The organism is Niallia sp. Man26, assembly GCF_022049065.2.
GTDB lineage: Bacteria > Bacillota > Bacilli > Bacillales > Cytobacillaceae > Niallia.
Genome location: NZ_CP095745.1, coordinates 115,343 through 173,013 on the forward strand (window position 1 = coordinate 115,343; position 57,671 = coordinate 173,013).

Consider the following 57,671-nt stretch of genomic DNA (forward strand, 5'->3'; position numbering starts at 1 on the left):
AAATTTCCCAGCTTCCACTAGCATGGTAGCTATGTCCTCTGGATTATCTCCTTTCTTCTCCATCAATGCTTTTGCCTTTTTTGTATCTCCACTAGAAACCGCAAAGGTTAGTTCATTTTCTATTTTCATGTCAGCTATGTCAGCTTTATAATCAGCTGCCACGTTTTTTTCCACCTGTTTCACAGCTCCAGCAAATAACAAGCCAACTACCAACATACCTAAACCCCATAGGTATACCTTCCGTTTCTTTCCTTTTTTCTTGCTTATCGCTTGGAATTGAACCTTTTCATAAAACTTGGATTGCTCTTTCTCTAATTCATTATCCACTAAGGTTTTAAGATCCACATAAGATGTCATGGCATTGACCGAGAACATAAATTCATTGTTTTCTTTTCTTAACAGGTTATCTTTATTTACGACAAACCTTTTGTAAGAGAATTTACCACTGAAAAAGCCCAACACAAACAACTTATACTGTTCCAAAGTACTTAAATCTTTGTGGTAAGGAAGATTCCCATTGGAACGATAAAGTACCTTGATTTCCTTAAAACTTTTAAAAAATACATTGGTTAAATCTAAATACGTCATGCCATCTGCTTCTAGTAAGGGATCTGTATCTAACAGATTCTTTATTAATTGTAATTTAATGACGGGAACATAATTTTTCGCATTTTCTAAGGATTGATAGCCTTCTGGAAGGTCATAAACTAGATAAATTTTATTGTTTTGCCGACTAATGCTCTCTACATCAAAAAAACCTGGCAGCGATTGCTCCAAGTCTTCCAATTCATCTAGACTGCTAACCTTCGTGAACTTTTCGTCAATCTCAATCTTATATTCACTCTTATTGACGTAAAGAGTTAGGTTGTCCATCATTGTTATTTTTTTCATTTAATATCCCTCAACTCGATTCAACTCATTTGTTAATTGACTAATTTCATTTGGAGAAAGGAGCACTTTATCCGACCAGTCTGGTATCTCTTTTGCACTTCTTCCTGTTTTTTCTTCGTACTTAGCTGGATTTAGAAGCCTTAATTCTTCTTCCGTTAACACGACCTTTAACAGGGCACGTTGAGAACCATAAATGATTAAGGCTTCCCCTTGTTTTTTTGCTTGAAGGAAGTGAATTTCTTTATCTGACAAAGGTATTTTTAATCGATTAATAATTTGTTGAACTTCTCTAGGTTCAAATCCAAACATGACTTTGGTGTAACTATTCCCTACAATAGCTTCGCCAATGCCTCCAGAGGCATCTAGTAAATCTTGAATTTGCTGTGTCGTTACGGTCGCTCCAGCATTATACTTACGAAAACGTTTATACGCTTGGAAAAAAAAATCGGCACTTTCTGGATTCTTCAAAAGGAAATGAAACTCATCGCAATATAGTTCATCCGATTGCTTAACATCACTTGTGAATAGCTCCCACAGATAACTAAATGTATTTAGATACGCTGCTGCTTGTATTTCCTTCTCTGTTTGTAAAGGCTTTAAATTAAAGGAAATAATTTTGGCACTTAAATCTACATTCGTATAGCCATTAAACAGGGTACTTGAGCCATAAACCATATCTTCTAAGATAAAACAGTATCGTTCAATCAGTTCATATTTCTTTGTATCTGTATTTTTCAATGTTTTTAATGACTGTAATAGGTCTTCTAAAATCGGCCAATCTGCATGGCCCATTGAATCCAAGTCTTTTTTCTCTCGGAAAGTTTTATACAGTTCCATCGAAACATTCGAAATGATAGACAATTGTACTTGGTCCATATCCGCCATATTCACTTTATGGAAGCCTTTTAACCGGTTGACTTTCTGCCTGATTAAATTATCTACTTCTTTATCCGTTAATTGACGTTCTCTCATGACATAATCATCATCAGAATCTAAAGCTTGGGATAGGATTTCAAAAGGATTCATTCGGGTAGGACTAGCACTGGATAAATCAATAACTGTACCCCCAAAGGAAAGAACATCTTTGGAATACTCATCCTCCGGATCGATAATATAAATATTATCTTCACCTTCCGCCACTTTTCTAAAAACGTTACTTTTTTGATAGGTGGATTTCCCTCCTCCCGAAGTTCCTAAAACTATTTTGTTTCGATTAAGTGTCCTGCCTCGATCTTTATAATCAATGGCAATCCATGAGTTTGTTTCCTTGTTAATTCCTTCAATGGTTGCCCTTGGCGTTAAATCACAAATCTCATTATCATCGAAGGGAAAAAAAGAGCTAGCACTAACGGTATTCGTCATGGCGTATGTGTACTCTTTCAAACTGTTTATCCCTAATGGAAAAGAAGAAAAATAGGCATCATCGATTCTTCTATAAGGAGTTATTGCTTTTAAATTGATTTTGATTAATACTCGATTTAAACTCTCTTCGAGAGAACGTAATTCTGACTCTGACTGCGCCTGTAGTAAGATATAGGTGTAAAGATAGATAAAAGTACTCTTTTCATCTAAAGACTGTTCCAGCTGCTTCTTAGCCGTATTTAATTCTCGTTTAATTTGTTCTCTTCTTTGATAATCTAATGTTTTTAAAAGCTCTGCTTCCTTGTTTTTGATGGTTTCATTATAGTGTCTATTCAAGACCTCACCATTGGCTGGCTCTAAATGCTGAGAAATCGTAATATTTCCTTTCAATCTCTTTAAAGGAGACAACCAGTTACCTGTTGGCTCAGAAGGATAACTAAGGATTACATATGGCTTTATATAGTTCCCACTAGCCGCAATGTATTCTCGATTTAACTCAAATACAAAAGGATATCTACTTTCAATGACATCCTTATCGATTAAGCCGATAATCTGATTTTCTTCTTTTACTTTTGGTTCATTTTTCTGTTTTGTTCCAAATAACGCTGATAATAAACTCACTATCTGCACCTTCTTTTAATGTTGGTTGTAAATAGATGTTTTGTAATCTAGGAATTGATGTAGGACTGATAAGGCTTCCTTAGCACTTAAAACTTCCTGTTGGCTATCATAAGCATTTAAAACCTGATGAATCGCTCTCATTATATCTTCTCTTTTCTCCGTTAACTTTCTTTCGGCATCTTGTAAATATTCCAGTGTTGGCTTCTTTAACTTCTCTTTGAGTACAATAAAATGGGCTTTAACTGCCATACTCAAATCTGTTTCTTTCTGTTGGTACTCATATAGGTAACTTGCTCTTAGTTGCTTTAGATTTTCATTAACATCTGAATCCTGTGAAGATTTAATATGTTGAAGCTTCCATTTATGTAGGTAGGACCCCATTTTAATGGGAACCGTCATAGACACCGTTTGCGGACGATAATGAATATTTTGAGCCAAAAATGCTCCATATTCATCGAAGATGGAATTCTGTTCGTACAGAGACAACAAATCAAAATTCACACCTTTTACCTTTATAATGGTGATTAGAGCATGTTCCTTTAAATAAATAAAATCGGAATATACCCCCTCAATTGGACTAATATCATTGAAGGAAATTTCTTTCTCGCTCAAACTATTCACTCCTATTTCTCTTTTCATTTAAAAAGAAGACTAATTTAAATACTTATCTTTCGGTTTCACAAAGTATATTTTCTTTTTCTTTTGATAGTCAAAAAACTCTTTCACGAAGTCTTTTGCTCGAATGTTATCCCTGAACTTCACTGGTCGATAGTTCACATAAACTACTGGTATGACAATGATTGATACAATAAAGACTGCCTTTATCAGCCAAAATACAATGGAACTATATGGTGGAATGGCACCTATTCCTACCGAAATTAATAAGGCTGGAAGGATATAAACGAGTAATTCCTTTAATGTCATGTTGGCTAAAATTTTATATTGATTGTCTACGTTCTTCGGGAAAAACCACTTACGTCCTCTTTTTTCATTGCCATCTAACATTTCTAACAATGCTTGTTTGACTTGATCTTGATCCATACTTACAACTCCTTAAAAAATAAGAGAAAGCCCTTAAGCTTTCTCTTTGGTTTTTATTATTGGAATAAAGAATAAACCCAAGGTGCAATCCAGATAATCGCCGCAGATGCCGCCACAGCTGCCAGTACTCCACCAAGTGCTTTCCACATTTCATTTTTCACATGAGGATCATCAATGCTTGGCAAGTGTTTAACGATGATTTTCAATGCAGCTGCGATACCAACGATAACAACAATAGCTGTTAGAACGGTTTGAACGGCAGTGGCTGCGCTTTTCAATTTACTTTGAACACCACTTGTAGATTGTGCTGCAAAACTTGCATCAGGTAGTAGCATAAACAACAAGCACGCAAAAGCTACTAGAAAAATAGGTTTCCAATTGATATTCTCAAACTTTTTAATAGATAACATTATAAATAACTCCTTCTTAAAGCAAACACAGGCCTGCTTGTTTCCATTTTTATTTTTGTATTTTATATTTTTATAGTTGTAACTGTAATTCTTTTTTTTGTTTCCCTTCGACTTTGGGAGCATCTGTTTTCCCTTGTTGAAGACTGTTTTTCAGCTCATTATAGATAGATTGATAGACTTCAGGATGTTTGTTTTTTACAATATTCACAAACGTCTTTAATCCATCATTTTGTTTTTTTAGCTGTTTCATCAAAGCATCAGTTGGAACTTCATTTCCTCTCTTAAGAGAATCAGGTACAACTTCAGGAGCCTTTTTAAGGGCTGGGGAATCCTGTGTCTTGATGTATGTTTCAAACCTTTCTTTTGTCTTTATAGGTGTTGTCGTTTGTTCCATTTCACGGATGATTAAATCCTCCATATGAAAGCGATCTACTACTTTACTATTTCCAAACCAATTTTCGTTTCTAGAATCAAGGAAGTGATATTCTAAGACCCCATCACCAGTATGTAAATCTACTGTTAACGCATGATGGTTGTCTGAATGTTGGTGTTCTTTCAACTCTAAAATTAAATTGCCACCCTTTTCATATTCCTCCACTACTGTCGAAGGAATATAATCACGCTTTCCGTTCAATTCTTCTATATAGGGAAAAAGAACTTGTTTTACAGACTCCTTAGAATATCTATAATCAGGTTCTTTTTTTGACACTTCGTTTGAATCCTTCTCCATACTGCCTGTTTTTTCAATAATAGAATATTTCCTATCTAACGTATCAGTAAAGCCTTTAATTTTGTCATTGATTCTTTGTACTTTTGAAGCAACTGTATTATGAATATCCAACTTGATATCATGGACTTTATTCTCAATGCCTGAACGCACTTGCTCTTTTGTATCCAACATTATTTGCTTTAAACCATCTGTTAAATTCGTGAAGACTTTTTTCAATCTTCCAACCAGGTTCATCTCTAGCGTAGGAATATCATTCAAGGATGCTTTTTCCAGCTTCTCCGTGAATTCTGTCAAAAGCTTTTCCATTCTTAAAAACTGTTAATCTAATAAAGCCGCTATCGCAGGTTCCTTTTCGGATGAATACCTTTGCTTCTCCAAAACATCCTTTATTTCCTGGACACCCTGATGTACCGTATCTACAACAGGATGAGTTATTTTCTTTTCCATCTTCCTATATCCCCCTCCTATCAGTTTGAGAAGCATGTTAAATTCTTTTCTATCACCACCTTTAAAGGAATAGGTGTTATCCCTTATAATTTTTCATTATTTTTCTTTGTCGCCATATAATGAAGACAAGTACAAGAAGTACGGTAAAAGCTCCTATCAATGTACCTACAAGCAACCCGTTAGAATTGCTTTCCACCACCATTTTTTCATCCTCGAATGTTTGTTTTTTTACCTGGTCTACTTCTTTATTCGCAATAGAAAAATCAAAAGATTTTTTGCTACTGTTGTCTTCAAAAGTAGTTTCTACAGATGCTTTGTAATCCCCACTGGATAAATCTCCATTCCAAGGGATTTCTAAAGTTGTCTTTGATTTTGGAGCTAACTGCAAGTTTGTTTCAAAATCAAAGACCTTTGAAGCATCTTTTAAAACAGTAATATTGATTTTTCCTCCATCTACTAAAGCAGCAATATCATTTTCCACATCAATTTTTAAATTACCGTCTTCTTGTCGCACAGCTTTAACAAAATTCTTAGCTAATGATTTGTTATCAATCGCAGCTGGCTTTCCTATCGTAAATTCAATAGGTAGTATTTTCTCAATTTCATAATTGGTTTCAATTGTCCCTGTCTGTTTATCCTCCTTTCTAATACTCGTAGATTCTCCAGATTGTTTTTCTTTAAAAGAAATAGCACCTAAATAGGTGCCATCTTTTAAATCATTCGTGTCTAAACGAAAGGGAATAACCTTCTCTTCGTTAGCATTAAGTTCTACCGTTTCATCAATACTCAAATGGGAGACCACATCATAACCAACCTCAGTATATTGTCCACTGTTCAATTCTTTAACAAACCCAATAGAACCGCCACTTTCTGTATTGGCATTTAAAGGTAGTGCACTTAGTGTAATAGCTTTATTGGAATCATTGCGAATACGAAAAGAGAAAGAATAATTGCTGTCTTCTTTTAGTGATAATTGAAATCGGCCTGTTTGATTTGGATTTTGATTATCGTCGTAGATAGGAGTTATGATGTAATTACTTCCTATTGTTTGATCGTTGTCTTTGGCAAAAGAAATGGAAGGAATACAGAGAAGTAAAATGGCTATTATTAACGTTATTTTTTTCATATCTATTGTCACCCTTTCTTTAAGCCAGAAGTATCGCTCCTGGCTTTCTATTATGTATTACAGCCCTTGAACCACACTAAATGTAATTGTCGTTTCATAAGGTGTCGGAGTTGTTGGATAGTTGATTAAATCGACCATGTTTTTGTTTGGTGTTATCGTTGTCGTTATTTCGTTTTCTGCATTTATAGTGGTTATTCCTGATTGTGTTCCACTGTATAGCGTGGCAGTCATCCTATCTATTACTGCACCTGCTACCGTTCTTGTTATATTACTATTGGAGATTGTTTCAGAAGTCACACGATACTGAATGGTATTTCCAACGATTGCTGAAGTTCCTGATTTAAACCCTCCAGCTGGTGCCTTCTCTGTTAAAGGAGTGGCAGATAACTTCAATGACCAGGAACTATTAGTCCCTGTAAGATTTTCTACTTTAATTTCGGGAAACTTTGCTAACACTATTTTTTGTGTTTCTGCACTTACAGTTGCTAACGGATTTAATATTTGTGGATTACTAATGGTTAAATAGATTCCTTGGCTTTGCACACCAGCTGTCGCAGTAGTTACATATTGCTCGGCAGCATCCACTTTGGAATGAAAAAAGAAGAAACATAGAATAAAAGAAGACAAAAGAGAAATGACGCTCTTTTGTCTCATACTAGCCTTACGCATTACAGACCCTGCACTACGCTTAGTTTAACTGTTGTTTCATAAGGAGTTGGACCACCTGGATAGTTAACCGGATCAACTGTTACCTTATTTGGCGCAACCGTAACAGAGATTTCATTGTCTGCAGTTATGCTTGTAGAGCCACCCGCATTGCTTCCGTAATATAAAGTAGTGGATGTATCTCCCGCAAGGTTAATAGCCGTGAATCCACCAAATTGTACGTTTGGATTTGAAATAGTAGACGAGTTTGTTTTCAATACCATGGAATTAAAAGGCTTTAATGCTGTTGTTCCCGATTTGAAACCGCCAGATGGTGTTTTCTCCGTTAATTCCGTCGCACTCACTTTCAAAGAAAAATTGGAACCCGTACCCGATAAATCTTCCAAATTAATAGTAGGAATTTTTCCAATGATTACTTTTTGAGTAGCCGTACCCACTGTAACTGTTGGGTTTAGGTCTTGAGGACTTGTTAAGGAAACATTATATCCCCCACTTTGAATACCAGTAGAAGCCTTTGTTGTTGCTTGTTCTGCCGCAAATGTGGCATTTCCTCCACCAAATAGTAACCCTAATGACATAATTCCTGTTAATGCTAAAGCGCCAATCTTCTTATTCTTTTTCATTTTTTTGTTCCCCTCGTAAGTTAGTTTTGTTTTATCCAATTGTGTTAATTTTGTCATTCATGACGCCGACTAAAGACTGGAATACTTCGGGTAGTGCCACTACTAAAATACTTCCGATTGCTACCCCGATAATTAGTGAATAAATACCATTGATACTACGATCTGCATTCGCTTCAAAACTCATTAAAAAAAACATCCTTTCATTTTTAGAATTAATTATCCGATTGTGTTAATTTTTTCGTTCATAACATCCACTAGAGATTGGAATACTTCGGGTAATGCAACCATAAGAATACTTCCGATTGCTACCCCAATGATTAAAGAGTAAATACCATTGATACTACGGTCAGAATTCGCTTCAAAACTCATAACTATCACCTCCTTAAAAGACAAAAAACACTATCATAGTTAGTGTTTTCAATAAGATTTATTTAAATAAAATGGCCTTATAGTCAAGCTTTGCGAACTCTTTGAAAACCTCCATATAATGAAAGGAAAATTCCAAGAATACCGCTAAGACTGCAACTCCAGCTATCATTAACATATTTCTAACACCGTTTTGCAACGGAGCCACCTCACTTAACCATACTTATTGCACTTCCCCTAGATGTGACCAATTGATCTGGCAAGTCGAAGAAAAACACTTCAACGTTTCCTGTAACGATATACTCTACTTCTAATCCATATGCTTGCTTCTCAGAACCAGATAAACTCGTCACTTCGAATTTGCCATCATAGAACTTATTGGAATACTCCTGAATGTTTTGAACCGATGTTGCCGTTAATCCACCATTTCGCTCAATCTGTCCATCTATATAGGTTTTAAAGTCAGATGATTGAATATAACTCACAAAAAATATGGTTATCGCCATTAGAAACATCACAAAGGCCATTAACATAATCTGTAGTGAAAACTCGCCAGCTGCATCTTCAGCATACATGTACTATAATCCCCCCCTTCTCTTAAAGGTTGTTCATATTTCGACTAAAGATATCAAAGGCAGCACCAGCCATATAACCAACCATTGGAATGAAGTTCACCATGGTAATTTTGGTTGGGTACATATAAAAGGTTCTTTCTTTGTGTTTTCGAATATCTTCGATACCCCTCATCATTGCTTTTCTTGCGATATCGCTCAACTCATCAATGATACTGCTGTCACTTGTATGGTTCGTGTAGTTATAAAGTGATGTCATAAACGTTCGAGCCTCATCCGTTCCACCAGCAGCTACTTCCGCAAAATGCATATACGGTTGAACACTTTGAGGGTTTTCGGTGATATCAATTATTAAACGATAGAGATTATTTTTGAACTCTCCCTCCTCTAAGCGATTTAACAGCTTACGAAACGTTTTAATAACGGAATCATTGGAATCCTGTAAATAGGTAACGATTAAACGCTGGAAAACATACCAGGATATTTGCTTCTCATACACGAGACCGTTATATTCGTGTTTTTCCTTGGTATACGCATTTCTCCATGAATAAACGAAAAATATGACTCCCAACAAGGATAACCAAGGGCTAATAAGTAAGGCTGGAATAGCAGCTGCCAAAGTAGATATCAGCGCATTTCTCATCCTTCGCTTTTGGAAGAGATAAAACTCATATTCTCCAAACCCTGACTTTTCCACCATCTCATATAAATCTTGTTCCGCAACCAGATGCCAAAACCGTTGCATCCTGGTTCTTTCAATCTGTATCTCTACTACTTCCTCCACATTTTCACCTCCATCACTTCATCATCGGCCAAATTCATTTGAAGAGAATGAAAATAGAAACATAAAGCACCGATAAGAATAGCACTACAACCCCACCCAATGACGTTATGCGCATAATAAAGTAAATAAAAATCAAAACCTCGGGCGAAAGTCAAAATCCCCACTACGATTAAAGGATAAATGGTAGTAGCTTTAAATTGTCTTTTATACAAAACCTTATTGTTTATAAACATGTTTCGTTGTTCTAACACATCATTGTGCCAAGTCTTTAATTCTTTAATCTTCTTAATATCTGTTCTTCCTTCTAAGGAAGCAGTCACCAGGTTGTCCATAAAAAGACCAAAAACGAAGTCACTCTTGTATTTATCCTTTAATAAATTAAAGGCTGTTTGCACTTGTTTGGGAGTAGCATCCATTAAATCAATGATAAGCTGATCTAATTCTTTTTTTAGTTCACCTTTTGTAATTTCTTTAGCACACCATCTTAACGTCGTTACCACCGTTTCGTCTGGATTCGCTAATAAGCCAGTCATGGTGTTGATAAACCTATTTCTCTGAATCATGGATTCCTGTTGATAGATACGCTCCACACTAATTTTCATTAGTATAATGAATCCATAAGATACCCCCACAATTCCAGCAATTATGGACAGCCACCAATAATAGGTAAGAACATAAATACTGAAGAAACTGACCATAAAAGGAACCACTAACGCCGTAAAGATTTCCTTTTTCATTAAGGGATTTCCATAGGCCGTACGATAAGCATTTAGCTCATCGATACTCATTACTTTGCTTTCACCGAATAACTTCATGCTTCCTCATCCCTTTTAAAGCCTTCAAAGTCAGAACCTAATTCATGTATGCGTTCAAAGAAGTCTTTACTTAGTTCTCCATACGTAACTTCTAATGTTCCATCTTTCTTCATTCTTTGCTTAAAGACTGTTGTGGCCGTGTGATCCCCATGAAACTCTACAATCTCGCCTAGGAAACGTCTGCCATTAATCTTTTTCAAATGAATACCAAAGTGTACATAGCTATAGATATCATCCAAGAACATCTTATCGTCTACTTCATATCCCGATTTGGCCATACCAAGTAATCGTTTTGGAATAGCTCTGGCATCATAAGCATGAGCAGTCGTCATAAAACGGTGTCCTGTCAAAATACCCTGTAACATCTGGTATACTTCTTTCCCAAGAATCTCCCCTACGATAATCCAAACAGGATGACTTCTCAGTCCAGCATACGCAATCAGCTCTTCGATGCTTACGCCCTCTGTGGCCAACCAGCTAAAGATATCTTTGTCAGGCCATAGTTCTTTGGCATAAATATCAATGGTGGATTCAATCACTGCCATCCTTTCTTTAAAAGGAACATAACTCATTAATAGCTTTTGAAATTCCGTTTTTCCTGCCCCTGTCTCTCCTGCAATAACCATATTGGATCTCCCTTTTACGGCAGCCTTTAAGAAATCTAGCACTTCTAACGGAGCAAAGTTTTCAAAGTTCTCTTCATTCAATGCCATGTATGGGCGAGAAACACGAATTGCCATTGTCGTTCCACTTGGAGCATTTTGCTTGTGAACCGCATTTAAGCGCATGAAATTTCTACTGGTATTTAGAATAGGATTTTTGCTAGATATTTCTTTTCCCGTTGAATTAGAGAATTTCGCAATTAACTTGAGTACAACGTCTTCACTTATAGAATCATCCAGGTACTTTTCTATTCCATTTCCTTCTACTATTAATTTCGTTCCATCGAATCCAATATCGGTTACTCGCTTATCGTCAATTAATTCTTCAACGAACCCTAAGCCTACTAGTTCCCGAACGACCGATTCCAGTTTTCCTTCATCATCTAAGATGGAGCCATGCTTGGCAGCAATAATCTTCTTTAAGACTTCTCTGGTTTCCAAATTAGCAAATGCTTCTTGAAACTCTTCTGCATGGTGTTCTCTAAGTTCCTGTTTAATCTCTAATAAGAGATCTTCTGAAATTATCATCCTAAGTCCCCTTTCCATTTATATAATGGTTAACTTTCTGTAGTATTCGTTGTGTTAGTAACGTAAGTAGTCTGATAGGTTGCATCTTCCTCATCTGTGACTTTTATTTTTACTGCCTTTAGGTAACCCGTATCTGTTTTTAAATAAGCAAAGTCATAATCTTGCACATCCACTTTTACATTGGACTTCTGAAATTGTTCCTTGAATTTTTGTTCAAAGACTGTTTCATCAATCTTTATTCTTTCCTCATCTACTCTGGAGCTAAAATCCATACTTTTATTAAGCGCCAGCGTCGTTGCTTCGTTTAAAATATCGTTTAAGTCGTTATATCGATAACTCTGCATGGAATAAACACTTACCGTTGTAATAGCGATGATTCCGAAAAGAAAGAGAATCATCCATTTTGGAGCATGTCTCATTTGAAGAAGTCCAATTTATAACCGAGTAATAACAGCGTTGTAATAAGCAAAATAATACTATACGTAGTAAAAAGCACCTTATCTTTCTTCACCTTGGCGAATTTAAACCTTGTGACAATAGAAATCACCATTAGAATTCCACTAGCAGCAAGCACAAACCAAAAGTAATCATTTAAAATATTTAACACGTTTTTTCCTCCTAATAAAAAAGAAGCCTTCTTAAAAAGGCTTCTTTTCTTTTAATTATTTGTTATCCAATCCACATCTGATTGTATCCATCCATACGGTAAACCTTCAGGAAAAGGATTATCTCCATTCACTGGCATTAGCAGAATGGCATCTTGTTCAATTGTTTCAGAATCCATATGAACCAACATATGAGCAAACACTTCAATCTTATCTTCTACCTGAAGTTTCACCTTGTTTGCCCCAACCTCTGTAGATTGATAAGAAACGTCAAATGTACCTAAGTCATTCCAAATTGGCAGGTAGAACTTATTCCCGCCGTCTCGAAGTTCTCTGGTAATATTACTGTCTTTATTGGCTACTTGTTCATCTGTAAAGAGATTACCTGTCAGTTGTTCCACATTCATGTGTGGAAAGATAAACTCATTCGTTCGAATAAAATCACCATTAACTTGTTTTGACGTTTCCTTATTAAGTAAATCTATTATCATATTTGAACCTTCCGTCGGATAATCGAGATAGGAATCTCTTAAACTATCTGGAGCATAGAAGGAAAGATTATTTTCAGCAACCTTTGTCGCAAACTGATAATCGGTTCCAAGTTCATTATGATAATCGAACGTCACCTTGGTTTCGATCCCATAACCGGTTCGAATCTTCTTTAAAGGTGTAACCTTATAGTTAATGGTTTCATAATAGGACTTCATATTTGTTTCTGGCGTCTTTTCTGTCATCACCACATAGGATTTACTATTTTCAGGTGTAGTCTCTCTTTTTACATCGAAGGTAACTGTCCCCTCAAATGCTGTATATCCTTTGGTTGCAAGGCTATCTTTTCCTTTTATTACATCAAAATCGTTTTTATTAAATCCCTCCAGTTTCACTGTATATGTCTTGTTTGCATTTACCGTTAACTTGTCTTTAGGAATTTCAAATTCTAAGTAATTAGGAAGTTTGGAAGCTGTATATTTCTTTTCTGATATCTTCGTAGATCCTTGATACAAAGAAACGTTTATTGTTTTATTCGTATCTTCGTAATCTTTTATTTTCGTAATATCCCCTTTGTAATTGCTTACTTTTGAAAGATAGACACGAACTGGTAATCCTTCCTCTGCTTTAGCCGTATATATTTGAACCTTTTCTAAGCCCGTTTTAATTAAAGGCTTATCGTAGTAGTAATTAATTACAAGGTTGTTTGTTCCCATTACTCCACTTTCGGAATCCCCGTCTGTCTTTACGTATCGAAGGGTATATTCCCCATCTTTAATCGTGATTGGACTCTCGGAGTATTGATCCTTTTCATGTATATAGTAGGTTTTTGTTTTTGCCACTTTTTCGCCAGTTCTTTCATCCAAGTAATTAACGGTCACACTTCTTCGAAGCTTATAGTCGAATGTGTGCGAAGCATCGTTATTATGTGGTGTTAAGATGGAGATCGTATTGTTGCCAAACAAATCGTAAATTCTATTACCGCTGAGCTCATGCGTTTCTGGTGCAGTAAAATTATTGGTTGTCCCTACTTTATATCGTTCCTTGATATGATTGAACACATCATTTTGTGGATACATGTTTTTTTCCCACACATTTACCCATACATAAGGATCATAATAAAGCGTTATTGTTACATCTTTCCTTGGCATGGTTCCTGACTTCGCCGCAGAACCTCTTAACTTATAGGCAATATCGTTATAAGTAATATCTGTTCTGGCATTAAAACTGTACTTCTTGCCTACTTTGTACGTTCCAATTGTATCTGTTTTTTTAATGGTTTCACCTGTTTGAAAGTCTTTGTATTCTGCTCTAACATCCCATGCCGTTGTGTAATAGAACGTTACAGTGAAGTTCTTATCTGGAACAGTCCCCTTCTTAGACTGATCATCATCTAAAATTGCTTCCTTCCCATCAGATTTAAGACCAGTTTTAGAAGATACTGTATAACTATCTCCGATGGTGACTGTTTTCTTCTCCCCTAATATCTTTTCTCCAGTTTGTCTATCCTTGTGGTCAATCCACATGGTTACTTCCTGCTTTTCAAACTGCGCTTGAATACGTACAGTATTATTAGGATCAGTAAACCACTCACCATAACCTAACGTCTGATAACCTGTCGACTTAGGTTTAGATACTATTGGTCTATAACCTTTTAGGCTACCAGCTTTTTCTCCTGTATCTATCTTACCTGCGTAATCAGATGGTGCCTCAAAGTGGAACCAGTCTCCGCCTGCTACTGTTACAGAACCACCACGTTTTGTTTTCCCTGTTGTTTCATTTACAAGTTTAACTTCATCTGGAATACTGAATGTTAAAGTATTGTTCTTATCTGCTTGGTACTTAGTTGCTTGTGTTTTTTGTACACCATCTTCAAAATTTATAATACTGAACCGGATGTCTGAAAGTGAACTAGAACTTGCTTTTAATTTTGTTCTAACTTTTCTTAAATTAGATATAAATTCAACACTAAAAGGTATAAATTCCCTTGTTAAAAGCTACGAATCTTTAAGTGAGAAAGACCGTGAGTATTTAATCACAACCTTTAATTCTATTACGAATAAATGATTATAGATGAATGGTACTACTTTTTATTCATTTTGGGGAGGAGTAAAATATTACTCCCCCCCTTATTTTTATAAGACAGATTCATTAAGTTTTTTTCTTATAATTTGTAATTGCTTCTTAATAGTTGTTACCGATTTAACTAATTTATCTGCCATTTGATTGTTTGTTAACCCTTGTTTTTTCAGCCTATACACTTCATTTTCTATTGGTGTTAGTACTCTTGTTTTTCGTTCTAATTTCAACTCTTTCATAACAACATTGAAAATATCTGAACGTATATTAACTTTATTTTCATTGGCTTCTCTTATAACATTAGGTATTTCTTCATAAGAACTTTTACTTATAAAATTCATAGCTCCATTATCAAATGCCTCTAGAATAATGGCTGGATCTTCCCATGAAGTTAACATGATTATTTTATCTATACCTGACTCTTTCAGATGTTTGGCTACCTCAAGTCCGCTTAAGTCTCCACCTTTAGTTAAATTAACATCTAAAAGAGCCACATCTACATTCGAATAATCGCACTTCAATGCTTCTTCTTTCGTAAAAGCTTTTTGTTGAACTGTTAAATCTTCTTCTTCTTCAATAAAATCTACAATCCCATTCATCCAAACAGGATCATCTTCTACTAGTAACAACTGAATTTTATCCATAGGTCATTTCCTCTGCCAATTTTTTTATTTTTTTCTTTTTATGCTGCACTGAGACAATCCGTTTTTTAGGCAAGAATAATCTAATGCTTGTTCCTAAGTTTAATTGACTATCTACCACTATATCTCCACCATGTTTAGCCATGACATTAAAACAATAGGTTAAACCTAACCCAAAGTTCTCCCCTTCTTTTTTTGTGCTGTAGAAAGGTTCTACTATTTTTGAAACATTTTCTTTTTTTATTCCTTTTCCATCATCTGCAAATTCAATATTTATCCCTTTCTTTGTTTGATTCACATTGATAATTAATGTCCCTTTGTAATTCATGGCTTCTAGAGCATTTTTAACAATATTTATGCATGTCTCCTCCAGATGAATAAAATCCCCATAAAGTTGGACATCCACATCCAATCTTTTTATCACCGTAACGCTAAATAAGTGAGGTTTCATTAAATCAAGAGATGACTGAATTAAATCACTCAATAAGAACTTTGTTTCTTTTAGTTCCATGATGCCCAATTTCCCTTGTATTCGACTAGACAGTTCCAACAAATGCTGGGTGGAATTTAAAATTAAGTCGAGACTTTCTATTGCATTATTGGAGACATTTTTTTTCAATTGTTTGGTTACTAAATCAATCTTACTCATCTCATTTTTTATCGTATGATTCAATAAGGTAGTTCCTGAAGTCACAGCTTGCATAGTAGAGCTAAGCCTTTGCTTTTCAAATTTAATTTTCACTCCTAAAAAACCATATCGGGTGCTAAAATATATAAAGAATAAGAACTCCGTAATCATAATTAAAGGATTTAGCTGCCATCCTCCCCTAATCCCAAATACCGGTAAAATAACATTTGTTAATAAAACAAAAAGGAATAAAGGAACAACAATGATACAAGTAATCATCTTATGATTTTTAACCGTTGTTCTTTTTTCTCGAAAAACAGAGAGAATCAATAACAGGCATGTAATTAAGATATAAGGGATAATCCAGAGAGCAATGATGGAAAAGTTCGTGTTAAATTCAGGATAGATAGAAAATGAGAATATTGGCGTGTATGCAAGGATAGTAGGTATGACTAAAAGAATCTTTCCCATCCTTTTCATTCTTTTGGTTTTAATCATATCTGTATATAATAAGCCGAATATTAGAATGACATAAGGTGTCCAGTAATGCCCGATGGATGTAGAAATCCCATCCAACATAATAATCCAATCCGGACGGTCAGCACTTTTTCCTAAAACAATTCCTAATCCTCCAAAACCTTCACAAAAACCCATATAGCTTCCCCAACGTGTTTTTTCTTGCTTTATATTAACTAGTAATAAGATGACTGCCATCAGCCAAGATAATAAAACAAAAGATATCATGTCCGGACTCCTATTGAGTTATCTTGAATAAAAGATAATTTATCTAGGAAACTATATTTTTGGAATATATTCCACCTTGACTTAAGTTTATGTTGAGCTCTAGATGTAGTGTTATGCAAATAGTGGAGATCAGCAGGAGTATTTACACTGCGATTATAGAGTGGGTAATAGTTCACAATGAATTCTAGCCATCTTATTTGATTAGGATAGATTCTATCTAACTTATTCGAAGAATGATTACTACATCCGATACAAAAATTAGGATGTGTTTTTATATTTTTATTTTTTTTATTTGTTATATCAGATTTATCAACTGAAAAAAACATATTTGTAGCCTCCCTTTATAGATTATTTCTATAAAACTTTCCTATTTAGGAATATTTACCCGTGTATATTATACCATTTAACTAAAGACTATCTATTCCTAATCAGATGAATTATGGGCATTTTTACCACATTTAAACCTAATCAATGCGTATAATATGCACATTATAGAAAATTCTCTATATAAATTATATAATTAATACATGAATACAATAGGTGATCGTTTAAAAGTATTAAGAAAAGAAAGACATTTAACACAAGCCGAATTAGCTGAAGAGCTTCACTTAACTAGGTATCAGATCAGTAATTATGAAACTAATCAAGTGGTCCCAGCTTTAGATGCCATTATAAATTATTGTAAGTTCTTTAATGCTAGAGCCGATTTCTTATTAGGCTTAGATGAGCACTACGACAATGCTAATTTAGAACAACATACGCTACAGCAGATAGTACGTTCAGCAAATAGATTATCATCGGAAAAAAGAAACAGATATTTGAACCAGGTTAGGTTGTACGCTATTTTTTTAGAGAGACATAAAGAAACGTTATAACTGCTTTATATATTAGTCTGGATATTGAATAGCACAGCATGTAAAGAAACAATAATTTATAAAAATCAATATAATAAGAAATACAAGTAATAATAAAGAATACAAATAAATATAAGGAAAAATCACAAAAAGGCTGGAACTCATATATACCATGGGTTTCAGCCTTTTTACTTGATGATTAAAATACTATATTCACAGTTTGCACATACGTTCAAATACTATATTCATATTTCACATATTTTGAAATACAGCCTTTCTTAAACTAGATAACTGGAAATACAGTTAGTATATTTAACATAGCTTGAAATACATTAAAATTTAGCAACACTTAGTCTCCAATTTATATTTTTTACATAAAATCAGTAGTTGAAACATACGGTTATATGAATTATTAAAGGGAATATGTAAGAATACTATTCTAAGGGCATGACAAAAAGCCCTTTCTCCTTAAAAAACTTTGAAAAGGCTTAAAAGATTATTAGATTTTTTAAATTTTTAGTTTCTACTCTTTTCTTCTAGAAAGTAAGGATAATAACCATATAGCTTATGGTAAGTGTGACTAATCTCAATTACATCGCCTTCATCCATAAAACTTTCACGAAATTCATGAAGTGCTTTGGTAAACTGCCTATTTGCATAAGCACCAATAGATTTAATAGATGTTAACAGCCCTTTAAGGTGTAGCTCTTCCAGTGTATCGGCTACGGAAGAAATCGTGTAGTTTAGCATTTTTTTCGATAAGTTAACCACTTCAAAATGCATAGAGTAGTTCACCATTCTGCTTATAGACTTCTCAATGTCTTTTATTTGACGAAATTTCAAAGGTATATTCGCATTTTTGATTCTTGCAGCCATTTCTTTTTTACATGCAGCAAATGTCTTCCTTTGACCTATTTCATTAATTTTTTTAAAACACACGCTGTTTAGAGTGAAATCAAACTTTTCAATGCATACTTGTATAAATTCTCTTCTTCTATTTTGACGATTTGGAGAAGGTTGTTTTATTTTTTTCTCTACTGGAACAAAAGAAAATACATTTTTAATGATAGATAAGTAGTTTCTTACTCTTTTTGCTGTAGTGTTTAGAGTTTTCTTAAGATAGGACATCGTTCTATCCCCTTTAACCAACTCCACATCTTCTACAGTTCTACGATTAATCCCAATTTGTCGTTGAATATACTCACACAGTTTCAACAACAGGATTGGTCCTCTTTGATAACGCTGTTTAATTAATTGGCCAAAGATTTTTTCCTGGAATAGAGCCATTGGTATATGGAAATAGGATGATTTCTCTTCACTGTAACTAGTAATCAAATTATTATATTTACCGTAATCAACGATTTCATAATGCATGTCTTGTTCTGTATGTACTTCCGCTATGTAATTTCTTTCTAGTAATTTATCAAATGCTTTTTTTACTGTTTCATATGTAAGATCATGGTCTGTTGAGATATTAGAAATACATAATTGTTTGCGTTCGCTTACAGCAGGATCTTTTGTAAGTGAACGAATTTGTCCCATTTCATCTGTGTATAAGTGAAGAATCATAAATAAAGAGATTTCAGAAGTAGTTATTGGATTATATGATAATTCTAGGTCGTATTTAACGATTTTATCCAAATGTTTTTTGAAGAATTTAACCCCATCAATAGTAAGGGTTTGAGGTTTTGGCGGTGGTATTAACACTGACATATTACTTTGCTCCTTTTTATACAACAAAAAGACGATGAACCCTTATAAAGGAAAACATCGTCAATTTTTGTCAAAAAAAGCAGACACAAAATAGACATTTTAGCAGGATTTTGTTTTGACTTTCTACTTATATTCATGTAAACTATCGATATAAGTCGATAAGACAAAAACAGACTTCCTGTCAGTGTTTTCCCTAGTGCTTTTAGGGGGAACCGTCTAAGAGTGTGGGGACACTACTTAGATGGCGGGAGTCTTTTTTTATTGTCATTCCGATTTAGTTGAGATTAGTATAGCAATAAAATCCAGCAGATGCAATACGTTTACAAGGATTGAAACTTTGTCTATTACTAATATTTTCTATTTTCTACTTAAACCCTATTGATTCTCTCCTTTTTTTCTGTATTTAAAACTCCTATTAAATCAATAATATATTCATATAAATGAAACACCCTGAATAAAATTTATTATTCAGGGTGTTTCATTTATATTTTTATGTACGTAAAATTTAGGTAGTAATCAATTTGTTCTTTCGTTGCTGACTAATTTCATTGTATATTTCATCCTGGCGATTATCCCATATCTCAATTGCTTCTTCTTCTGAAACATACTTACTGAAAAATTTTATGGCCGGCTGTCTTAACATATAAATTGGCATATGTTCTATACGCTTAACCCTTCTCTTAGGGACATTATCTTTTATAAACTCTCGAATGGCTTCTTCGACTGGGTCAATAATCAATTCTGGTTCATGTATTTCGTCTTCAATGGATTGAGCATAATCTAGTTGTATTGCTTTTATGGCATAGCCTGCTCTTTTTTTTATGTCTTTTCTAGTCAAAACATAATTTATATTCCTTCTGATTTGATCCTCTGAAAACTCTTTTATTAACCATTCGATTTTATCTGCAGATATGCCTAGATTAGATAATAGAATTTGTAAATCATCAAAAAGTGAAAGTTGCTTATCTTCTACTTGTTTAGATTCATCTAGAACTACTTCTATCAATTGATGAGAGTTACTATTAATAATAAATTCGATACTGGTTACTTTTCTTCCAGTCTTAATTTCATTAAACATGAAACTAATGTCTGTATTATTGTTTACTTCATTCTGGGCCACTAATAATACTTTGCTTTTAAAATGTCCATATTGCTTATATTTAGTAGGTTCTATTCCTAAAAATGCGCGTAATTCCATTAGTGTTAACTTTCTTTTTTTAATTCTTTCATACTGTTTAAGTAGTTCATATATTCTAATTGAATAGACAGAATTAAGACGTACAACATTCTCAAGTTGATAGGATGTAAACTTATCTTTTAGTTCTAGAAAAAAACCTTTTAATTCAGGATGGAATTGTAGAGTTATATAGCCTTCATTGTCTTCATATATAGAAGTAATTACCCAACTATAATTTCGTTGCTTACCATCCTTTTTTATCGTTAGAACCTTTGTTTGAAGGCCATTGACTATTTCTCTTAGGTAAGAATAGAATCCGGTTCTTTTTGAGTTTCCGATAATCTCTATAAAATCTCTAGCCCTGAAACGATATGTTTTTAATGTCTCATCACTTGGCTGAACTTTAGAAGCCATTACCAGCAGAATACGCTGCTCTTGTAAGGATAATTTATATGTACTTTCAATTAACTCATTTGATTTGGTCACCCAGTTTTTTGTACTGATACTATCGAGTTCATTTTCATTATCAATAATTAAATCATCCATAGAATCCTCCAAAATAGTTATACTATCACTAAATTATCATAAGGTGATAGTATTGTAAACTAACCATGGAATCATATTTAGTTTAACCATTGAAATACAGGACTAGATGACAAGATTTTAACTATCACTAATTTTGCGTTCTATGCTTTTCTATTAGAAATGCTTGCAAAATTGGTGATAGTTAAGCTAAATATCACTATTCAATTAGAAAACTATCACTCTTTATAGATAAGTAGCTTTTAATAGAAGAATGATAGACTATCTAAAGATCACAATTTCGTAAAAAACTTATATAAATGCAGAGTAATTAGTGCTTGTTACAACTAAATAAGCGCAAAATTAGTGATAGTTAATTCGTAAAAGACTTAATTACGCAAAATTGGTGATAGTTAATTCGAATCTTTCAAACGCAAAATTAGTGATAGTTAGAAATTCTTATGCGCAAAATTAGTGATACTTAAGGTGATTTATTTTAAATATCACCAAGAAAAAACGACATTTTCTGCGTTTTTCTTTTGTAATTCTATAATTTAAAGCAAGATGCGCAAAATCGGTGATAGTTATTAAACGTTACATATCCAAATTTAATAAAATAATTACTGTAGATGAAGTATTAACAAAAAAATAAAAGTGATACTTCCCCCGCAAAATTAGTGATAGTTGGGGTTTTAAGCGTAATTCACACGCTAAATTAGTGATATTATCGCGCTAAAAACGTGATAGTTAACGCAATTTTAGCGATATTTGACGCGAAATTAGTGATACTTATACGCAAAATTAGTGATTCTTAACGCTAAAAACGTGATAGTTAACGCTAAATTAGTGTTCATTCACGCAAAATTAGTGATAGTTAAACCTCTTAAACCCTTGCTATTACTACGTTATTCGACACCATAAAACATTTAAAACAATATAATAAATTAAAACAATATAATAAAACATTAAAACAAGAATATAATTGTTAGTTTGTTCATAAGATTATAAGTTGGTTTGAATTATCTGTTTTAAAAAAAAATGAAATTCGTTTGCTTATTACTTTTTCTACGTGAATATTTCTTTTTAATAACTTTTCCAGCTAAATTTTGTGATAGTATAAATTGCTTTTGTAATAGCAGCATTTTTAAATATCACTTTTGACACAATTAATTATCTCCTTATGAAAAGTCCCCTTCTTCTATTAGAACTTAAATTAAACTTAAAAATATTAGGTGAACTCTCTTCTGCAATATCTATATATCACATCCACATCCACTAAATTAAAAATACAAAGTGATCTTTAGTCTCAATGCAATCTTTATAAAAATACAGTTTTATTCAATCTTATTATTTGAACAACAATATTTGCTGACAATTTTCTATTTTGCAATACACAATTGGATAGCTTTCACTATTAAACTTACCAAGCACATTGTTTCAAGGAAACTATATTTAGTATATTTTTACTCTACAAGTGATTGTTACTTCATATATGAAGTACTTTTATTCTTAGAATAGGATACATGTAGAAGTCAAAATAACAAAATAATTTAAAAACAACATTGCATACTTATTGCATGCAAATAAGCGAGTATAAAATTGGTATGTATGCAAATTGCATGCGTATAGACAAATATACTTTGACAAATGTATGCAATTTGCATACAATAGATAATAGAACATGTACTATTATTAGGAGGGAAATCCATGGCAAGATTCGTATCAATTGATATAGGAAATGACGCAGTAAAAGGATATTTAGGAGATTTAGAAAATAAGATATACATACCAAACGTTATAGCTGATTTAAAAGATCGTGACATAGTTGAAATGGAGAAAGAACCATTAAATGCACTTCATGTTGAAATAACTTCGTCTGCATTAAAAATTAAAAATGGCTCATTCGCCGTCGGGAAATTAGCATCAAAATACCCTAACAATGATGAGTTAACACCTGAACAGGACAAATCAGAAAGTGATCAACCTATTGTATTATTGCTAACAACCTTAGCCTACGATGCAATAAGTAAATTTAAAGAAGAAGATGGAGTTATTGAAGCAACATATTATCTTTCAACAGGATTACCATTAGATGAAACAAAAAAAGGTAAAGCAAAAGAGTTTAGAAAGAAACTGAAGTCTGCTCAACATGAAGTGAAGTTCCTTAAAACTCCTAATTTTGAAAATAAAATTGTTAGAATTAAATTTGAGCAAGTGATAGTTAACACGGAAGGTTTTGCAGCATATGTAGACTTAACTACAAATGACAATGGTTCTACAAAAAACGAAGAACTACTTGGCAAAACAATATTAATTAATGACATTGGTGGTCTATCAACGGATTCAGCAATTATCACAAAAGATGCTGAAGTAGACAATGAATATAGTGATGGAATTAAAAAAGGTGTTTCCACATACTTAGATAACATCATAAAAAGAGTTTATTCTACACACAAATATACTATAAAAAGCCGACGTTCTTTAGTAGAAATAATAACTAATACAGATTCAGAAGAACAATATCACATTTGGGTAGACGGTAACAGAGTATCAATTAAAGGTATTGTCGATGAGGAATTATCAATATTAGCAAAAGAAGAGTACAAACTAATTAAAGAACTATGGAGAAATGTACCAGATACACGCTTAGCTTACCAAATTGGTGGTGGTTCGGTAGTATTAAAACCTTATTTAACAGAAATAAATCAAGCAGATAAGAATTATCCACTTCGATTTGTATCTGCTGAGGAAAGTGTATGGATGATTGCTAGAGCTTACTTCAAAATCTTGATGATGTATGCAGATAGTAAAGGTATTTCTATTAATGAAGCAGCTGCTTCAAGTGAGTGATGAATCGTGGGTTTTTATGAACCAGGTAAAACAATATCTTTCAGATTACCACAAAATACACCTAAGTCAGTCATTGAACATCTAAACAAACGAAAAAGTGAATTAGGGAGAAATTTCAGCAGTGAAATTGCTCCCCTGTTTGTTAATTCAATAGATAATTCATTTGGATCAAATCAGGCTGATTCTATAAATATCCCCCTTCCCTCTAATTTAAGTTTAGAACAGAGAGAATGGTTAAATTCATCATATACTAAAACGCTTTTAAGTCAGTTAATACACCAAGTTGTTAACCACCAATTAACCTCCCCTTTTTCTTTTGACGGAGATGGTATTCAAAATGTTAGCAAACAAACAGAAGATATCGAACCAGAACAGAAATCATTTAAAGTAAATTCAACTACAAGCAGTTTTATTCAGAAAACTTTTTTGAATTTCGACGATGATGACGATGATTAATCCCCTCTTTGTGGGGATTTTTTATTGAGTCAATTAATAGTTTATACTGTGAATAATAAGGGTTTTAAAGTAAAATTAGTATAAAGTCACTCTACATATACGCTATAAACACCTAGGACTTCTTGGAATTGTAGTCTATAGTTGTTGTGTGATTTATATATAGAACACACATTTTGGCTACAATTAGTTCATTTGTTGATTACTATTAGTACATAAAATAGTAGGTTTTTAAAGTTGTACTCTATAAGTAATCTGTTGTCTATATGTGAATCACTTAGAGTAAGTCATTAGTCAACTAATTGTGGAATAAAGTTAGTTTACATACAAGGTGTGTGGTCTATAATTTTTGTGTGAAATACAACTATCCCATATTTATAAATCGATATTCTATGGTTTGCAGGGTACTGTTTAGTAGTTGTAGAATACATTATTGAGCGCATTTAGTTGTAATAAGTAATTTTGGTATAAAAATACCCAAAAAGAGTTATAGATTTATTGGATGTGGTCTATATATATGCTGGAGTCTATATTTGGATTACAAATTATAAATGTTGTGTTGAGACTAAATACTTCGTTTTAGTTTACATAATATAAGGAGTTGGTTTCATTGAATTATTGGAAAATAAGTGATTTTACAGAACAAATTAAGTTAGCGTTTGAGCACGAAAAAATCCATATGAATACAATTGATGGATGGTTTAAAGCTCTTGAGAGTAAAAGGATTCATTATGTTATGCGGACAGAAGATACTAAAGAAAAAGTTTATGATGATTTGGATTTACAAATAGCAATATTTATAAAAAAACGTAGAGAAGAAAAATGGTCCTTAGCAGCTATATATGACGATCTGGCAAATCATGTTGAACTAAGGGGATTCCCTGCTGATGAAGTTGGACCCGTAGCGTTTGAAGGTGATTTTGAAACATTAAAAAAACAAATAAGTGAAGAATTAAGGCAAACATTTAATCAAATGGCAGCATCACAAATCGAGGAAATAAAAAAACATTATGATTCAATAATAGAGAAAATACCAAAACTCCCATCACCAGAGGAGCAAAAAGAAACAAGATTTAAAGAAATGGTAGTAAGAAGAAGAGTAGAAGCTGCTCTTGAACATGAAGCTATTGAAATGTGGTCTACAAAATCAGAAAGCGAGAGATATAAAAAGGTAGGACTATTTAGGAAAGAAGAAGACTTTAATAAAAGGTATGAATTCATTAGGAATTATATAAATGAAAATTATGAAGAAAAGTTAAAAAAAGAATTTGATCTATAAGTGGAGCAACTTTACTAGTTATGTAGTATTTTAATGTACCTAATGTACAAGAAATTAATTATAAAGTGGTGCATTGAGAAATTCATTAGAATAATTTCCTATATAAAAGCCGTTGGAATAAAAAATAAAAGGTGGAATTTTCTTGGAAGAAAAAGATAAAGCCATGTTAAATGAAAAAGCGTTAGAGTATGCAAAAGGTACGGCAGCTATTGAAGGTTTATATTTATCTAAAGAACAAGAAAAATTAATTAGAGAAAAGGCGGAAGGGAAAATTACTCACGAAGAATTTATTAAAAAAGCAGTGGAGTTAGCAAATGGGAAATAGGCCTTCAAAAAATTGGTATCCAGGAACAGAAGTATTAATAAATAAATTTAATATTAAAGATGAAAAAATATTATCTGAACTTGAAAATACATTAGTTACTGAACGGTTGCGTGAACTTTATATTAAACCATTAAATGGATCCTTTGGTATGAAGCATTTGCAAAAAATCCATAAATACATTTTTCAAGATATATATTCATTTGCTGGACAAATTAGAGATGAAACAATTGGTAAGAATTTCACTAGATTTGCACCTGCAGGTAATATTGTTTCATATGGAAACACCATAATGAAACAGTTGAAAGATGAGAAGTCTCTAAAAGGATTGACTAAAGAAGAGTTCTCAGAAAGATGCTCTTATTATTTTGGAGAAATTAATCTTTTGCACCCATTTCCAGAAGGAAATGGGAGAACACAGAGAGAGTATTTTAGGTTATTAGGACTGAAAAATGGATATGAAATAAACTGGTCTATAATTGCTCAGGAAGAGATGTTAAAAGCATCTATAAAAGCACAATTGGATGATAAGGCATTTGTAAATATTTTTAACAAGATAATAGCAAATGAAGAACCTAAACAAGAACTTATTAGACAATACAAATCTCTATCTAAACAAAAAGAATTAGAATTATGATTAATTACATTCTCTAATTCAATAGATGGAAGGGGAGGTTTGATATAATGAGCAAGGTAATTAAAAATACGATTTAAGAGATGAAGATAAGCTGAATGAAATAGAACGTCTAATGACAACTAATAGAATTTATGAACTACAAATTAAACCATTACATAGATCTTTCGGCATAAAGCATTTACAGAGGATTCATAAATATATTTTTCAAGACGTATATCCTTTTGCTGGACAAATTAGAGACACGTTTTTAAGGAAACAAGAAAGTAAATTTTGTCCTCCAGATAGATTATTTCTGTTATGAAAGAATTGAAAGGCGAGAAGTAGTTCTTAAAAGGAATAGATAAAGAAACATTCTTAGAAAGAAGTTCCCATTTTTTAAACGCCTGTTTAACACAGAAAAAAGTTTTTATTAATGGCTTACAATTCCTATTGATCTTTTATAAGTAACTATGATCTAATAGCTATAAGAGATTAAAATCTATTATTTTGAATTCTAGTAAAGATGTGTTTGTTACATATAGATAAAAATTATACTATTGGAACTTTATTTATTATATCCTCTGAGTCTTAATGTCGTTTTTATAATTGAATATACATATAAAAAAAGAAGGAATCAATTATTATTCCTTCTTTTTTTTATGTTTTTCTAATTTGTTAGTCTTTACAAATAGAGAGAACTGAGAAAAAATTTCTTCAATGTCGAGTAAATCATTATCATATAAATCAAAATAGTTTTCAGAAAGAGCACCTATTTGAATTAATCTTCTTGTACGTTGTTTTCTGCTTTTTTTATTTAGAGAGAGTTCATATATTTTCTTTTCTCTTTCTAGCTTTTTTATTTTCTCCTCAATTTTGCTGAGTTGATTGTCCATTATGTATATCTCTCTGAGAATTACTAGTTAATGAAGAATTCTTATAAAACTTTTCAATATTTTCAATGAAGGAATAAATTTCATCAAGGGATTTATTTTCTAAATTAAACTTTTCAATAAATCTCTTCCCGGTACTTTTCTCTAACTTTATGATTTCTTTCTTCTTTTTATCTTGTAACTTTTTGATTTGCTCCTCAATCGATAGTATTTTTGATTTTGTATTTTGAGTCATAAATAGATCTCCTTAGGTTATTTTATTTAATTGTAGCAATCTTCTAATTATGATTCAATCATCATAGGTTAATAGAAGTAAATTATTGGATAAATGTAGATTAAGTGGTAGAATATATCCATAACGAAGTGATAAATGGCGCACTTATACACTCTTACGAGTGTGTGCTAAAATCAGTGAGAACTCCGTTCTCCTATGATTTCCGTCAGGCGTGTTGGTTAAAATTCACTTCGTTCATGTTTGTAGAAAGGAGAATCCTCGATGGCTATTTATCATTTAAGTGGACAGATTATGAGCAGAATTTCAAAACATACAGGAAATCCAAAAAGCCCGTTAGCTGCAGCTGCTTATCGTTCTGGAGAAAAGCTAGTTGATGAAGTAGACAATCAGGCATTTTTCTATAAACGGGATATTGTTCCAGTTACTCATATTCTTGTTCCTCCTCACGCACCTGATTGGGCAACAAATCGAGAGAAGCTTTGGAATGAAGTGAATAGAATTGAAAAGAATTATAATGCACAATTTGCGAGAGAATTTAATGTCGCTCTTCCTGTTGAGTTAACAAATGAGCAACAAGAAAAACTAACTTTAGATTTTTGTCAGGAAGCATTTGTCGATCGTGGAATGGTCGCTGATATTGCAATACATAGAGATGATATTAACAATCCTCACTTTCATGTAATGTTAACTGTTAGACCTTTTAATGAAGATGGAACTTGGGGAGTTAAAGCAAAAAGAGAATACAAGTTTGATAAAAATGGGGAGCATATTCTAGATAAAAACGGTAATAAAGCTTTCAACAAAGTTGATACAACTGATTGGAATAGTAAAGAAATTTTTAATAGTTGGAGAAAATTATGGGCTGACAAAGCGAATCAATATTTGGAGAAATATGAAATTAAACAAATTATTTCTCATCTTTCGAACGAAAATCGTGGACTTGAAGAAATGCCAACAATCCACGAAGGATATGTTGCGCGTCAAATGGAGAAGAATGGACAAAAATCAGAACGTATTTCTTTCAACAAAGAAGTGAAAAAATATAATAAAACTATTTCTGATTTGCAGAAATATAAAGTGAAAAAAGATCAACTAATTTATCAAAATAAATTTGTTCGTAAGTTCTCTCCATCGGAGAAAAAACATCTTAGTGATATAGCTAAAGAGTTAAAAATGTTTATTAATATGAAGACTATAAATGAAAGAAGAGTGCAGTTAGAAGGTTGGAAAAAATCTATACAGTTTACTAAAGACAATGAATCGAAATTGAATCAATTGTCACGAATTGAAAAGGAAGAAACTCTAATTAATAATGCTGAGGAAATATTTGATTCTGAGAGTACCAGATTTATTAAAGAGTACTATCCTACGTGGGATGTTGATAGCTTTAGCCTTGATGAAAAAATTGCACTCGTTGAAAAAACTATCTCGAACAAGGTCTTATTGTCAGATGATGAAATAGATGCAATTGAGTATGAAGTAAGTTCTGAGAATTTATTAAAAGAAATTAATGAATTACTACACAATAGATATGCCTTTGTTCTAACGATTAATCAAATGTTAAAAGGGTTATTTAATTCAAGAATACAATTAGAAAAGCAATTAAACATAAGGCAAAATAAATTAGAAGTAACATTAAGAGAAGCATCAGAAAAAAATCTACAAGAATTTCAAAAATGGAAAATTAACATAAAAGATACAAACGCATTATTTGAAGCTCGTGATTTAATAAATGATTTTTATAACTTGGAAATTAATAAGTGGTATCCATCTATTGATATTAAAACATTATCATTAGAAGAGAAAGAAATTTTAGTTGTTGGTACAGAGTATTATGAAAAACCTATAACGTTAGAATCCATTCAATCGCTTCATCGTTATACAGTTGAAGAACAGATTAAACTAATCAGGTTATTGACTAGTGATGATACGAAAAAAGACCAAAATGTTACTAAGGCGTTTCCAAACTTCCAAGTCAATAATCCTCGTTACTTGTTGTTATTTAAGGATGAATGTTTGAGAAATATTAGTGAATTACCGAAATATGAAGCGAATAAGTTAAAAGTAATTGACCCTGTGGAATTTGCTTTAAGTGAAATTGATAATAGTCCGTTAATGAAAGATTTTAATGCAAAGATTAATGAAGAAATTATTCAATATAAATCAAGTAATTCTCTTCCTTTCCTTTCTTCAGGAGTAACCAGTGGATTATTCCAAGGTATCTTAGAAAAGAGAAATTTTAGCTCAAAAAAACAGTTTGAAGATGATTTGAAATCTAAAAAAGGGAAAAGAAAAAATATTCATCAAGGCCCTTCTCTATAACTTTATAATTATTTATAGATGGGTGAAATATAATTGGCAAATAGTATTTCAATCGGAGATACATGAAGTAAGATAATCAAAAGTTTAAACGGATTATAAACAGTTGAAGAATGGTATATTAAGTACAACTGCAAGTTGGAATAGTATGTCCGAGATTTAAAGTTTGTGAAAAATTTTTTAGAAATATTTAGGAAAGATTAAACTGAAAAATAATATGAGGAGTTTATTTATGAAGGTGGAAATAGGTACTGTCAATATTGAGGAAGGAACTACGTTTTTTAGTAAAGGAGTTAATTTCTAAGGTTCTGAGTGGAGATGATAACATTTCCCTTCACCCTACATTTCATATAAGAAAAAAATATCATGTAGTTGAAGCGAAACTGCTTGAATTTAACGGGATTTACTTTAAGGAATGGGACATTGTTCATCAGTTACAGCAGTTTTGGATAAATATATCCTTCTGTATGGAAATAAAGACAGGAAAGAACCAATGGCCATCGGTGTCACAGAAAATGTAGATGTTTATCACCTCTTAATTGTAACAAAGGAAAAAGTGGAATCCTTGCAGACATTTAAAGTACATGAGGATGACTTGTTTAAAGATGAGTTCGTTAAAGCTATGAATAAGCTACAGTTCTTAGTGGATTATCATAATATTAGTTAGAGTGCTTTAATTTACGATACACTTGAGTTATAAAGGCACGACAAAATAGTGTAATATATAAGTATTGAATTAGCTAATGTTCTTTTATATTTTTATTCCTACATTTTTAGAATCCTTCATATTTGAATTGAAAAGTATAGAAAAACAAGAATTAAAAATGAGTTGTAACCGTCAACCCCATTTGAACACTTTTTGCTCATTAGCGCTGAACACTTTTTAATCTTTAAAAATCCTTTGTTGATTCTTCAGTCGATGACTTTCATTATTCATATGAATAACCTCGACACGATGCAATAATCGATCCAATATTGCGGTCATCATTCCTTGATTTCCGACAATCTCTGTCCACTCTTCAGGACTTCTATTGGATGTCAAAATTAAAGAACTTTGCTCGTATAGTTGGTGGACTAATTGAAAGAAAAGGGTAGCTTCTCGTTGATCCATTGCCATATACATGATGTCATCAATTATAACCAGATCAGAAGCGCGCAAGCGCTTCAACTGGATCTTAGATTTATTTACGTACTCCTCTGTCTTAAGTAACTGAATCAACTCACCCATTGTTATGAAATATACTTGAAATCCCTTATTGATTGCTTCAATACCAAGTCCCACGGAAAGTAGCGTCTTGCCTGCACCTGGCGGTCCAAGTAGTATGAGATTATAGTTTTGTTCAAGCCACTCATATTCACGTAGCTGCTTTAATTGCCTTTCAGTAATTGCGTCTTGTTCCTCGACTCGGAACATATGAATCGGTCTATGGTAAGGGAATCGTGCCCAGTTCAATCGCTTTTCAATACTTTTCTCTTCTCGCTTTTTAAGTTCAAACGTGGTTAATTCTTCTAATAACTCGAGATAGGTCCAAGATTTCTGTTCCGCCTTGCGAAGGAGATCAGTGAGACCATCTGCAGTTTCCACCATCCTTAACTGTCGAAAAGATTGCTGGATTTCCATGACACTTTTACTCACCATATTTTCCTCCCATCAATTGGAGGTATTGATCCATTCCTCTAGTCTGAACATCTATATCTACTGGGATTTTGTCGCTCTCCTCTATGATTCTATGTTGCTGATCAAGTGATGTTTGCTTGAGAAATCCCACGACATCACGAAAGCTATTGGCGCTGTACAGACCTTCATTTATACACTTCTCAAGCGCTAAGTGGACCCATTCCTTGTTTTCTTGAGCCACTTTTTTAATCAGTGTGAATTGGTCTCGTCGATAACGTCCATAGTCTTTGCTGACTTTATCTATGTAGTTTGTCGCGTTATCATGGGCAAGAAGGGCGATCAGTTCTTGTCTTAATAAGTCGAGCGACTTGGACCGCTCACGAGAATGGTTCCTATTCTTGACTAGTCTCCCTTTATCTTGAGAGATAGAATGCTCCGCAATAATTTCTCCTGTGGAAGGGTCACAAATCTTCAGTACATAGTCAGCGATGTGTAAATGGACTATTGCTTGTCTAGTATATGTACCCACAGGTACAGAATATCGATTCGATTTGAAGTGCACCGTATTGTCCTTACGGACATTCCTTGTTATAATTTCAGTATAGTTGCTTTCGTAAGAAAGCGGATTAGAGATCTTTCGCAAGTGTTGCTTTTCCAGGAGAAACACTTCGCAAGGTCTCTTTTTAGTTGTATTATGCACCTTGAAGTTTCCGGTTCTTTCAAGCCATTTTAGGCTACGGTTGTTCCAATCTTCCAGTGTAGAATACACTCGGTTCTTGGCAAAGTTGTTCTTTATGTATTTTACGACATTCTCGACTTTCCCTTTAGATTCAGGGTCAGCCTTTCTACATAGATACACTCGAAACTTTCTTTGCTGAATATATTTTTGGAATCCTTTAGTCAAGATTAGGTCTCCTGCATTCTCACTTACCGCAATCAAATTGTCCTGATCATATACAACTTCTTCAGGGACACCACCATAATATTGAAAAGCTAGTTCATGACAGCGCATAGTGTCCTCGGTAGTGAAGGGTCTGTTGAGCCACCACATATATTTATTCCGGGAATGTGCTAGTACGAACGCAATGAAATAGAGGCGTATTTCCTTACCATATATATCCTTTTGGACAGCTTGTCCCCAATCAACCTGCAGCTGTTTTCCTGGTGGTAGTTCATCGACAGACTCATATTCACGTGATTCTTCTTTCTTTTCAATTTGATACAGTTCTCTTACTTCATTTACATAGCGTCGCACTGTGCTTTCTCCGACTTTAATATTTGGAAACCTTTCCTGTAGCCAATCAAAAATCTGAGCTCCACTGAGGGAGGGATATTCCTTCAGCCAATTGACAATCCAATCCCGATAGGGATCCAATATCTTTTTTCGTTCACCAATATCAAATTCATTTACAGCTTCTTCAAAAGTCATTTCCAAATATTTATACACAGTAGTTCGGGAAATCTTTAATCTTTTAGCAATTTGAGAAACTCTTAATCTTTGTTTAGTTAATTGGTGAATCTCTAAATATATCATTAACTTTTCCTCCATTTTGCTCCTCCTACAAACTGATAAACCCAGTTTACAGGAATGAATTTATTAGGCGAAAAGTGTTCATTGGAAGTGAGCAAAAACTGTTCACTTTATTTTAGCGGTTACATGAGTATTGAAAAATAATGGTACAGCCATTATTGATCCTTAATCTTGTCTGTTTTTAAAGCAACTTAAAAATCACCTTTTAAAATTTAGCTGATGTATTTAAATATATTGAGTTTACCATGTTAAAGGCAAAAAAAGATTTAAGATAGTCCGAGATAAAATGTAAATTTTTAGATGAAAATAGTACCTGGCAGCAACGATGGTATATTTTTCAATGCAAATCCAAGAAATAACTTAGAGAAAATTCTAAGCTATTATCTCATAATGAGCATAGGGGAATAAAAATGAAACAGCTCAATTGGCTGTTTCATTTTTTATACTAAATCACAAAAGATGAACTAATTAGGACTGATTTAATCCATGACTATGAGTTATGGATTTAATTTTTATTTTTCTTTTTCCGACCTTTACTGCTTTTTTTAGTAGTTTTTGAATTTCCTTTTTTTCTTGTTTTGACATACGTTTCACCATCTCCAGATAAATATATTCGTATTTTCATTCTTTACGGTTATTGTAAATTTTATACATCATATTTCTCCAACCTCCCTCATATAATTAACCAAATTACCATTTAACCTTTTGCCCCTGGCTTAATGGAGGGGGGAGGGGAAAAAGTGAGGGAAGAATATATGGAATCACCAAAAATTTTATTTAATAATAAAAAAGTAAAAGTAAACAATGACTCGTTACTCCCTCAAAATGTACGGACTTCAGTTGAGAAGCATGTTACTTCACCAAAGAAGAGACAAACCAGATCAGACAAAAAGCATGATATTAAAATAAACTTAACTATGGAGCAAAGGCAAATGCTAAAAAGACTTACAAAGAATATATGGGATAGAACAGTGAACAAAGATGAAATAACACAGACATACGTATGTACTCAATTGCTAAAGAAAGCTTTGCTAATGAAGAAAACAGATTTTCCAGAAGTCAAGTATCCAAAAAGTGACTCAAAAAAGGGAAGGGCAAAATTAGAAGAAAAATATTATAACCTGCTTTTTGAGTATACAGTAAAGTGGGATTGCTCTTATGCGAAAGCAGCACACCGAATCTTTTTATATGCTCTTGAAATGGAGGTGAAACAGTGAGATGAATAATAGGTTAAAGTTTAGCTCTCATGATTTAATTGGATTAGAATTAAAAAAGGTACAATCCAAAGGAGTTGATTCCTTTTTTTTTAGAATTCTGGACAAGCTTGTTCCTGATACTACAACATGTGATTTTCAAATTAAAATGCCAACATACTTGTTACTAAGAGCATCAGCTTTAGTGGATTTTATTAGTGAAGAATATGAATTGGATTTTGACTTGGGGATATTTATATGGATACTATATCGCGATTTTATTGGAAGAGCCTACAATTATAATAACCAAATGGAGTTATACAATTTTATATATTCAATGAGTAATAAAGAGTTAGAAATAAAAGATTATCGTAATGGAGGATACATAATAAATAAAGATAAAGAGCAGTCTGGTGAAAGTAAAATAACTTTTAGCTTAACAAAGAAAGAAGCTTTAAAGGGTGAATTAGTATTAGGAGATCTTTATGAAACTTCTTCGTTCCATATAACTTTAGAAAAGGTTATTGAATTACATGTAATCCATTTTATTAAAGAATATAAAAAAGGGAATTTACCCAACGCCGTTGCAGATATAGTAAGATATTATAGAAAAATTTCTTTTAATGAATAAGACATTAAGTCTTTTTCATGAGTTTTTTAAATTTTACGCAATCATATTTTAAATAAATGTGAACTCTAAAAAATGTTAATAAGTAAGACTCATCCCTATAATAAAGGAATATGCTTGCCACTACTACCAAAAAAAGAGGTGCTTAATAATCCCTGGGAAGTTATGTGTCTGTATTTATCTATACAATGTATAGTAATTTTTAAAGAGTAAATTTTTCGTTCTTAGCGTTAGACTTTGTAATATTTTATAAAGAACTTCTCACTCCTATATAGAAACAATTCTCCAACATTCTGCATATCTCATATTGACTACTATATCTTCAAATTCATAATGAACTATCTAGTTGAAATGTGCTCTACCCTCTAAAAAGAGCAGTAAATATTAGCCTCCATAAATGAATTGTTGAGTGGATAGATACTTATATTTTATAAATAAACAAAGCATACGTGACTACTTAATTTAATGGTGTTTAGTTCTAATCTCCAAAAGTTCCAATAAAAAAAGTGGTAAGAAAATTTCTACCACTTTATTATTATGGAAAAAGTATTTACCAACTACTAATTAATCATAGAATTTAACTGTTATTTTACCTTTTGCATTTGAAGTATTTTTTGGTGTTACTCTTATGTATAATTCTGCAATGTTATTGTCACCATCTTTTACAGCGTCAATATTTTTCCAGATAAGTTCTCCTCCATTGCCGGAAACAGTTCTTGCCTTTTCCACTAAATCGTCAGGATTACCATTTGGGTCATCTTCATATAATGTAACTGAAAGCTGTCCTGGATAACCAGTGAATGTTGCCTTGAAATTTCCACCGTGGGAATTAACAGGAACGGATCTACCTACGTAAGTTCCATTTAATTCAATATAGGAATTACCAACATATTGCCAACCACTAGCTGCAAATGCACTGTTAGTATTAGGAATAAGGAAAAGAAAAATTGAACAAATAGTAATAAAAATCATAAATTTTGTTTTAAATTGAATAAACATTTTAATATTAGCTCCCTTTATCATTGTATTTTTATCATATTAGGCTAAATTAAGAAGAATTTTGAAATTATACCAGCCTTAATTTATACCTACTAATATTATACACTAATAGAAATTTAATCCAATAATTATAAAAAGAAATATAATTAATTTAAAACTAATATATTACCTCAAAAAGAAATGGATGCTGTTGTCAAAGGAAAAGCACGATGCTAACATAGAAAATCAAGAATTAAACGCGACTATTAAAGAGAATGAAGAGAAGATAAAAAGATTAGAAGTAAAAGTAGAGGAAGCAAAAACTTTGTTTAAATTGTCGCAAAAAGAAAAGGAAACTAGAAGAAGTTAAATTATCTGAGAGATTAAAGACTCTTTCTGTTGGTACTTATGTAGTTGGTTGTGATAATGAAGCTGGTTTATATAATACAAAAGGCATTAGTGGTATTGAGACTTTGTTGTTACAGGTCTTTGTAATTTAAAAGTAAATGATATGTTTGTTGTAAATGATGAATGGTATAACAACTCCTTGGTTTTGAGATGTAGGGAATAGTCTATGTACGATGCCTTTTCTCGAGTTAATCCCTGCCTAATAAAGACCTTGTTAACAGAAGGAATCTAAAAAAAAACCTCACTATACAAAGGAGGTCTTAACATATAAATAATTTATTTAATCAATCTGGTGAAACTACAGCAATAATAGAATTCATTAAAAATTGACTTCCATTATCTGCTTTCTGAACTATATATATTTCATATGATGATTCATGTGATAATTCTTTGGAACTTGTAGAATTTAGCTCAAATTTAAGTGTTTTACCATCTTCAATTTCTTTAATTGAATCAGTAAACTCTAAGTCTAGATTTTTTTGACCTGATTTAGGATAAACTATTTCAATTGATGAATCACTAACTGTTTCTCTAGTAAAACTACCATTAAACATAAACTCGTTTTTTTTCTCGCCAGTATTGTAATCTGATACAAACCAACGTTTATCTTCACTTATAGTATCCGAAATAGCTATCTTTTCAAATGAATACTCACCCGTTTTTAATAATACTTCTTCATTATTTGTTTTTAGTTTAATCTCATTAAAGGAAGGTATATATTCTTTTAACTGAAAATTAAAAACCCCATTATCATGGATGGAGTTATCTGTTAATTGAACTTGATCTGTTACAAGCTTACCATCCTGATAAAGTGAAATACCAGTAATAGGATTTTCAGTATAATTCCCATTAAAATTTAATGTGATGTTTTTGGATTCATCTTCTTCATTAAAAAATAGGAAATTCTTTTCAAAACTATTATCGCCTTCTAATTTTTTACTTAGATCTTTCAAAGAACTTGTTTTACTTTGTTGGCTACTATCCTTATTATTACTATTTTCATTATTACTTGAACAGGCAACAATTATTGCACTAGACAGTATAATCACTAAAAATGTAATTATTCTACTTACTTTCATATATATGTTAATCATCCTTTTGTATGTTGTTATATTAAGAGTATATCCTATGTACCCAACAAATACTATATTTGTTGGGTACATATTTCTTTATCGCTTGTATCTAAAAAACCATTTATAAGTCCCGTCATTACCATATGCTTTAGAATATTTAGTAGTTTTACCCTTACTTGGATATGTATATTTATAAACTACTCTTTTATTTGCACTCCATAGTTCATAAACATATCCAGCTGGAGCATCGAAAGAAACTGTACTAGTTTTCCCCCATTCTTTCCCAAATGTACCTCCAACTTGAACTTGTGCAATCTTTTTAATACCAAATTCTGTGCTTCCAGTAAGTTCATATTTAGTAGTACTAGTTGTTGAAAGAGATATATTAGCTTTATAGTTTATAGCTTCAAAAGCATCTTTATCCCAGCTTGTATATGTATTTGCAGTTGCATATATGCTCCATTTATTTGGTGGCCACGGTCCAAATTTTTCCACTTTATTAAATTCTCCAGTAGAATTATAGGTTACACTTGGTCTATCATTCTTTGGCTTATCTTTTGCAAAAGCAACTGTACTAAACTGTGAAATACATAATACAGTTAGTAAAATAATAGAAATCTTTTTAAAACTTAATACCAATTCATCCATCTCCTAAAATATGCTTTATTATGTAACTATTGTATATTATTCCTTAATTCGCCAAATTGCAACATATTTTTTAGCATAATTTACCTAGGAAATTATCACCAATAGAAAAACCATCTATTCTAATCCAATATTTTCATGTAACTTAAGTAGTTTCTGTTTTAAATTATGATTTAAAAGACATTTAATTTAAAACCAAAAAATGGGTTTGCAAAATTGTGAGGGATGAAACTAATAGAATTAAAAATTCATAGAAATATCCAACTTAGACATAAAAATTTATGGAGGAAGCTGATGAACTGATGAATATATGGTTCTACATCTTTTGCAAACTTAGTTTAAATTTAATAAGTACTTCTACTTCAATTTTTCCTTACTCCTTAATAAACAATTCTGCTTAATTGTTTTGCTTATCTGGTAAAACTGTTGTTGCTCTTTCTATCTGCACCCGTTTTTTATATTTCTCTTAGCTTTCCATTGAAAATGTTTCAATTCTCTTAATGGAATGTCTGAATTTGCATCATTATAAGCATTTGTTTGGAGAAATCCTCATCACAACTTTTCTGCTAAATCTCGCGTTTACTCAATCATGTTATACTCATCTATTTCATACAACATTTTATTAATAGCTTAAGCTACCAGTGTGTTTTTTGTATGTCCAATTTTATCTAAACTTTTAAATCCTTAATAATTATTCTTGTAAACAAAATACGCAAAAAAGAATATTCTTACGTTTCTTACATTGTGATGTAAGCAATAGAGGATGATGTTAACAGAAAGGAGCTAGGAAATGGAAATCAAAACAAAGTAGGTTAATTGGAGTGTTTATATATACTGACGATCATAAAGTATTTGAGGTAAATGAAGGGAAAATACATTGGAAATTTAGATATAAGAAATGAATATGTCGGTGTAGATGAGATGTTTGTAAATTCTGGTTTTATTTTTCACTTATTTTAATAGTTGTTTTTCAAAGCGAAATGTTAAAGAGCAGACCGAATTGTAATAAAATGAACCACTTGCAAAAGGTGGTTCATTTTGTGTTTTTTTCAGATATTGAAATTTGAACTTTACTCTCTTTTTTTTTTTTTATGAATTACATTTTTTTCTATATTTATAAATAAATAGATAGATTTATTTGGGGAAATTCTCTATACTGATAATGTATTCAAAAAATTGTAAATATTAGGAAGAGAAGGCAATTGTCTATTAAAAAATTCTTAATTACAGGTTCCTTGATTTTTGGATTAGTAGCAACACAAACTGGTTTCAGTGCTTCTGCAGCAGGAGCTACATCTGAGGATAGTTCTATTACAGACGGTACAGTAAGTCTTGATACTGAATCCTCAAATGTTGAAGTAAGTGAGGTTATGACTTTTGATGAAATAGTACAGGAAATTGCTGAAGATCAAGGTATCTCTAAAAGTGAAGCTTCTAATCAGGTTATTGCTAGTTCTCCCAAAAAGAATTCAAGAACTGCTGCTGTTGCAGCTGCAGCAACATATAGAACTTTAAGCCAAACTTTTACAGTTACAGGTACATATAAACCAGCAATAAAATTTTATGTCCAAACAACCGAAGGTGGTAGCTTCAGAGCGATAGTTAAAGTTTTAAATGTTTCATTAAATAGAGCTCATCTTGGTACTGGTAAGTCTAAACAATTCGGTGGAACGGTATATACTTATTTAGAAGACCCAAATAGAATTTATTGGGAAGTAAATGGTGATTGGTATAATAATGGTACTACTACTGGTGGAGGTTCTTTAAATATCGGAGTTGGAAAAGCTGCTAGTTTAGAATTTAATCTATCAAACGAAAGTAACTTTTTCGCCTATAAAGATAATACAGGATATTGCAGATTCTAATTGAGATTTTGAAATGTAATTTTTATAATAAGATTAAGAACCAAGTATTTTATACTTGGTTCTTATTAATAAAAAAGGAGTTTTCATATGAAACAAAAATTATTTTATCTTTTTATTGCTATTCTAATTATATTAACGGGTTGTAACGATTCTAATAAGCAAAGTACATCTAATTCGTCAACTTCTTCTGATACCAAGGAAGAACTTAGAATTGGTGTTATTGGTAATCAACCTGATGTAAATGAGAATAATGTTTCTTTTGTGGATATTGAATTAACCGATTTAAAAAAAGAACAAGAATTATCAAGTTTAAATGCGATTTTCATTATGAAAGATCACTTATCAGAAGCAGCTGATAGTCAGTATGCATCTGTGTATAAAAAATTGAAAATTCCTACATTTTTTATTGAATCTACAAAAGGATATGTACCTTTTGTTACGGAGGATTTAACGTATGAAGATGCTCCTGATATGGACAATACTTCTTATGCTACTGGCTTCCTGAATACAGGAGAAGTGTATAATTATTGGGAATATAATCTTAATAATGATAAATTGAATGATAAAAATATTAAAGAAGTTTATAATAACATTTTTGATACAATCATATCCCTTAAGCAAGATGAATAAATTAACAGAATGAGATGATGCAAAAGAAGAGTATACCTAAAAAGGTATACTCTTCTTTTGCATCTATGCTTTTTAAAACTACCTTTCTAATAGTAGTGGTACTCCAAGATGTTGATTTAATATTCATTTAATTCATTTCGTATAATATTTCCCTTATTTTAATAGTTATTTTTCATTAATACAAAAAGCTATCCATAATAAAGGATGGAGTTAGTATAGTTTTATGGACACGACTTAGTTAAGTCCTTACAATGTAATTCATGGAAGGATGTGTCCGTATGGAACGTAATAACACAGGCAAAAAATATAATGAAGATTTCAAAAAAACAGTTGTGGATTTATATCATTCCGGTACCTCTGTGAAAGAATTAAGCAACGAATATGGCGTTTCTGAAGTGACTATTTATAAATGGATTAAGGATTTTACTCCTATTGGAACGGGGGAAGAATCCCTCACTCCTAAAGAGTTGGATGCCATTCAAAAGGAGAACCTTCGGTTAAAACAAGAGATTGAAATTCTAAAAAAGGCTATGGCCATATTCGCGAAAAAATAACCGATACAGAGCTTACCGGTTTTATGGAGGTACACAAAAAACATTACTCGGTTCAAATGATGTGTGATGTACTCGCTGTTCCGAGAAGTACCTATTACCATTCTTTACAGAAAACAGAGTCCACCCGTGAACGTGAAAATCAGGCGATAACCAAGAAAATAATACAGATCCATCAAGAGAGTAAAGAACGATATGGCGCTCCGAAAATACATCGAACACTTCTAAAAAGTGGGCTCTCTGTGAGTTTAAAACGTGTACAGCGACTCATGGCAAAAGCAAAAATTCGTTCGATAACCAAGAAAAAATACCGTGCGTACTCTAGCTGAGAAAAAGTGATGGAACGCAAGAACCTATTAAATAGAGATTTTTCGACCACCACTATCAATGAGAAATGGGTCGCAGATATCACCTACATTCACACGGTAAGAGACGGATGGTGTTACCTGGCTTCCGTAATGGATTTACATTCCAAGAAAATTGTAGGTTTTTCGTTTTCACGTTCCATGACAACAGACTTAGTAATGACCGCTTTAGGAAACGCTTACTTTACTCAAAAGCCAGCTAAAGGGTTACTTCTACACACAGATTTAGGTTCACAATACACTAGCTCAGTATTTATGCAATACGTTCAATCTCGTGGTATTATTCAATCATTTAGCCAAAAAGGTTGTCCTTATGATAATGACTGTATCGAGTCCTTTCACGCTATTTTAAAGAAAGAAGAAGTAAATCATGTACAATATCAAGACTACCAGACAGCCAAACTAGCGATGTTTCAATTTATTGAAGGTTGGTACAACAGAAAAAGAATACATAGTAGTTTGGATTACAATACTCCTCAGACAGTGGAAGATCAAAGGAAACAATCAGCGTAGTACTTAACTTTTTGTGTCTAAAATATTGACTCAAATCCATGTAACTATTGATATAAAAAATAAGGCGGAAAATGGATTAGATACAAATTGCTTTAAAGTACTTAATTTCATTTTGAGTGCTATTGGACCAACAGGAACCAAATTCAGCCAAACACCGATATTGTTTGCTGATTCAGATAGAATTGACAGAATAGATATTACAATGAAAGAAAAGGAATATACAGCATTTTTAAACAAACTTTTTAAATAATAAAATAACATATAAGTTAACAAGGCTACTGTAATGTAACTATTATAGAGGCTAAACATGCAACCCTTTTATAATAACTGAAGCAGCATAATGTTTAAGTTTTTCTAGTACTATCATGGCAGCATTCCTGTAATAAAGAAATCTTGCTTATGTAACAATAATGGCAGGTTTGTGGAAGAAGCGTTTGTAATTTAAAATGGGGCAGTTACTTACATTGATTAAGTCAAAAAATAAAATGAAATAATCTAACAAATGCCTTTAGAAAGAGGAAATTAGAGGAATTACCTGAAAAAGATACTTTATTTAAGAAAACAACTTTTATATAAAAGAATCTATCTGTAAATGAGGAAAACTATCCATAGAGCGATTAACTTTAAAAATATAAGACACAAATGAATTTAATATGACTTGGGAAGATTATCTTGGCAGGCATACGTTGAAGATGTGACGTTTATTATTGGATAAGAGGGTGAAAATCAAGGAACAAGAATAATAAAGAATACTATAGAAATTCAGTTTAACCAGGAAGATTTAGATATATTTAACCCTCTTTTAATATGCATTAAAAATGCAATTGAACTTAGAGATAATGAGAAGTTACCTACTTCAAAGAGTTTCCTAAAACAAACGTTAGTGATATCATCTAAAGGGAAAAGGGTGCAAAAGTATATAAGCAGTTTTTTAAATCAGAAAATACTAAAGTTAGTTTTATGATTGTGAAAGATTTTGTATATAAAAGTTCAAAGAGTTATAATCTCTTTGAACTTTTTATTATGCTTATTTTTCATTTGTTTTTTCAAAAAAGGAGCTACAGAAGGATGGAGAGTAACTGTGCCTGACTTTATAGCTTACTTTAACGGTTTAATGGCTACGCATTGCTTTTCGATGAATTTGTAAATAATGCTCTTGTTCAGGAATTATTGTAATGGACATTTGTTCATGAATTTGAAGTCGTTCAAACTCTAATCGTGGTAGTTCATTTGAAATGATGATTTTCCCGTTCTCATCAAAACTAATAAATCCTTTATCAAATAATGCATCATGTGAAATACAGAGTAAAAGCCCGTTATTAAGATCTATTTTTTGTGTTTCATCTGCAATTGCCCAAGGTATTATATGACTTGCAATCAATAATGAAGGTATAGATAAATTACATATTTGGCAACCAGATTCCCGTTTGAGTAATAGACTACGAAATTGTGATTGAGTTTTCCGATATGTAGTCATTCGGTAACCAGTATTATTTACGGGAGTGGTTGTCTTCGGATTTGGGAAACGTATATAGAAATCATTATTGGATGATATATCTCTAAATTTTAAGAAATTGTACCAGGGAGTTGGCGTATATTCACTATTATAATTACCTACTTTTAAGTCGTAGAGCCATTGCCTTGGTACGGGTACTTCTAATACTGTAAAATAAGCTACATAGTTATCATAACTACCTTCACCTGGTTTTATGAATTGTTTTAATTCTAAAGCTTTGTCTTTCGGTAATTCTTTTACATAAGGAACTGCAATTCCAATGAAACGAGCATCTCTACCATTTATACGTTCGAAATATAGGAAAGGAGCAATATGCCCGGTTGAATCACTATAACAACGGTGGTAATACTTCTCAAACGCTACATTACCTTTTTGTTTTGTATCCAAGTATTCTTTTTTTGGATCTTGATTATCACCATAATACTTTAATATCTTAGTAGACCTATTATATTCATTAGGCCATTCTGGATTGCTTTTCGTGTCTAAGAGTACTACAAATGCATCTTCAGTTTTTAAAGAAGGATTTTTTTCAATCAATGTTCGACGAATGCCACTTTGATTTCCAATACCTTTTAAGTTATTAAACTTAAAGATATTGCTAATTACTTCATCTTTAAAGAAGCTACCTGTTTTCCCTGCCTCATATATTTCACCAGGTATTAAATCAGAACTTCGTAATTCTGAGAAACTTACTATTGAAAACACCTCATTTATTCATTTATCCATCTTTATAAAATATACATAACATATTTATTGGGGGCTATGGCATTTTTAATATTATAGGAATTAACATGCATCTCTTTATTAAAGGTTCTAGAAAAAACTAAAAAACTAAACCAGAGAGCTCGATTGAATATCGACACACATTGGCTGCGTAGTGTATTTTTTGAAGCTATCTACATATAGTCGACGTTCTGATAACTCAGTTACCTAATAATTTTCCAGTTAATACATTATATTTTTTAATAGAATTCATATAATGATTGGATTAAATTCTTTAAGAACATCCTCTTTAAATTTCGGACTAATTATTGCTGGATTTTCGTTTAAGTATTCTGTTATAAGAGGCTTACACTTAATCATTATCTCATTAAAATCCTCAATATACTCCTGGTAGTACATATAGAAATGGTTTATAAAAGTTTTTTGAAATACTTCAGTCAATTCTCCCTTACTCTCATGTCCAGTAAATGGATCCATTATCTTGGGGATATAAACAATATTCCAAGGAGCAGTAAATGAAAAGGGATTTTTGGTTTGCCCAAAAATATGTGATACCTGATAATTGCGTAGTTGCTTGTATTTACTTGTTGGTTTTTCTTGTCGAGAATAACCAGTCAATCTCTTAATCATATTAGCAGGGTATGTATTGTTAGTAGGATCCTTAAAAAACTGATTATGCCCAAATATATTACTATACATCGTCAAATATAAATCTGTTCCTCTCGCTTCTCTACCGTACCCTCTTATAAAAACTTTGCTACTACCATCAAGAACTCTTGATTTTAATGCCTTCCATTCTTCTCTAACAATATCTTGGTTTACATATATTGTTTCTTTAATACCAAACTCTATTAGTCTATCTTCTGTTATGTTAAACTCTTCCATGAATATTTTGTAACCATCTAACATTATATCCTCCAATTATTCTATCTTAATAAACTAATCTCTATTAGATTAAACCAGGAATTATAATTATATCAATAGATTTTTAATCTTTAGATAGAGCGGATAACCTGAGAAAATAAATGTATAAGTAGGAAGTAAAGGATGTGAGTTCAAACATAAAAGACTTATAAGTCGAAGTTTATTTTGAGATTATATGCTGAGTCAGCGTCAGTCTCCTGATTTCTAGGAATTATAATTAATTGTATCCTTTTTATTATAGGAAAAAGGAACAGCATATAAAGCAGAAAACTTTGTTTCAAAGGGGGGAATTATATGTTAGCTGAAATAAAAGGGAAAATTAGTAGTAATGGATCAAATCTAACCGAACGACTTGAGGATAATCTGACTGGTAATGTCTTTGGACTACTCCGCTACATTCCATTTTCATTGGCTCTTAGGCCTATATTGGAGAAGGCAATCATTCCTAAAGCTGTTCGTTATAATATCGATGACATTAAAGATGAATTCTGGGCAGATAAAGTAAGCTTTTGGCCGTACGATAGAGAAGGTGAAATAGATGCTCTAATGGAATTTAAAGATGTAGTGATAGGGATTGAGATAAAATATAGAAGTGGGCTTTCATCAGATGATGAAATAGATAATATCTCAGAGATTAAAGAACACATAGAATTTAATCAAAGTATTAACCAATTAGCAAGAGAATCTCGCATTGTTTCACGAAGAGGAAAAAAAAAGAAGAAGTTGTTGCTTTTTATTGCGGATAGATACACATCTAGAGAAGTATACGATGATGTTATAGGTAGGGGGATTATTGAAAAAGGGGTTGATTTAGGCTATCTTTCTTGGCAGGATATTTTGCACCAACTAAAGAAACTGAGATTAGCTGACCCGTTCCATAAAGTCATTATTCAGGATATAATCGACCTTTTGACTAGAAAAGGATTTGAGGATTTTACTAATATGAATATAGAATTTGATGGGACGATAATTAAAAGTAATTTTTATGAATTTGAAATTTGTAACAGAGTAAATTGGCGTTTTGAAACTACGTTAACCATATCCGAGGGAGATTATTATGAATTCAACTGATAACATAAAAAATGCTTTTCATGTTATTCATCATACATATGAAAATGTCCTTAAATTAATGGACTATTGCAAAACGATTGCTTCGGAAGACAGTAATTATGTGAGTGTGGTAAATAAATTTTTACGCTATAAATCTGATTCTGACGTATCCGGATGGTATATACAAGATTTCATTCTTATATTTCAAAATAAAAACGATATTGAATTAGAAAATGAATGGAGGGATGGTCCTTTATATGTTATGGAAATTGAGCTATACAATAAGGATTTGAGAGAAGAACAACTCAAAGGACTTCCATGTATACACCTTTCCAAATTTGAATACGAAAGTTTGCAAAAGTGGAAAAGTGGATATATAGGGCCAGCCGATCATTGGAGATTTTTCCATGCAATACGGGATACAAAAGTAAGAATGAATATTCAAAGAAACGGTGACTATTCATACATTGAGCCAATAAATCAGAAAGAAAGTGATCGCTCCTATTGGGGTGTCAAAAAAATAATCAGTAAACGCATTCCATTAATGGACATCACTTCTGAAAATGTGAGGGAGAAAGTTTTTGGAACATTTGATAGTTTATAGATAAATAGTATAAATACCTATAAACTTGTCTTAATTAAATATTAAATAGAGATGTACATGCGAAAGAGACAAGTTATAGTTTAATTGGTCTCTTTCTTTGGAAATCACGATAATTCACTTCTCGCTATGAAATATCAATTTTAAAAAAATGTAAAATGAAATAATTAGTTGTTGTTCAGCTGTATACCATTATAAGGTCCGTGGTTCACTGTTCCGAGTGTTCTTTTCCAAGCTGATTCCTTTTGGATAATCTCTGAGGTTGTTCCATCTACAAATTCCAGTACAGAAAACACAATACAATTATAACCGTACTCTAAAACGAATAGGTTGAGATGTTGAGCATCCCCTAATGAGTTTAAATGGGCCATCCATCTTCCTAGTATGCCCCCTCCTTCGGAATAAGCACTACCGATATATCTGCTTTTCCCGTCCTCAGACCGTTGAATATAGACACCTTTTTGACTCAATATTGATTTTAATGTATTATCCTCTGAGTTGTCCTCATAGATAGCGATAATCTCTCTCCAAGTAAAAATACGACCTATTACTTCATCTTGTGATACGTCTACGTCTGGAAGTTCAAGACCTTCAAACTTAGATGCTCTTGCCATTCTACTTGTTGCTTTTGATTCTTTAATAATTTCCGCGCTAGATAGAACATCTGTTATTTTGGTGGCCAACTCTTCGTAAAAGGAAACTCGATAGTCTACCGTTTGTTGTGTCTTCCTTACTATACCGGGTATGGAGTGTAATGTGTTAAGAAGGTTTTCGTTAATATCTCTAGCGTGATAAATTCGAAAGAATTTTTCTTCCTCTGTTTCCCCATACAATTCAAATGCCCTTATTTTATATATGTTTGGTTTTACTCTGTATGCTACCCCGTCTAGACCTTGATTAAAAACTTCATCTGTCTTGTTTAAATTAAACATATTAACTATTTTGCTTTTGATTAAAATCGTTTCTAATTCCTCAAACACAACATTCTCCCCTAATCCGTCTCTATTCATAATGATAATTTATTCCTAACAAATTCAAAATTGTTCTATACACTATCAATATTTTAATATATATACTATTTCTATAGAATATCAATAGAAAAAATAGTGAAAAAAGTGGATAGTTTATATTTTTCAATAGAATTAGAAGCTTAATAACAATTTAAAATTATAGATTAGCATCTTAATTTGGCATAGATTAATTTTACTTGTTAAGAGTTGTGTATTGTATCTGCAAAAACAAATTCATTTTCATCGACAAAAAATGACAATTTTATTTGCGTTTTGCTGTTAAATTATTTATGTGAAAATAGTCCTTATTATAAATAATGTGGTCATAGTTTATTGACATTTGAAAAGTATTACAGGTTTGGTGTTAGGAAAGTAACGATATTTATTCCGAGATGAGGAAAATAGAAGGGGAACTGAAATATATGTTAAATAGCTCGTTAAAAAAAGAATCAGTAATTAAACTAAAAAATTCCATGTATCAATATGAAAAATCCTCAAAAAAATTACAAAGTGAAGCTATTAAATTGCATAATGAAAGGTCTTATAGTGTAGATGTAATATTGAAAGTAGAAGAATATATAAATACCTTAGCAAATACTCCAAAAGAGTTTAAAAAGAACTTTGAACAAGTCCGTCTAAACATTGAAAGTTTTAAAGTGCTAAGTGAAATTTCATATGATGAGAAGGAAATGATTAAGTTAGCAGGTGGAGGAACAGCAGCCGGAGTAGCAGCTGGAGTAGCTACTGCTGCACTTGCTCCAACGGCAGCAATGGCAATTGCTACTACTTTTGGAACTGCATCAACTGGTGCTGCTATTTCTAGTTTATCTGGAGCAGCGGCAACAAGTGCGGCTTTAGCATGGCTAGGTGGAGGAGCTGCAGCAGTAGGTGGAGGAGGCATGGCAGGTGGGAGTGCCCTTCTAGCATTGGCTGGACCGATTGGTTGGGGGATTGGCGCAGCCAGTTTAGCAGCAGGTGGTTACTTTGCAAGTAAAAAAAATAAGGAAGCTGCTATAAAAGCGGATAAAGAACGGGTTGAAATTGTAAAGGCTACAAGAGTTTTAGAAGCTACAACTAATGAGATTACAAATCTAAAATCTACAACGCAACGCTTAGTTATTAATTTAGAGAAAAGTTTAATTTCGTTTGTTAGTAAAACAAAGCATATTAAATCTTTTACAGACTTTTCACAGGATGAACGTAATTTATTACGAGCAATAATAAATAATACCGAAAGTTTATCAGCATTATTTATGAAGGAAGTTAACAAGTAATGTCAATAAATGTATGGGGAAGTCAATTTACTGCTGCAGGAGTGGAAGGGTTTAATCATTGGAAAAGTCAATCCATTGCAAAACAGTTAGATCAAATAGTTAAAGAAAAGTTGCAGAGTCAAAAGGAACAAAATTTGAACTTTGAAAATGCTTTAAATCAAATGATTAAAATGAGACAATTTCTCTCTAATCCTAAGAATATATTAGGTTCCGTGCAAACAAAACATGGAGAAATAGCAGAAAATCTTGAAGTTAATGTAAGGAACGCATGGGCTGCCTTAATGGGTCAAATGGATGTTGCTACTTTTGACGGTGTGGCTCGTACAGCTCCAGAGGATTTTATATTAGATGGAATTAAATATCAATCAAAATTTATCAATGGTACAAACAATACACTAAAACATGTACTTAATCATTTTGAAAAATATCATGATAAATCTATGAATTACTCTATTCCAAAAGATCAATATAAGATTATTGAAGCTATTAGATTAGGTAATCCACCTAGTAATTTAGCTGATAAGTCAGTTCGGTCTATTCTCCAAAAAGTAGAAGAAATTGAGCGTCAAACAGGTCGAAGTTTTCAAGATTTAGTCAGACCTTCAGTTTCGAATTATAATGAGGCTCAATTAGGAGTTGTAGGTGAAACAGTATCAAAACATCAAAATCAAATAATTGATGAGAACGAAAGAATACAACATGAAATCGAAACAGATGCAAGAATAAAAACAGATTCAATTCAGGCTAAAATGGGACCTTCAATTGGTGAAGGAGTTAAAGTTGCTGGTACGGCTGCAGCAGTCGCAGCTTCGTTGAATACAATCACAGTAATTTATAGTAAGGTTAGAAATGGGAAGAAGATTCAGGATTTTAATGAAGATGATTGGAAAGAAATAGGTATAAGTTCTGCCAGTGCAGGTGTCAAAGGTGGTGTTACAGCAGGGAGTATATATGCTCTAACTAATTTGACTTCCCTGTCAGCTCCCTTTGCAGGTGCTGTAACAAGTGCGGCAATGGGGTTATCGTCTTTACTAGTAGATTTACAAAAAGAACAGATATCAATGGATGAATTCGTTACACAAGGTCAAATTCTTTGTATTGAAGCTGGTATTGCTGCTACAGGTGGAGCATTAGGTCAAATTCTAATACCTATACCAATATTAGGTTCTGTTATTGGAACTATTACCGCAGACTTTATTTGGGGATTTGCAAAGGACAAACTTGGTGTAAGAGAAAAAGAATTAAAGAAAACATTAAATGCTTATACAGAAGAAATTTTAGAAAAAGTGGATAAGGAATATCAAAACATTATTTCAAAAATTAATGCAAAATATCTTCATTATAATTCTCTTATTGATGCAGCGTTTGATGTTAATATCAATTCGACTGTTTTAGCTGCTGCCTCAGTAGATTTAGCAGTGGAGTTAAGTGTTGATGAGCAAAAAATTTTAAAAACTGATACTGATTTAGAAGCATTTTTCTTAGGATAAGAGGGGGGGCAATAAATATGTCTAAGTTAGACTATACAATTAAATTAGTATATCCAGATTGGGTTGTCGATAATCTCAGAGATAAAAGAATGGGGTTCTCAGGAAAATATAAAAACTATAGTTTTCCTATAGGAGCGAAAATGTTAGTATATCTAACCGAGCAACAAATGATAATGGGAATTAACACTGTGAAAGGAAACTGGAAAGATGGTGAAATTTATCCTTCAGGTTCAGGTTATCCAATAAATCTACCAGTAGTTATGGATTATGAAGTCCCAAAAGACGGGATTGGATTAACTTTAAAAGAAGTTAAGAATATCGTGGACTATTTTCAACCTCGAAAAGACTTAAGTTTTTTTCCACTATCTGAAGATCAATACATGACTTTAGAGAAGTTACTGATTGAGAAGAATAGATGAATAGATTAAAATAATCGCCTGTGTAGTGTAACAAGGGATATTAGCAGCATCATGCAGTTTTTATAATATCAATGTTCAAAAAGTTTAGATGCTTGAGCAAGTTTGCTGATATAAAATTTTACAAATGAAAAAGTAAGTATTGATTAGTTGGGGGAGAAATTTTATTAATATTGAAGAGTTAATTAAAATGGGACCGATAGGTGTGATTCCTGTAGTAATTATCTTTTTAAGTTTTGGAATAAATAACTTTAATGTGCTAAGTGTAGAAATAAGGTTAATGACAAATGTTAAAAAAATATCTCTTTTTTTGTATTATCTAATATTCGTATCTATTATAGTGGCATTTATTCTTGAACTTTCTTTGATATTTACAGCAGGTGTTAATATTACCAATTATACGGAGCTATTCACAAGTAGTGTTGCAGCATTTGTTGTCGCTTTAGGAATAACTATTGGTACATTTGTAATTATTTTTATTGTTGTAAAGTTAATGGGGTATAAAAAAACTTTTTTTATAAAGGATGATTCTCTAGACGAGAATAAGTGGTTTATTATTCGAAGAGTAGATTCTCAAAGGATATTATTATCTGATAATGATAATTCCTTTAAGTTTATACAATTGGATGATTTAAAGGATATTACCATTACCAGTGAAGATGTACAATTAAAAGAATTACCATCCAATATTGAGAATTTTATTAATAAGAATAAGCTTTCAATTTACCTTATATGTTTAATTAGTCTATTGGCTAGTATACTTATTATTGAATTTGTGAAATCCAATGTTTGGTATTGTATAGGATGTACCTTGCTTGCTATAGATATAATTTTCTTTGTAATTGTAATTACAATTTCTACAGATGTTAAGGAGATAAATAATAATACATAACCACTGATATTAGTCAGTGGTTTTAAATATTGGAAATTTAATCTGTTAACATGCCACTGTATGTTCTCTTATAATGGATTTTTTCTTATTCAATTGAGTGAATTTAATCGTCGATTAAGACTTCCTTCGATGTTTTTTGGTGATACTTCCGTAAAAACTCTGCATCCTATTTGATGATAGTGTCTAATCCAACTTCTTACGATTTATGATTATAGAGATAAATCTGGAATAACTGGGTGTCATAAAAATAGTTACGAATCATAAGGAAAGAAGATAAATTCTGATATACTATAATTTTTTTCTTAATCGCACATTATAACCATTATGTGCGATTAGATATGAATAAAAGGGTTTATTTATTTTTAGAACTTTTATTCGGACTCAATTCTAAGTTCAGTTTGTGGCTAAAAGTTATTTAAAGAAAACATAAAGAAAGATTTCAGCTGAGAGCAAAAGTGAATAGAACTAAGGCTATTAATTAAATGAAAACAAATTAGGGCGATTATAAAAATGTAAGAAAGAAAATTGAGAGGCGGCTGAGTTGCTAGATGTAAAAATAATTAGGAAACAAAAATATAAGAGATAAAAGGCTAATGTAATATTGAAACCTTAACTATTCTAAATTCGTATACAAGGAGTTATTTATTATATAAACTTTGGAGCTGATAGTGTGTTTAATTTAGAAAAGGAAAGAATTCAGATGTTAACGGTAGGAACCGATTCAGAAGACGAATTGGCAGCAATGAAGGGACAGACAGTTGAGTTTAGAAAACAATTTGGTAAAATACTAAGTAAAAGCAGAAAAGATGTAAAGAGTGACTATTGTTTTCATTGCGGTAAGGAATGTAGCAGTTATTGTAATTCCCATTCTATCCCTGCATTTGTCTTAAAGAATATTGCTGTGGAAGGTTCCGTCTATAGTAATATTAAATTAATCAGTTTACCATTATTAGACGATGCTAAAGGGGTAAAACAGGCGGGGACGTTTCAATTAATCTGTCGAAGTTGTGATAGTAAAATTTTTAGTGAGTATGAAGAACCAGAAAACTATACAAACACACCAACACAGAAAATGATTGCACAAATAGCAATGAAAAATTCTTTAAAAAGTATAGCAAAGAGAAAATCAGAAAATGCCATTTACGATAATCTACATAATATAGGCCTACCTTTTGGTTTACGTGATGGAAAGCATGAGGTCAATAACTTAGACTTAAAAGAAAATATGGACGATTACAATCAGGCAAAGAGAGTTTTAGAAAAAGAATTAGATGACGGATACAATTTATTTTATCACGAAAAACTAGAATACGTTGTACCAATCGCCTTTCAAAGCAGTGTAGCAGTATTATTTGACTTTGAAGATGCTACTATAAATAATATATATAATTCTTCTTCCAAATATACGATAAAAGGTGTTCATATATCTGTGTTTCCGTTAGAAGATTCAAGTGAAATCATGCTGTTTGTCGATTCAAGTAACAAGCGATATAGATATTTCATTAAACAATTTAATAAATTATCTCATGAAGATAAATTAGCTGCCATAAATTTTATGATTTTTAGTTTATCGGAAGATGTATATATAAGTAAGAGTGTTTCAGAGGAAGTCATACAAAATAAAGAATTAGTTTCAGTTAGCCAACTAACACCCGACATTCTATCAGTAGAGCCATCTTTTGATCCTTTACCAATTGCTAGAGAATCATTCGGATTCTCTAGAATGAAGGACATTCCGAACCTGTTATTAGAGGAATATAAAATTCGATAATGATTTAATAGTTATAAGTATTTGTTCCGCAATTTTTAAAAAAGTACGTTGATTCATTAGTACGATAGCATTGGTATAATCACGCTTTAATTCCAATTTTAAATCGATTACGCAATATTAAATCACAAGGTAAATTATATGAAGTACAAGAACTGAAACATTGACCAAAGGGCTGCATGTCATTTGGTCAATTTTATATAAAATTTTAATTTAAATTCATTATTAAAGGGTTTTATAACTTTCTTTAGCAGAAATTTTGATAGAATTTTTACTTAATTGCATTTTTATAGAGTACTGCACTTAATATTATAAGAAACTGTATCGATCCTGTTATAAATGAAATGTCAATGAGTTTTTACTTTATCCTGTTACTCAACTGAAAAGGTATGACAAGTAGAAGATTTATTGCTACAAGGTGCAGATTTCAGCAAGAACGAATGAAGATGAAAACAAGTGAATATAAAATACAAAAAGAAAGTGAGCAGTATCTTTAGTAGACAATTGGAAGTTTAAATGTGGTTAAACGAAAATACAAATGATATTTCTGATTGCTTTTCTTTCTTATCTTTAAGCTCAATCCTTTTTTCATCTCTTTCTTTTATATCCAGAAGGCATTATACAGTTATCAGGTTCTCGTCTGTTTAACCGCTCGATAACCTAAAAGGAAAATGAAGATGGCACATTAATGTTTACAACACTCCAATGCGTTGGGAAAGGACCTCCATCCTATGTAGATAAAAAACACTTCAAGAAGAAACAGATGAGATACTCAATAAACACAAAAACAAGTTTATTTCGACCAGCAAAGGGAGAAGCTATAATAAAATTAATTAACCTTCAGAAGCCATATAGCAATTAAAAAATCCGATTTACCTCTTTGACATCAAAGGGGTAAGTCGGATTTTTATTGGTTAAAATATGACAATATAAGGAGAGAATCACTAGTATATAAAATCTTTTGATTTATAAACAAATTAAAAATTTTTGTCGAGTATTGATTAAATAGACTTTTTTGGGGTTAACTTTTCAATGTTTTTCTCATTTAAATTGAGTAAATAGATTGATTGGACATTGCCAATTAAGTGGTAAAATTGAAATTATAATAACTGTTTTTTCTATCCTTTAAAGGAGAGGATGTAATTTGAAAAGTTTAGATTCTTCTAGTTTGCAAGATACAATGGAAGAAAGAGCAAACCATTATAAAAATCTACGAGAGCAATTTATTCAATTAAAAACGAGATTCAGTGAAATAGTTGATTTAGAAGACTTCGAAGGTCAAGGTGCTGAAGCGATAAAGAGTTTTTATCAAGGGCAAATGGATGTGATAGAAGCCTGGCAACGGCTTGTAGATAGGCAAATAGCTTTTTTCGGGGGAGTTTCCGGTAAACTGCAAGATAAAGAGCTGGGAGGCAATACAAGGGTTGAAACAAACTTCTTAGAGGACGACCTAGCTCAAAAAGAAAGACTAGCCGATGATATGGTTACAGAACAAAAGAAGGCTTTAGATGATATATTCCGAGAGATAGACGATTTAGTTTCTTTAAATTCATTCTCACGCTCCCAATTCGATGACCTAATGATGGACGTTAATAAAAAAAGAACGGATACATTAAAGGTCATTAATGAAGTAGACCAAGAACTGCAAGAAGAATATAATTCTTCTGAGGGAGAAGAGGGCTATGTTATCCAATTGTTTAGCGCTTTATTAGAAGCGACTAAGCAGGGTGATAGTATTACACCAATAAATTTTAATGCTGAGGCTTTTCATGCTAGTGAGGCTTACCAAGTTAAATCTGAAGCAGAAGATATTACAACTGGTTATCTTACATATAAAAAAGAAGAAAAAGAAGCAAGAGAAATAGAGAATCGTCCTTGGTATGAGGATTTATGGGAAGGGACCAAAACGTTTGCTGGTGAGTTTAGTGGATATTATGATTATCTTAGAGCCACGGAAGGTGTAGATCCTGTAACTGGAGAAAAGCTTTCTACTACGCAAAGAGTAACTGCAGGGGCAATGGCATTAGCTGGCTTTATCCCTGTTGTTGGTTGGGCAGGAAGAGCAGTTAAAGGTGGTAAAGGTATCTATTCCGCTACGAGAGGAATAAGTGCTGCCGAACATGCTATGAGTGCCTATAAGAATGTCCATACATTTTCTGCATTAGAAAAAACGGAGATGGGTATCTATGGCCTTATATCTGCCAATGGTTTATCTGAATACCTAACAGGTAAAGACATGCTTGGTAATGAACTAACAGAAGAACAGCGGAATGCAAGCCTTGCACAAGGTATTTTTGCTGGGATGCCATTTGTACCAAGTATAGCAAGGGAAGCTACTAGATTGGGAAAACAAGCAGTAAATGCGTCTGTACAGATAGGAAAACAAGGTAGCGAGATTTCCCGAGCATGGCTAGACAACCTAAGTGATCAATTAAATAACTTTGGTCCACAGTTAAGTGCTGCTGGAGTTAATCATAATGTAAATCGTATTCTTCCTAGTGACAGAAAACTAAATACCTCCAATGATAAATCAAAAGAACAACTTTTGAGTATGATTTCGGATCGAAGTAGTGGTGTTAGTAGAAGTTCAATAAAGATTGGGACTGAAGATATTTCTGCATTAAGGGGAAAATGGAATGTTCCTAAAACAGAAACAGTGGCTGTAGGTAAAACAGACGTGGAAGGATTAGAACATTTAACTTTTGTTGGGGGTTCTCCGAAGGTTAGAAAAGAAGCAGATCTTCCTGATTTAGATGAAGCCATGCCTAATAGAAATATAAAGGCACCTAGCAATAATCCGCTCTTTACAAGACATGCAGAAGAAGGAGTTCTTAATGAGTTTGATGCCGCTGTTATGCAGAAGGGATTGAACCCAGAAGAAGTTACAGGTACATTAAGATTACATCAGTCTAATCCATCTGGTGTTTGTAGGAAGTGTTATCAAGGATTAGCTAATGATAAAGTACCCGCTGGCGTTTTAAAACAATTGAGTCAGCGCTATCCTAATTTAACCATTATAGTTACTTCTGAAACTAATGAAGCTGTTAAGGTTACAGGTAGGTTAGAATTAAATATTAGAAACGGAAAATATATAGAATAGAGAGATTAATAGGAGGGATATTATGGAAGAACATACATTTAGCCATTTAACAGATGAAGGAAAAGTACTCTTTTTTATTCTGCTTTCAAAAGAAATTTTAAGCGACTTTACACAAGTTGAAGATAGACAGCTAGCACAAAATGCTCTTTCAAAAAGTTTGGAATGGGTTAAAAACAAAGAAGAAATTGGTTACGAACTTTATGATTTGTTGGATGATGAAGAGAATGGAATCACAATTATTCAAGAGATGTCCGAAAATGAGAAAGATATCGCTGCATGGAATTGTATTATTGACACAGTTGCTTATACAAGTCGAAAAGCAATGGAAATGGAGGGTGTAGAATACTTTCCAGAACCAATTGCTCTAGTAGATGATACATTAGTGGAACATTTTATTAGTTCTATTGAACAAGTTAAAGGTGATTCTACTCTCCTAATAAAGAATACATACGAGCAACTTTTCTCAAACTTAGATAAAGCATAAAATATTTAATATTATTTCTTTATTTTTAAGGATGATGCCGATATCATTGGATGTTGGCATTTTTTAAATAACATCCCTAAGAAAGAGGAGTCTGAGGCACGAAGACAAGACTTGGAGTTTAGCCATACAGGAAAACTAGTTATTTTCATTCGTGAGGTTAATAGTATGTTAAACAGAAGTTAGGATTTTATAGAGAAGTAGCAAATGTAGTTCAAGAGGCATCCAAAGATAAATATAGAGTAAGGTTAATTAGAGAGAGTATACAACTACCACAGACCATTGGAAAAAGCAAATCCTAAAATGGACGACTCGAGATAATGAATACCTAGAGTCAAATTATCTTGATATTGAAGTAGGAGGGGTAC

The 57,671-nt window shown here is 32.3% G+C and carries 56 protein-coding genes and 1 pseudogene (1 of these 57 cut by a window edge); 24 read left to right on the forward strand and 33 right to left on the reverse strand.

What is annotated here, in order from left to right; all coding sequences use genetic code 11:
- The 21 genes from L8T27_RS26785 to L8T27_RS26880 form a co-directional block, all read right to left on the reverse strand.
- Positions 1-891, reverse strand: partial view of a hypothetical protein gene (locus L8T27_RS26785; RefSeq protein WP_237944304.1) — the 5' portion only. It extends 522 nt beyond the left edge of the window; only the first 891 of its 1,413 coding nucleotides appear in the window; it begins with the start codon at positions 889-891; the stop codon falls past the left edge of the window.
- Positions 892-2,874 carry a VirB4 family type IV secretion system protein gene (locus L8T27_RS26790; RefSeq protein WP_237944305.1) on the reverse strand — a complete coding sequence of 661 codons (1,983 nt, stop codon included), beginning with the start codon at positions 2,872-2,874 and terminating at the stop codon, positions 892-894. It abuts the gene before it with no gap.
- A 15-nt stretch (positions 2,875-2,889) separates the two neighbouring features.
- Positions 2,890-3,486, reverse strand: coding sequence for a TraC-like domain-containing protein (locus tag L8T27_RS26795; RefSeq protein ID WP_248574504.1), 597 nt, complete (start codon positions 3,484-3,486; stop codon positions 2,890-2,892).
- Positions 3,487-3,525: 39 nt separating this feature from the next.
- Positions 3,526-3,915: a hypothetical protein gene (locus L8T27_RS26800; RefSeq protein WP_237944307.1), complete on the reverse strand. Its 390-nt coding sequence runs from the start codon at positions 3,913-3,915 to the stop codon at positions 3,526-3,528.
- Between the two features lie 56 nt (positions 3,916-3,971).
- Complete coding sequence (locus L8T27_RS26805) at positions 3,972-4,325, reverse strand: CagC family type IV secretion system protein (protein ID WP_248574505.1); 354 nt, start codon at positions 4,323-4,325, stop codon at positions 3,972-3,974.
- A gap of 70 nt (positions 4,326-4,395) precedes the next feature.
- A complete protein-coding gene (locus L8T27_RS26810; protein WP_248574506.1) occupies positions 4,396-5,349 on the reverse strand; it encodes a hypothetical protein in 954 nt (317 codons plus the stop codon).
- A 24-nt stretch (positions 5,350-5,373) separates the two neighbouring features.
- On the reverse strand, positions 5,374-5,502 hold the full coding sequence (locus L8T27_RS28850) for a hypothetical protein (RefSeq protein WP_282581476.1): 129 nt from the start codon (positions 5,500-5,502) through the stop codon (positions 5,374-5,376).
- A 76-nt stretch (positions 5,503-5,578) separates the two neighbouring features.
- Positions 5,579-6,628 (reverse strand): WxL protein peptidoglycan domain-containing protein, encoded by a 1,050-nt coding sequence (locus tag L8T27_RS26815; RefSeq protein WP_237944310.1) that lies wholly within the window; start codon positions 6,626-6,628, stop codon positions 5,579-5,581.
- Positions 6,629-6,685: 57 nt separating this feature from the next.
- Positions 6,686-7,297, reverse strand: coding sequence for a hypothetical protein (locus L8T27_RS26820; protein WP_248574507.1), 612 nt, complete (start codon positions 7,295-7,297; stop codon positions 6,686-6,688).
- Positions 7,297-7,917: a hypothetical protein gene (locus tag L8T27_RS26825; protein WP_237944312.1), complete on the reverse strand. Its 621-nt coding sequence runs from the start codon at positions 7,915-7,917 to the stop codon at positions 7,297-7,299. The genes L8T27_RS26820 and L8T27_RS26825 overlap by 1 nt, the downstream gene beginning before the upstream one ends.
- Positions 7,918-7,948: 31 nt before the next feature.
- The gene (locus L8T27_RS26830; RefSeq protein ID WP_237944313.1) at positions 7,949-8,101 is read right to left on the reverse strand and encodes a hypothetical protein; all 153 of its coding nucleotides are present in this window, start codon (positions 8,099-8,101) and stop codon (positions 7,949-7,951) included.
- A 32-nt stretch (positions 8,102-8,133) separates the two neighbouring features.
- Positions 8,134-8,286, reverse strand: a complete 153-nt coding sequence (locus tag L8T27_RS26835; protein ID WP_237944314.1) for a hypothetical protein — start codon at positions 8,284-8,286, stop codon at positions 8,134-8,136.
- Between the two features lie 206 nt (positions 8,287-8,492).
- On the reverse strand, positions 8,493-8,858 hold the full coding sequence (locus L8T27_RS26840; protein WP_237944315.1) for a hypothetical protein: 366 nt from the start codon (positions 8,856-8,858) through the stop codon (positions 8,493-8,495).
- 22 nt (positions 8,859-8,880) lie between these two features.
- Positions 8,881-9,639 (reverse strand): hypothetical protein, encoded by a 759-nt coding sequence (locus L8T27_RS26845; protein WP_237944316.1) that lies wholly within the window; start codon positions 9,637-9,639, stop codon positions 8,881-8,883.
- Positions 9,627-10,454 carry a hypothetical protein gene (locus L8T27_RS26850; protein ID WP_237944317.1) on the reverse strand — a complete coding sequence of 276 codons (828 nt, stop codon included), beginning with the start codon at positions 10,452-10,454 and terminating at the stop codon, positions 9,627-9,629. The genes L8T27_RS26845 and L8T27_RS26850 overlap by 13 nt, the downstream gene beginning before the upstream one ends.
- Positions 10,451-11,644: a CpaF/VirB11 family protein gene (locus L8T27_RS26855; RefSeq protein ID WP_237944318.1), complete on the reverse strand. Its 1,194-nt coding sequence runs from the start codon at positions 11,642-11,644 to the stop codon at positions 10,451-10,453. The genes L8T27_RS26850 and L8T27_RS26855 overlap by 4 nt, the downstream gene beginning before the upstream one ends.
- A gap of 29 nt (positions 11,645-11,673) precedes the next feature.
- Positions 11,674-12,063, reverse strand: coding sequence for a hypothetical protein (locus L8T27_RS26860; protein ID WP_237944319.1), 390 nt, complete (start codon positions 12,061-12,063; stop codon positions 11,674-11,676).
- Positions 12,060-12,251, reverse strand: a complete 192-nt coding sequence (locus L8T27_RS26865; RefSeq protein WP_237944320.1) for a hypothetical protein — start codon at positions 12,249-12,251, stop codon at positions 12,060-12,062. Before L8T27_RS26865 ends, L8T27_RS26860 begins: the two co-directional genes overlap by 4 nt.
- Before the next feature lie 51 nt (positions 12,252-12,302).
- A complete protein-coding gene (locus L8T27_RS26870) occupies positions 12,303-14,264 on the reverse strand; it encodes a hypothetical protein (RefSeq protein WP_237944321.1) in 1,962 nt (653 codons plus the stop codon).
- A 609-nt stretch (positions 14,265-14,873) separates the two neighbouring features.
- Positions 14,874-15,461 carry a response regulator transcription factor gene (locus L8T27_RS26875; RefSeq protein ID WP_237944322.1) on the reverse strand — a complete coding sequence of 196 codons (588 nt, stop codon included), beginning with the start codon at positions 15,459-15,461 and terminating at the stop codon, positions 14,874-14,876.
- Entirely contained in the window at positions 15,454-16,830 is a 1,377-nt protein-coding gene (locus L8T27_RS26880; RefSeq protein WP_237944323.1) for a sensor histidine kinase, read from the reverse strand. The genes L8T27_RS26875 and L8T27_RS26880 overlap by 8 nt, the downstream gene beginning before the upstream one ends.
- A gap of 527 nt (positions 16,831-17,357) precedes the next feature.
- On the opposite strand from L8T27_RS26880, the gene L8T27_RS26885 reads away from it, so the two are divergent.
- Entirely contained in the window at positions 17,358-17,705 is a 348-nt protein-coding gene (locus L8T27_RS26885) for a helix-turn-helix domain-containing protein (protein ID WP_237944324.1), read from the forward strand.
- Positions 17,706-18,200: 495 nt separating this feature from the next.
- On the opposite strand, the gene L8T27_RS26890 is transcribed toward L8T27_RS26885, so the two are convergent.
- Both L8T27_RS26890 and L8T27_RS26895 read right to left on the reverse strand, forming a co-directional pair.
- Entirely contained in the window at positions 18,201-19,397 is a 1,197-nt protein-coding gene (locus tag L8T27_RS26890; protein WP_237944325.1) for a hypothetical protein, read from the reverse strand.
- Between the two features lie 505 nt (positions 19,398-19,902).
- The gene (locus L8T27_RS26895; RefSeq protein WP_237944326.1) at positions 19,903-21,120 is read right to left on the reverse strand and encodes a replication initiation protein; all 1,218 of its coding nucleotides are present in this window, start codon (positions 21,118-21,120) and stop codon (positions 19,903-19,905) included.
- A gap of 1,683 nt (positions 21,121-22,803) precedes the next feature.
- Here L8T27_RS26895 and L8T27_RS26900 point away from each other — a divergent pair.
- The 5 genes from L8T27_RS26900 to L8T27_RS26920 all read left to right on the forward strand — a co-directional run bounded on the left by L8T27_RS26900 (position 22,804) and on the right by L8T27_RS26920 (position 26,637).
- Positions 22,804-23,946 (forward strand): ParM/StbA family protein, encoded by a 1,143-nt coding sequence (locus L8T27_RS26900; RefSeq protein WP_237944327.1) that lies wholly within the window; start codon positions 22,804-22,806, stop codon positions 23,944-23,946.
- Between the two features lie 6 nt (positions 23,947-23,952).
- Positions 23,953-24,402: a hypothetical protein gene (locus L8T27_RS26905; protein WP_237944328.1), complete on the forward strand. Its 450-nt coding sequence runs from the start codon at positions 23,953-23,955 to the stop codon at positions 24,400-24,402.
- A 607-nt stretch (positions 24,403-25,009) separates the two neighbouring features.
- Positions 25,010-25,678 (forward strand): MerR family transcriptional regulator, encoded by a 669-nt coding sequence (locus tag L8T27_RS26910; protein ID WP_237944329.1) that lies wholly within the window; start codon positions 25,010-25,012, stop codon positions 25,676-25,678.
- A 142-nt stretch (positions 25,679-25,820) separates the two neighbouring features.
- Positions 25,821-26,003: an antitoxin VbhA family protein gene (locus L8T27_RS26915; protein ID WP_237944330.1), complete on the forward strand. Its 183-nt coding sequence runs from the start codon at positions 25,821-25,823 to the stop codon at positions 26,001-26,003.
- Positions 25,993-26,637: a Fic/DOC family protein gene (locus L8T27_RS26920; RefSeq protein ID WP_237944331.1), complete on the forward strand. Its 645-nt coding sequence runs from the start codon at positions 25,993-25,995 to the stop codon at positions 26,635-26,637. Before L8T27_RS26915 ends, L8T27_RS26920 begins: the two co-directional genes overlap by 11 nt.
- A gap of 620 nt (positions 26,638-27,257) precedes the next feature.
- On the opposite strand, the gene L8T27_RS26925 is transcribed toward L8T27_RS26920, so the two are convergent.
- Together L8T27_RS26925 and L8T27_RS26930 are read right to left on the reverse strand one after the other, a co-directional pair.
- Positions 27,258-27,509, reverse strand: coding sequence for a hypothetical protein (locus L8T27_RS26925; RefSeq protein WP_237944332.1), 252 nt, complete (start codon positions 27,507-27,509; stop codon positions 27,258-27,260).
- Positions 27,484-27,741 (reverse strand): hypothetical protein, encoded by a 258-nt coding sequence (locus tag L8T27_RS26930; RefSeq protein WP_237944333.1) that lies wholly within the window; start codon positions 27,739-27,741, stop codon positions 27,484-27,486. Before L8T27_RS26930 ends, L8T27_RS26925 begins: the two co-directional genes overlap by 26 nt.
- 261 nt (positions 27,742-28,002) lie before the next feature.
- On the opposite strand from L8T27_RS26930, the gene mobQ reads away from it, so the two are divergent.
- Positions 28,003-30,063 carry a MobQ family relaxase gene (mobQ, locus tag L8T27_RS26935; protein ID WP_237944334.1) on the forward strand — a complete coding sequence of 687 codons (2,061 nt, stop codon included), beginning with the start codon at positions 28,003-28,005 and terminating at the stop codon, positions 30,061-30,063.
- A gap of 412 nt (positions 30,064-30,475) precedes the next feature.
- Positions 30,476-30,727 (forward strand): hypothetical protein, encoded by a 252-nt coding sequence (locus L8T27_RS26940; protein WP_248574508.1) that lies wholly within the window; start codon positions 30,476-30,478, stop codon positions 30,725-30,727.
- 216 nt (positions 30,728-30,943) lie between these two features.
- Here L8T27_RS26940 and istB read toward each other — a convergent pair whose 3' ends face one another.
- Positions 30,944-31,696, reverse strand: coding sequence for an IS21-like element helper ATPase IstB (gene istB / locus L8T27_RS26945; RefSeq protein WP_127738365.1), 753 nt, complete (start codon positions 31,694-31,696; stop codon positions 30,944-30,946).
- A complete protein-coding gene (gene istA, locus L8T27_RS26950) occupies positions 31,689-33,212 on the reverse strand; it encodes an IS21 family transposase (RefSeq protein ID WP_481858882.1) in 1,524 nt (507 codons plus the stop codon). The genes istB and istA overlap by 8 nt, the downstream gene beginning before the upstream one ends.
- A 737-nt stretch (positions 33,213-33,949) precedes the next feature.
- Between istA and L8T27_RS26955 the strand changes: the two genes are divergently transcribed.
- Positions 33,950-34,426 carry a hypothetical protein gene (locus L8T27_RS26955; RefSeq protein WP_248574509.1) on the forward strand — a complete coding sequence of 159 codons (477 nt, stop codon included), beginning with the start codon at positions 33,950-33,952 and terminating at the stop codon, positions 34,424-34,426.
- A 1-nt stretch (position 34,427) separates the two neighbouring features.
- On the forward strand, positions 34,428-35,033 hold the full coding sequence (locus L8T27_RS26960) for a hypothetical protein (protein WP_237944337.1): 606 nt from the start codon (positions 34,428-34,430) through the stop codon (positions 35,031-35,033).
- Positions 35,034-35,594: 561 nt separating this feature from the next.
- Here L8T27_RS26960 and L8T27_RS26965 read toward each other — a convergent pair.
- Positions 35,595-36,029 carry a hypothetical protein gene (locus tag L8T27_RS26965; protein ID WP_237944338.1) on the reverse strand — a complete coding sequence of 145 codons (435 nt, stop codon included), beginning with the start codon at positions 36,027-36,029 and terminating at the stop codon, positions 35,595-35,597.
- A 190-nt stretch (positions 36,030-36,219) separates the two neighbouring features.
- On the opposite strand from L8T27_RS26965, the gene L8T27_RS26970 reads away from it, so the two are divergent.
- On the forward strand, positions 36,220-36,378 hold the full coding sequence (locus L8T27_RS26970) for a hypothetical protein (RefSeq protein ID WP_237944339.1): 159 nt from the start codon (positions 36,220-36,222) through the stop codon (positions 36,376-36,378).
- Between the two features lie 322 nt (positions 36,379-36,700).
- On the opposite strand, the gene L8T27_RS26975 is transcribed toward L8T27_RS26970, so the two are convergent.
- On the reverse strand, positions 36,701-37,495 hold the full coding sequence (locus L8T27_RS26975; RefSeq protein ID WP_237944340.1) for a hypothetical protein: 795 nt from the start codon (positions 37,493-37,495) through the stop codon (positions 36,701-36,703).
- A 90-nt stretch (positions 37,496-37,585) separates the two neighbouring features.
- Positions 37,586-38,128 carry a hypothetical protein gene (locus L8T27_RS26980; protein ID WP_237944341.1) on the reverse strand — a complete coding sequence of 181 codons (543 nt, stop codon included), beginning with the start codon at positions 38,126-38,128 and terminating at the stop codon, positions 37,586-37,588.
- Between the two features lie 1,208 nt (positions 38,129-39,336).
- Between L8T27_RS26980 and L8T27_RS26985 the strand changes: the two genes are divergently transcribed.
- The 4 genes and pseudogenes from L8T27_RS26985 to L8T27_RS27000 all read left to right on the forward strand — a co-directional run bounded on the left by L8T27_RS26985 (position 39,337) and on the right by L8T27_RS27000 (position 42,308).
- The gene (locus L8T27_RS26985) at positions 39,337-39,999 is read left to right on the forward strand and encodes a hypothetical protein (RefSeq protein WP_237944342.1); all 663 of its coding nucleotides are present in this window, start codon (positions 39,337-39,339) and stop codon (positions 39,997-39,999) included.
- Positions 40,000-40,086: 87 nt separating this feature from the next.
- A complete protein-coding gene (locus tag L8T27_RS26990; RefSeq protein ID WP_237944343.1) occupies positions 40,087-40,629 on the forward strand; it encodes a hypothetical protein in 543 nt (180 codons plus the stop codon).
- A gap of 278 nt (positions 40,630-40,907) precedes the next feature.
- Positions 40,908-42,058: pseudogene (locus L8T27_RS26995) on the forward strand (IS3 family transposase).
- A gap of 13 nt (positions 42,059-42,071) precedes the next feature.
- Positions 42,072-42,308, forward strand: a complete 237-nt coding sequence (locus L8T27_RS27000; RefSeq protein WP_237944344.1) for a hypothetical protein — start codon at positions 42,072-42,074, stop codon at positions 42,306-42,308.
- An 861-nt stretch (positions 42,309-43,169) separates the two neighbouring features.
- Here the strand turns inward: L8T27_RS27000 and L8T27_RS27005 are convergent.
- Both L8T27_RS27005 and L8T27_RS27010 read right to left on the reverse strand, forming a co-directional pair.
- Complete coding sequence (locus L8T27_RS27005) at positions 43,170-44,279, reverse strand: HNH endonuclease (protein WP_237944345.1); 1,110 nt, start codon at positions 44,277-44,279, stop codon at positions 43,170-43,172.
- Between the two features lie 267 nt (positions 44,280-44,546).
- Positions 44,547-45,206: a hypothetical protein gene (locus L8T27_RS27010; protein WP_237944346.1), complete on the reverse strand. Its 660-nt coding sequence runs from the start codon at positions 45,204-45,206 to the stop codon at positions 44,547-44,549.
- A gap of 309 nt (positions 45,207-45,515) precedes the next feature.
- Between L8T27_RS27010 and L8T27_RS27015 the strand changes: the two genes are divergently transcribed.
- A complete protein-coding gene (locus L8T27_RS27015; RefSeq protein ID WP_237944347.1) occupies positions 45,516-46,292 on the forward strand; it encodes a hypothetical protein in 777 nt (258 codons plus the stop codon).
- Complete coding sequence (locus L8T27_RS27020) at positions 46,279-46,875, forward strand: hypothetical protein (RefSeq protein ID WP_237944348.1); 597 nt, start codon at positions 46,279-46,281, stop codon at positions 46,873-46,875. Before L8T27_RS27015 ends, L8T27_RS27020 begins: the two co-directional genes overlap by 14 nt.
- Positions 46,876-47,039: 164 nt before the next feature.
- On the opposite strand, the gene L8T27_RS27025 is transcribed toward L8T27_RS27020, so the two are convergent.
- The gene (locus tag L8T27_RS27025; RefSeq protein ID WP_237944349.1) at positions 47,040-47,882 is read right to left on the reverse strand and encodes a GIY-YIG nuclease family protein; all 843 of its coding nucleotides are present in this window, start codon (positions 47,880-47,882) and stop codon (positions 47,040-47,042) included.
- Positions 47,883-48,304: 422 nt separating this feature from the next.
- On the opposite strand from L8T27_RS27025, the gene L8T27_RS27030 reads away from it, so the two are divergent.
- The 7 genes from L8T27_RS27030 to L8T27_RS27060 all read left to right on the forward strand — a co-directional run bounded on the left by L8T27_RS27030 (position 48,305) and on the right by L8T27_RS27060 (position 57,306).
- Positions 48,305-49,156: a hypothetical protein gene (locus tag L8T27_RS27030; protein WP_248574510.1), complete on the forward strand. Its 852-nt coding sequence runs from the start codon at positions 48,305-48,307 to the stop codon at positions 49,154-49,156.
- On the forward strand, positions 49,156-50,646 hold the full coding sequence (locus L8T27_RS27035) for a hypothetical protein (RefSeq protein WP_237944351.1): 1,491 nt from the start codon (positions 49,156-49,158) through the stop codon (positions 50,644-50,646). Before L8T27_RS27030 ends, L8T27_RS27035 begins: the two co-directional genes overlap by 1 nt.
- Positions 50,647-50,663: 17 nt before the next feature.
- On the forward strand, positions 50,664-51,065 hold the full coding sequence (locus L8T27_RS27040; RefSeq protein WP_237944352.1) for a hypothetical protein: 402 nt from the start codon (positions 50,664-50,666) through the stop codon (positions 51,063-51,065).
- 187 nt (positions 51,066-51,252) lie between these two features.
- A complete protein-coding gene (locus L8T27_RS27045) occupies positions 51,253-51,954 on the forward strand; it encodes a hypothetical protein (RefSeq protein WP_237944353.1) in 702 nt (233 codons plus the stop codon).
- A 670-nt stretch (positions 51,955-52,624) separates the two neighbouring features.
- Positions 52,625-53,725: a hypothetical protein gene (locus L8T27_RS27050; RefSeq protein ID WP_237944354.1), complete on the forward strand. Its 1,101-nt coding sequence runs from the start codon at positions 52,625-52,627 to the stop codon at positions 53,723-53,725.
- A 1,141-nt stretch (positions 53,726-54,866) separates the two neighbouring features.
- Complete coding sequence (locus tag L8T27_RS27055) at positions 54,867-56,822, forward strand: ribonuclease YeeF family protein (protein WP_237944355.1); 1,956 nt, start codon at positions 54,867-54,869, stop codon at positions 56,820-56,822.
- A 22-nt stretch (positions 56,823-56,844) separates the two neighbouring features.
- Positions 56,845-57,306, forward strand: coding sequence for an Imm6 family immunity protein (locus L8T27_RS27060; RefSeq protein ID WP_237944356.1), 462 nt, complete (start codon positions 56,845-56,847; stop codon positions 57,304-57,306).
- Positions 57,307-57,671: the final 365 nt, after the last annotated feature.

Excerpts from the sequence above, each read along its gene's own strand:
- L8T27_RS26825 (WP_237944312.1), bottom strand. The coding sequence starts at position 7,917 with ATGAAAAAGAATAAGAAGATTGGCGCTTTAGCATTAACAGGAATTATG.
- L8T27_RS26855 (WP_237944318.1), bottom strand. The coding sequence starts at position 11,644 with ATGATAATTTCAGAAGATCTCTTATTAGAGATTAAACAGGAACTTAGA.
- L8T27_RS26920 (WP_237944331.1), top strand. The coding sequence starts at position 25,993 with ATGGGAAATAGGCCTTCAAAAAATTGGTATCCAGGAACAGAAGTATTA.
- L8T27_RS26805 (WP_248574505.1), bottom strand. The coding sequence starts at position 4,325 with ATGTTATCTATTAAAAAGTTTGAGAATATCAATTGGAAACCTATTTTT.
- L8T27_RS28850 (WP_282581476.1), bottom strand. The coding sequence starts at position 5,502 with ATGGAAAAGAAAATAACTCATCCTGTTGTAGATACGGTACATCAGGGT.
- L8T27_RS26900 (WP_237944327.1), top strand. The coding sequence starts at position 22,804 with ATGGCAAGATTCGTATCAATTGATATAGGAAATGACGCAGTAAAAGGA.
- L8T27_RS27060 (WP_237944356.1), top strand. The coding sequence starts at position 56,845 with ATGGAAGAACATACATTTAGCCATTTAACAGATGAAGGAAAAGTACTC.
- L8T27_RS27045 (WP_237944353.1), top strand. The coding sequence starts at position 51,253 with ATGGGACCGATAGGTGTGATTCCTGTAGTAATTATCTTTTTAAGTTTT.
- L8T27_RS26830 (WP_237944313.1), bottom strand. The coding sequence starts at position 8,101 with ATGAGTTTTGAAGCGAATGCAGATCGTAGTATCAATGGTATTTATTCA.
- L8T27_RS26820 (WP_248574507.1), bottom strand. The coding sequence starts at position 7,297 with ATGCGTAAGGCTAGTATGAGACAAAAGAGCGTCATTTCTCTTTTGTCT.
- L8T27_RS26835 (WP_237944314.1), bottom strand. The coding sequence starts at position 8,286 with ATGAGTTTTGAAGCGAATTCTGACCGTAGTATCAATGGTATTTACTCT.
- L8T27_RS26840 (WP_237944315.1), bottom strand. The coding sequence starts at position 8,858 with ATGTATGCTGAAGATGCAGCTGGCGAGTTTTCACTACAGATTATGTTA.
- L8T27_RS26930 (WP_237944333.1), bottom strand. The coding sequence starts at position 27,741 with ATGACTCAAAATACAAAATCAAAAATACTATCGATTGAGGAGCAAATC.
- L8T27_RS26990 (WP_237944343.1), top strand. The coding sequence starts at position 40,087 with ATGAAACAAAAATTATTTTATCTTTTTATTGCTATTCTAATTATATTA.
- L8T27_RS27025 (WP_237944349.1), bottom strand. The coding sequence starts at position 47,882 with ATGAATAGAGACGGATTAGGGGAGAATGTTGTGTTTGAGGAATTAGAA.
- L8T27_RS26960 (WP_237944337.1), top strand. The coding sequence starts at position 34,428 with ATGAATAATAGGTTAAAGTTTAGCTCTCATGATTTAATTGGATTAGAA.
- L8T27_RS26870 (WP_237944321.1), bottom strand. The coding sequence starts at position 14,264 with ATGTGGATTGACCACAAGGATAGACAAACTGGAGAAAAGATATTAGGG.
- L8T27_RS26880 (WP_237944323.1), bottom strand. The coding sequence starts at position 16,830 with ATGATATCTTTTGTTTTATTATCTTGGCTGATGGCAGTCATCTTATTA.
- L8T27_RS26875 (WP_237944322.1), bottom strand. The coding sequence starts at position 15,461 with ATGGATAAAATTCAGTTGTTACTAGTAGAAGATGATCCTGTTTGGATG.
- mobQ (WP_237944334.1), top strand. The coding sequence starts at position 28,003 with ATGGCTATTTATCATTTAAGTGGACAGATTATGAGCAGAATTTCAAAA.
- istA (WP_481858882.1), bottom strand. The coding sequence starts at position 33,212 with ATGATATATTTAGAGATTCACCAATTAACTAAACAAAGATTAAGAGTT.
- L8T27_RS26860 (WP_237944319.1), bottom strand. The coding sequence starts at position 12,063 with ATGAGACATGCTCCAAAATGGATGATTCTCTTTCTTTTCGGAATCATC.
- L8T27_RS26965 (WP_237944338.1), bottom strand. The coding sequence starts at position 36,029 with ATGTTTATTCAATTTAAAACAAAATTTATGATTTTTATTACTATTTGT.
- L8T27_RS27020 (WP_237944348.1), top strand. The coding sequence starts at position 46,279 with ATGAATTCAACTGATAACATAAAAAATGCTTTTCATGTTATTCATCAT.
- L8T27_RS26885 (WP_237944324.1), top strand. The coding sequence starts at position 17,358 with ATGAATACAATAGGTGATCGTTTAAAAGTATTAAGAAAAGAAAGACAT.
- L8T27_RS26895 (WP_237944326.1), bottom strand. The coding sequence starts at position 21,120 with ATGGATGATTTAATTATTGATAATGAAAATGAACTCGATAGTATCAGT.
- L8T27_RS26815 (WP_237944310.1), bottom strand. The coding sequence starts at position 6,628 with ATGAAAAAAATAACGTTAATAATAGCCATTTTACTTCTCTGTATTCCT.
- L8T27_RS27040 (WP_237944352.1), top strand. The coding sequence starts at position 50,664 with ATGTCTAAGTTAGACTATACAATTAAATTAGTATATCCAGATTGGGTT.
- L8T27_RS26800 (WP_237944307.1), bottom strand. The coding sequence starts at position 3,915 with ATGGATCAAGATCAAGTCAAACAAGCATTGTTAGAAATGTTAGATGGC.
- L8T27_RS27010 (WP_237944346.1), bottom strand. The coding sequence starts at position 45,206 with ATGTTAGATGGTTACAAAATATTCATGGAAGAGTTTAACATAACAGAA.
- L8T27_RS26940 (WP_248574508.1), top strand. The coding sequence starts at position 30,476 with ATGGGACATTGTTCATCAGTTACAGCAGTTTTGGATAAATATATCCTT.
- L8T27_RS26975 (WP_237944340.1), bottom strand. The coding sequence starts at position 37,495 with ATGAAAGTAAGTAGAATAATTACATTTTTAGTGATTATACTGTCTAGT.
- L8T27_RS27030 (WP_248574510.1), top strand. The coding sequence starts at position 48,305 with ATGTTAAATAGCTCGTTAAAAAAAGAATCAGTAATTAAACTAAAAAAT.
- L8T27_RS27015 (WP_237944347.1), top strand. The coding sequence starts at position 45,516 with ATGTTAGCTGAAATAAAAGGGAAAATTAGTAGTAATGGATCAAATCTA.
- L8T27_RS26925 (WP_237944332.1), bottom strand. The coding sequence starts at position 27,509 with ATGGACAATCAACTCAGCAAAATTGAGGAGAAAATAAAAAAGCTAGAA.
- L8T27_RS26850 (WP_237944317.1), bottom strand. The coding sequence starts at position 10,454 with ATGAAGTTATTCGGTGAAAGCAAAGTAATGAGTATCGATGAGCTAAAT.
- L8T27_RS26890 (WP_237944325.1), bottom strand. The coding sequence starts at position 19,397 with ATGTCAGTGTTAATACCACCGCCAAAACCTCAAACCCTTACTATTGAT.
- L8T27_RS27035 (WP_237944351.1), top strand. The coding sequence starts at position 49,156 with ATGTCAATAAATGTATGGGGAAGTCAATTTACTGCTGCAGGAGTGGAA.